The following is a 56,423-nucleotide window of genomic DNA, read 5'->3' as shown; positions in this document are numbered from 1 at the left end:
GGCCTCCGGCGGCCTGGCCGCCGCCGTCAACGACACCGTCGACGTCATGGACGCCATGGGCAAGGACGTGGTCCTCATCGAGACCGTCGGGGTCGGGCAGGGCGAGTTCGACATCGCCAGGATCGCCCACACCGTCGTCCTGGTGCTGGTCCCCGGCTACGGCGACGCCCTGCAGGCGATGAAGGCCGGCATCACCGAGATCGCCGACGTGGTGGCCGTCAACAAGGGCGACGCCCCCGGCGCGGACCAGACCGCCAAGGACCTGGCCGCGCAGGGTTTCGAGCGGACCGGCCCCGACGGGGCCGAGCGCTGGAAGGTCCCGGTGCTCACGGTGTCGGCCCTGCGCGGGGAGGGCGTCGCCGAACTGGCCGCCGCCGTGGACGAGCACCACGCCTTCACCGGCGCCACCGCCTGGCGGGCCGCCGCGGAACGCGCCCGCGGGCGGTCCAGATTCACCGCGTTCGTCGCCGACCGGCTCCGCGGGGAGCTGCTGAAGGCCGCCGAGGAGACCCTCGGCGACACGCGGCCGGCCGACCCGTACGGCGCCGCCGAAGCCTACGTCGGCGCGCTGCTGAACGCCCACCGCACGCTCAGCGCGGACATCCCAGGAACGGAGCAGAAGTGACATCCCTCACCAGCGCCAAGTTCGAAGCCGCCAAGCGGGCGTGGGCCGAGCGCCGGGCCCGCTACGCCGCGAAGCTGCGCCCGGCCAGGACCCTCTCCGGCCTGCCCTTGAAGACCGTCTACACCCCCGACGACACCACCGCCTCCGACCTGGCGGAGATGCCCGGCGTCTACCCGTTCACCCGGGGCCTGCACCCCGACGGCTACGCCCTCACGCCGTGGATGCAGCAGATGGTCTTCGGGTACGGGACCATCGAGGAGACCCGGCGGAAGATGGAGAAGATGGTCGCCGAAGGCATGGAGGGCTACTTCGGCCACAAGGTCTTCAACACCGTCTACGACGTCCCCTGCATGTACGGCATCGACGCCGACCACCCCGAGGCCGTCGGCAACATCGGCCAGTGCGGCGTGCACATGAGCACCGGCGACGACTACGACGAGCTGATCCGCGACTGGGACCTGGAGACCACCAACTTCTCCATGATCACCGGGGACAACTGCCTGCCCGCGCTGGCCCTGCTGGCCGCCGCCGTCGAACGGCGCGGCGAGCCGGTCGGCAAGATGCACGGCAACTCGATGAACTGGTATCCGCGCATCGCTGTCCAGGACGTCCCCTCCTGGGAGCCGCGCTGGGGCTACGCCCTGATGATCGACCTGATCAGGTGGGCCAGGGCGAACGCGCCGGACTGGAACCCGGCCAACATCTTCATGTACGGCCTGTCGGAGGCCGGCGCCACCCCCGTACAGGAGCTCGCCTACGGCCTGGCCTGGGGTAAGTCGATCATCGACGCGGGCCTGGCCGCGGGTCTCGAGCCCGACGACTTCATCGGCCGGCTGTCCTTCCAGATCGGCTGCACGGTGAACGTCTTCGAGGAGGTCGCCAAGTTCCGGGCGCACCGCAGGATGTGGGCCAGGCTCTGCAAGGACGCCGGGGTCACCAAGCCGTCCGGCATGTTCGCCCGCGTGCACGTGCACACCAGCGGCTACGTGCTCACCCAGCAGCAGCTGATGAACAACAACGCCAGGATCACCCTGCAGACGCTGGCCGCGGTGCTCGGCGGCGTGCAGTCGATCCACACCTGCTCCTACGACGAGGCCGTGGGCGTGCCGACCGAGCAGTCGCACCGCACCGCCCTGCGCACCCAGCAGATCCTGATGTGGGAGAGCGGGCTGCGGGACGTGGCCGACCCGCTGGGCGGCTCCTACTTCATCGAGAAGCTCACCGACGAGATGGAGGCCGCCGCCTGGGAGATCTTCGACGAGATCGAGGCCTCCGGCGGCTACCTGCGCGGCATCGAGACCGGCGAGGTCAAGCGGAACATCGACAACTCCTCGTACGAGATGAAGAAGATGATCAACAGCGGCGACCTGCCGATCGTCGGCGTCAACCGCTACGTCTCGCAGGAGCAGGAGAACTACGAGCCGTTCCGCATCGACGAGACGATCGAGGTCAAGGCCAGGGCCCGGCTGGAGGCCTACCGCGCCAAGCGGGACCAGGCCGCGGTGGACGCGGCGATCGAGGACGTCAGGCGAGCCTGCCAGAACCTCAAGGACGGCACCGGACCGCTGATGCCCGCGCTCGTGGACGCGGCGCGCAAGGGCGTGACCAACGGCGAGATGATGGTGCCGATGCGCGAAGCGTTCGGCTGGTACGTCAGCGAGTGAACCGTCGCATATCGCGCATCGAATAAGGAGTGGACCCCGTGTCCGGAGAGCACATCAAGGTCTTGCTGGCCAAGAAGAAGATCGACGTCCACGGGCGCGGCAGCAAGCTGATCGCCAGGGAGCTGCGCGACGCCGGCATGGAGGTCGTCTACTTCCGGTTCGGCGTCGTGGCGGAGATCGCTGAGGCGGCCCTGCAGGAGAACGCCGACGTGGTCGCCGTCAGCGTGATGACCAGCGGGCAGCTGCAGATCGCCCGCGACCTGATCCCCGCGCTCAAGGAACGCGGCATGACCCAGGTCCTGGTGATCATGGGTGGCATCATCCCCGAGGTGGACTTCGAGCCGCTCCGGGCGCTGGGCGTGCACCGCTCCTTCCCGCCGGGGCTGCCCGGCGGCGTGGTCGCCGAGTACATCAGGGAGAACGTCGGCAAGGCCAGCCTGGTCTAGGAAAGGGGCATTGTGGCAACTCTGTCCGGAGTGGACGGCAAGGGGATCATCGTCACCGGGGGCGGCGGCGGGCTCGGCTCGGCCATGGCGGCGGAGCTGTGCCGTCTCGGCGCCCGGGTGGTGGTCTGCGGGCGCACCGAGGAGACTCTCGGCCAGGTGGCCGAGGCGATCGGTGCCGAGCTGGGCGACGGCCGGGCGTTCGCGGTCACCGTGGACGTCCGCGACCCCGCCTCGGTGGCGGCCATGGCCGACCGGGCCACCGAGCTTCTCGGCGCGGTGGACGGGCTGGTCAACAACGCCTCCGGCCTGTTCCCCGTCAAGGCGGAGGAGCTGACCCCCAACGGCTTCGACTCGGTCATCAAGATCGTCCTCAACGGCACCTGGCACTGTACCGCCGAGGTGGCCGGCCGCTGGCTGCGAGCCGGTCGAGGGGGAGCGGTGGTCAACGTGCTGACCCCCTACGCCTGGATGGGCGCGCCCGGCATCGTGCACAACGCCTCGGCCAAGGGCGGCGTCCTGGCCATGACCCGCACCCTGGGCGCGGAGTGGGCCGGGCGGGGGGTGCGCGTGAACGCGGTGGCTCCAGGATGGATGCCGGTGGGCGGCACCGACTTCCTGGCGGGCGACCCGCGGGTGCGCCGCCGCCTGATCGAGGCCATCCCGGCCGGTCGCCTGCTGAGAGCCGAGGAGACGGCACGGGCGACCGCCTACCTCCTGTCCGACGACGCCTCCTACGTGGTCGGCGAGGTGCTCACCATCGACGGCGGCCACCATCTGTCCAAGGGCCTGTACGAGTTCCTCGACGAGCTGCCCGGCCGGGTCAGCTGACCTGCCACACCAGCAGGCGGCGCTCGGCGGCGTTGAAGAGCCAGTTCATGACGATGGCGACGGCCATCAGCTCCACCAGGATCGCGAAGACCGTGTTGATCTGGTAGGAGGAGGAGTACAGCACGATGTCCTGGCCGAGACCGCCGGTGGCGGCGACCATCTCCGAGGCCACCACGCCGAGCAGGGCGTAGACGAAGGTCAGCCGCAGGCCGGCGAACATCGTGGGCACCGCCGAGGGGAGCACCACCTTCAGCAGGAGCGAGGCGCGCTTCAGGCCGACCACGCGGGCCATGGTCATCAGGTCCGCGTCCACCGACCGCACGGCCGAGCGGGCGTTCTCGGTCAGGATGAAGAAGACGATGCTGACGGCCAGGACCACCTTGGCCGTCATGGTCAGCCCGAACCAGGCGATGAACAGCGGGGCCAGCGCGATGCGGGGCACGCTGTTGATCGGGGCAAGGAACGGCCCGAAGATCGAGTTCAGGGTGGGGCTCAGGCCCAGGATCAGCCCGGCGAGGGTGCCGGAGATCGAGCCGATGACGAAAGACACCCCGACGGCCGCGCCGGTGGCCCGCAGCGACTCCAGGCTGCGCTCCGAGGGCAGGTACTCCAGCATCGAGGTCCAGACGCCGCTGGGCCGCCCGAACAGGGTCTCCTCCACCCAGCCCTGCCGGGAGGCGATCTCCCACAGGGCCAGGAAGGCCACGCAGATCAGGACGCGCGCGGCGTTGATGAACGTCCTGGACTGCCAGGCGCGGGGCCGCGCGATATTCCCCGCAGGCGTGGCGGCCGGGGCCGGTCGCATGGTGCTGATGGTCATCGAGGTGCCCGCCCCTCAGCGCGCGATCCGATGGCGCCTTCGAGGCGCTCGAAGAGGTCGTGGGTGATGCGCTGGAACTCGTCGGTGAACTGGATCTCGCCCAGGTCCTCGGCGCGGGGGCGCGGCAGGTCGATGACCCGGTCCTCGGCGATCCTGCCCGGGTGCGGCAGCATCACGATGACGCGGTCGGCCAGCAGCACGGCCTCCTGGAGGTCGTGGGTGACGAAGACGACCGTCTTGCGGCGGTCGCCGCCCTGGTGCTGCTCCCAGATGCGCAGGAACTCGGCCTGCAGGGTGAGCTTGGTGCGGGCGTCCAGGGCGGCGAAGGGCTCGTCCATCAGCAGGAGCGAGGGGTCGGCGGCCAGCGTGCGCGCCAGCGCCACCCGCTGGCGCATGCCCTGGGACAGCTGCAGCCGGTACTGCGACTCGCGGCCCTTCAGGCCGACCAGCTCCAGCATCTCGCGGGCCCGGTCCTGGCGCTCCCGGCGGTTCCAGCCGCGCGTCTCCAGCGGCAGCTCCACGTTCTTGCGCGCCGTACGCCACGGGAGCAGGGCGTCTCTGGCGAACATGTAGCCGATGTCCATGTTGGGCAGCTCGGGTGCCGTGCCGTCGAGGACGACCTCGCCGCTGGTGGGGTGCACGAGTCCAGCCAGCATGTTGAGCATCGTGGTCTTGCCGCAGCCGCTCGCGCCGACCAGGGCGACGAACTGCCCGGAATGGATCTCCACGTCGATGCCCTGGAGGGCCACGAGGTCACGGGTCCCGCCGGCGCCGTTCTCGTCCTTGGCGCTCTGGAGCCGGAACACCTGGTGGACGTCTTTGAACGAGATCAGCGGAGATGGGGCGGAGGGCTCGGCCGTTGCGGCCGGTCCGTTCTCGGTTCTGGTTGCCAACGTTCCATCTCCCTCGGTACCTGCACAAGTCAGTCAGAGGTCCCGGCGTCTCTCGCGGTAGCTATACAGAAAAATCTCACGTTGAACGCAAGATGGCAAGCATGGAACGCGTAATCGCCCGTTAACATGCGATGGTGCTGCTCGTCCCATATCGGGGATATTGGCAGTTAAAGGTCACCCTGGTCTACGAACCTATGGTTCGAGGCGAGCACAGCCAGGTTGCCCCGCGTCCAGGTGTGGGTCAGGTCGCGCTCGGCGATACGCCAGCCGTCGGGCGCCTGGCCAGCAGGTCGGCGATGTCGAATCGGTCTTGGACGGACAGCCGTTCGGCGCTCATCTCCCGCGTCCTCTCCCTCGCTCTGGCACGGCGGCGGACACGGCCCGCCGCCGCGCCGTTCCGTCAGCCTTGCGGGATGACCACCAGCGACTCGTACGTCGGCTTCGGATCGGCCTTGAGGATGCCCAGGCCGACGTAGGCGTCGAAGGTGGCTGTGAGCCTGGCCTTGTCGAGTTCGGTGGAGAAGTCGCCGTAGGTCTGGTCCAGGACCAGCTCGGCGACCGGGGCTTCGACGCCGGTGTCCTTCACCAGCGTGTCCAGCGCGGTCTGGCGGTTGGCGGGCTCGGCGACGAACCGCAGCGCCTCCGTCACGGCCTCGCAGAACGCCTTGGCGGCGGCGGGCCGCTGCTGGAGGAAGTCGCCGGTGCCCACCCAGGCGCTGCCGTAGTAGTCCTTGTAGGCGGCGGGGCCCTCGGGCATGTACAGCAACGGCTTGCCGGTCTTGGCGTTGAGGATGAACTGGGTGCCCGTCGGGTTGAACTGGGCGACGTCGACGCTGCCGTTGCCGAGCGCCGCGATGGCGGCGCTGCTGCCGCCGCCGAGGTTGACGTAGGTGACGTCGGTGACGCCCGCCTCCTTGAGCGCGGCCGCGAAGATCAGCTGGAGCCCGGACCCGATCGGGGTCTGGATGCCGATCTTCTTGCCCGCCAGGGACTTGAGCACCTCCTGCCAGGTGGCGCCGTCCTGGGTGGAGGGCAGCGTGCTGCCCACCGGGGCCATCAGCGTCGTCTGCAGGACCTTGATGCCGCCGCAGAAGAAGGCGCCCTTGGATCCGGCCTGCCAGCCCTGGCCGAGCGTGCCGACGGTGACGATGCCGATGTCGGACTTGGTGGCGCTCAGGCCCTGCATGCCCTGCAGGTTGGCCGGCTGCTCGGCGACGTCGAGCGTGATCCCCCGCTTCTCGAACAGGCCCTGCTGCTGCGCGATCATCACCGGCAGGCGGTAGGACTGCGCCGGGTACATCATGACGCGGACGGTTTCAGCGCCCCCGCCGCCCTGAGCCGTGGGCGATTCGCCCGAGTCACCACCGCAGGCGGTGGCGACGGCGACCAGCAGGGCGGTCGAGGCGAGAGCGATGCGAATCTGGGTTGTATTGCGCACTGCGAACCTCCATGAGCAAGGCCTCCGCGCGGGCCTCCATTGCCGGGTGAGTTTTTCACGTTGAACGGAAGGAAACAAGGCCGTAACACGACTGATACACGGCAAAGAACGAGGTCATGGCTGTACGCGGGAGGGCCATCGAACGCCCCTCCCGCGCAGGTGCGCCGCTCTAGTGGAGGCTCCAGCCGCCGTCGACCGGCAGCGTGACGCCCGTGATGTACGACCCGGCGTCGGAGGCCAGCAGCAGCAGCGCCCCGTAGAGCTCGTGCGTCTCCCCGATGCGGCCCAGGGGAGTGCGCGCCAGTACCTTGCCCACGCCCACCTCGGACGCCAGCAGCGGATCGGTCAGTTCGGAGGAGAAGAAGCTCGGGGCCAGGGAGTTGACGCGGATGCCGTACCTGGCCGACCACTGCATGGCCAGGTCGCGGGTCATGCCGTTCATGCCCGCCTTGGAGGAGGAGTAGGCCACCTGGGGGATGTCGCCGCCGCTGATGCCCAGCGCCGAGGAGATGTTGACCACCGAGCCGCCGTGCTTCGCCTTGATGCAGGCGCGGCCGAAGGCCTGGGCCATGTAGTACGCGCCGACCAGGTTGACGCCCACGACCCGGGCGAAGTCCTCCGGTTTCTCCTTGTGGGCCGGAGCGGCGTGGCCGACCCCGGCGTTGTTGACCAGGATGTGCACGTCGCCGAGCTGCTCGACCGCGGCCGCCACCAGGGCCTCGCAGTCCGCCACCTGGGAGACGTCGGTCCGGACGGCCACGCACCGGCGCCCGGCCGCGGTGATCTTGCCCTTGACCTCGTGCAGGCGGTCCACCCGCCGCGCCCCCAGGACCACGTCGGCCCCCGCGTCGGCGAGCGCCTCGGCGAAACCGACGCCGAGCCCGGAGGAGGCGCCGGTGACGATGGCCACCTTGCCGTCGAGTCTGAACTGGTCCAGCACGCTCATCGCGGTTCTCTCCTCTCTCGCTTGGGTCATTCGCCGCGGAAGACGGGCTCGCGGCGCTCCTCGAACGCCCGGCGGCCCTCGGCCACGTCGGCCGACGCGAAGATCGCGGGCATCAGGTTCTCGCCCTCGCGGTAGTGGCCGCCGGCCTGCTTGTTCAGGGCCCACTTGGTGGCGGCGACGGCCAGCGGGGCCCGCTTGGCCATCCGCACGGCCAGCTCGGTGTAGGCCTGCGCCAGCGACTCGGGCGCGACGACCCTGTTGACGAAGCCGAGCTCCCTGGCCTCCTCGGCGGAGATGTCGTCGGAGGTGTAGGCCATCCAGGCCACCCGGCGGCGGCCGATCATGTCGACGCCGCGGGTGATGGTGACCGCGGGGACCAGGCCGTGGTTCATCTCGCGCAGGCCGAAGCGGGCCTTCTCCGAGGCCAGGACCAGGTCGCAGGCCAGGGCGATCTCGGTGCCGAAGCCGAAGGCGTAGCCGTTGACCGCGGCGATCACGATCTTGCCCAGGCGCTCGATCGCCTCGAACGGCGCGTGGGCCAGCCGGATGAACCTGCGGCAGTCGCCCATGCTGTCGAAGGTCATGCCGCCCAGGTCGGCGCCGGCCGAGAAGGCCCGGCCGTTGCCGGTCAGCACGATGGCGCGGACCTGGTCGTCGGTCTCGAACGAGGCGATGGTGTCGGCCAGCTCCCCGAAGAGGGCCGGGCTGCCGGCGTTGAGCACGTCGGGCCGGTGCAGGGTGACCACCGCGTACCGGTCCGACGGGTACTTCTCGACGTACAGGGTCTCCCTGTCCACGCGTTCCATGTCCGCCATCTGCGGCCGCTCCTCAATCTCTACTTTTTGACGTTCAACGTAAACTATACGCGTCAGAGGGCTTCGGCAACGGTGACGACCGTGCGGCCCACCGAACGGCGGGCGGCGAGGAACTCGTGGGCGGCGGCGACCTCGGCCGCGGGGAACACCCGGGCGACGACGGGGGCGGCTCCGCCGTTCTCGAACTGCTGGAGGACGCGCTCGACGGAGGGGCGTACCAGTTCCGGGTTGTGGGCCAGCCAGGTGCCGAGGGTGAAGCCGGACACCGAGACGCCCAGCTCGAACAGGGTGTGCAGCCGGAGCCGCTGGCTGCCCCGGCCGCTGCTGGCCCCCACGCTGACCAGGCGGCCGCCGGGGGAGAGGCAGTCGAGGCTGCGGTCGAGGACCTCGCCGCCGACGGACTCCAGGAGCAGCGGCACGCCGCGCCCGCCGGTGACCTCGCGGACGACCTCGGCGAAGTCCCGCGTGGTGTAGTTGACCGCCACGTCGGCGCCCCACTGCCGGATCCGCTCCGCCTTGGCGTCGGAACCGGCGGTGGCGATGATCCTTCCGGCGCCGTACGCCCGGCACAGCTGCAGGCAGGCCGAGCCGTACGCGCCGGCCGCGGCGTGGATCAGCACGTCCTCGCCCTTGCGCAGGCGGCCCATGGTGAGGATGGCGGCGTCGGCGGTGAGGTAAGGGCCCGCGGCCCCGGCGGCCTGGGCGTCGCTGAGCGTCGCCGGCGCCGGGTAGACCTGGGTCACGGGCGCGGTGACGAACTCGGCCGCCGCGCCGCCCTTGGAGATCACCCCGAAGACCCGTGTGCCGATCGGAGGGCCCTCGGCGCCTGGCCCCCTGGCCACCACGACGCCGGTGAGGTCGTGGCCCATGACGTAGGGCGGTTCGGGCGCGCCCGGATATCTTCCCGCGCGTTCCAGCAGGTCGGCCCAGTTCACGGCGAAGGCGCGCACCTCGATCAGCAGCTCGCCGGTACCGGGCTCCGGCACCGGGACCTCGTCCCAGCCCAGCACCTCGGGCCCGCCGTGCCGGGCGAAGCGCAGCCCCTTCATGCCACGTGCATCCCCGCGGGGACGCCCTCGATCATGCGGTCGTGGAACTCGCAGACGCCGTAGCCGGTCGTGCCCAGGTAGTCGAACTCGACCAGGTACTCGGCCAGTCTGGCGACCTCCCCGTCGCGGCGGTTGCGCAGGGGGACGTTGTGGAACATCGTGCCGGAGGCCGCCACGTGCTCGCCCGACTCGGTCCACATAGAGACTCGCGTGGAGGTCGCGTAGTAGGGGGCCGGGCCGTACTCGCTCTGCACCGAGACCCGGTTGACCAGCTCGACCACGCCGTCGCGCAGGACCATGCCGTTGCCGGGCGAGGGGGTGTCGCCGATCTGCTGCGCCCAGGCGACGAAACCGTTGCGCTCGTCGGCCATGCAGGAGAGCCAGCGCCAGAACCGGGGACCCTGCCAGATGCGCGGCCCCCAGGAGTGGTCGCGGAAGCCCAGGCCGTTGATGTGGCGATGCCGGCCGTCGATCTCCACCCAGCCCCGCACGGCGCAGGGCCCCTGGTAGTGGCCGACCGCGATGCTGTCCTCCGCGCCCTGGATGCCGGAGCCCCCGCCGAGCCCGTACACCGGGACGACGTTGTCGTAGAGCAGCTCGAGCGCGATCGGGACGACGGGGCTGGTCGTGAAGGCCCGCTTGGGGTTCTCCAGGGCGGTGCCCTTGTCCAGCAGGTACGCGGTGCCGTCGAAGACGACCTTGATCTTCCGCAGCGGCTCCACGACCTCGAACGCCAGCCCGGCCGCCTTGAACCTGTCGTTGTCGTTTATCGGCGCGCGGTCGAATCGGATGGCCGCTCCGCCGCCGGGAAGGTAGAGCAGCACGGTGACCTCGGCGTGCCCCTCGTTGACCCGGTTGCCCATCCTGATGAGCACCCCGAAGCCCGAGTCGTTGTCCACGAAGTTGTAGTAGGCCGACTCGTTGAACTGCGGGTGGTCGGTGGGTTCGTGCATGTACTCGTCTTGGTCGAGGATCGGTGCGATACCCATCGTGCTGACCTTTCACGTTAGATAGCTATGCGGTACTGTAACGGACATAATTTTACGTTGCACGTCACATCTTGAGGACGAGGGAGAAGGCGTCTGTGCGGCCGTCACCGGATGACCTGCTGGACAGCCTCCGGCTGTCCCTCAACGAGACCTTGCTGCCCCATGTCGAGGACCGCTGGGCCCGCTATGCCGGCGCCGCGATGGATCTCCTGCTCCAGCACCTGAAACTGCGCCTGGCGGGAGAGGGGGACGCGCTGGCCGAGGACAGCGCCGACATGCTGGCGGTCCTCGCGGCGATCGGCGGCAGCGCCGCTGCCCTGGGCGGGGAATGGGACAGCTTGGCGGAGTTGGTCGCGGGGGCGGCGGGCGACCCGCCGGGGGACGCGACCGCGCGCAACGAGCAGTTGCGGGGCGTGATCGTGGCGGTGATGCGATGGCTGGACGAGGCCGAGGGGGCGGATCCCGCCGTACAGGATCTGAGGGACGAGGTTTACCGACTGGTGCGGCGCCAGGTGGACCGGACCAAGCCCATGGTGGAGCCGCTGTTCATGTCATTCCGCCCGGTGGCGTCGTGACCGGGCTGGACGACGGGCGGCTGGGCGCGTACCTGCGCGATCGCCTGGAGGCCGACGATCTCACGGTCGTGTCCCTGAAACGCAATGTCGGCGGGATGTCCAGGCAGACCTGGTTCGCCGAGGTCTCCGGCGTCAGGGACGGCGCGGAGTTCACCGACGCGCTGACCATCAGGGTCGATCACCCGGAGGGTTCGGTGGTCCCGGTCGGCCTGGAGCGCGAGTACCGCACCTTCGCGGCGCTCGGCCCGACCGAGGTGCCGGTCGCGCGGGCGCTGTGGTTCGAGACCGACGAATCGCTGATCGGACGCGCGCCGTTCTACGTGCGCCGTACGGTGCCCGGCTCGGCCTCGGCGGGAAAGCTGTTCGCCCCGGGCCGGGAGGAGACGCGGCGCAGGATCGGCAGGCACCTGGCCGAGCGCCTCGCGGCCGTGCACACCCTCGACTGGGAGCGCGCCGGACTCGGCGACTTCATGGCCGTGCCGGCACGTCCGGAGGACTGCGCCCTGCTGGAGCTGGCCCACTACGAGCGGGCCTACCGGGCCGCGGAACCCGAGCCCATGCCCGTGGTGGAGGCCCTGTTCTCCTGGCTGAAGCGCAACGTGCCCACCGAGGTCTCGCGTACCTCCCTGGTGTGGGGAGACGTGGGCGTCGGCAACTTCATCTACGAGGGCGACCAGGTGGTGGCGCTCACCGACTGGGAGCAGGCGCACCTGGGCGACCCCATGAAGGACTGGGCCTCGGCCCTGTGGCGCGGCGCGGACGCGCTGCTGCCCCGCGAGGAGATGTTCGAGGCGTACGAGAAGGCGGGCGGGCCGAGGATCGACGAGGAGCGGATCAGGTACTACTCCGTCTTCATCGACGCCGAGTACATCTGCACCTCCTTCCCGCTGGTGAGCGGGTTCGGCCGGGACGGCGTGCGCGACGCGACCTTCGTCCGTCTCGGTATGGGCGTCCCTTACATGTGCATGGACCACGGTCTGCGCACCATCGGCTACTGATCCCGCGAGGAGGTCCCGTGTCCCTGGAGACATCGCTCACCGGCCGGGTGGGCACCATCGAGCTGAACCGGCCGGACAAGATGAACGCGCTCACCGTCGACCTGGTCGGCAATCTGGCCCCGGCGGCGGCGTCCCTGGTCGAGCGGGGCGCCCGCGCCCTGGTCCTGACTGGGCGCGGCCCCGCGTTCTGCGCCGGAGCCGACCTCACCCTGGTCGGCCAGGCCCTGGCCGGGGAACCCGCCGAGGTGCTCACCCCGCTGGTCGAAGGGCTGCACGGCACGCTCAAGCGGCTGCGCCTCCTGCCGGTGCCGCTGATCGCCGCCGTCGAAGGGCCCGCCGTGGGGGCGGGGATGGGGCTCGCGCTCTGCGCCGACCTGCGGATCCTGGCCGAGGGCGCCCGGCTCGTCCCCGGCTACCTGGGCATCGGCTCCTCCCCGGACGGCGGCGTGTCCTACTTCCTGACCCGGATGCTGGGCTCGGCCCGCGCCCTGTCCCTGCTGCTGCGCAACCGGCCGGTCCGCGCGGCGGAGGCGGCGGCGCTCGGCCTGGCCGAGCCGCCGGTGCCGGACGGGTCGGCGCTGGCCGCCGCCCAGGAGCTGGCGGCCACGCTCGCGGCCGGTCCGCCGCTGGCCCTGCTGCGGGTGCGGGAACTGGTGGACCGGGCGAGCGCGCAAGGCCTGGCGGAGCAGCTGGATCTGGAGCAGGAGCGGGTCGCGGAACTCTGGAAGACCCATGACTTCACTGAAGGCATCCGGGCCTTCCTCGAGCGGCGCGCCCCGGATTTCCGCGGCGAGTGAGCCGGATCAGCCGGAAAGCATGGCTCGCAGGCGGTGCTTGAGCACCTTCCCCGTGACATTGCGGGGAAGGCTCTCGGCCCTGATCCAGCGGCGGGGAACCTTGTAACCGGCCAGCCGCTCCCTGGCCCAGGCGGTCAACTCCCCGTCGAAGTGCGCGTCCCCCACCACGACTGCGGTGACCACCTGCCCCCACACGGGGTCCGGGGCGCCCACCACGGCCACCTCGGCGATGCCGGGATGCTCGGACAGCACCGCCTCCACCTCGCGCGGGTAGACGTTCTCCCCGCCTGTGATGATCATGTCGTTGCGCCGGTCGGTGATGTGCAGGTAGCCGCCCTCGTCCCGGTATCCCAGGTCGCCGGTGTGCATCCAGCCGCCGCGCAGCGCGGCCGCGGTGGCCTCCGGCCGGTTCCAGTAGCGGCGCATCACCGAAGGCCCCCGGCAGACGATCTCGCCGACCTCGCCCTGGGCCACCGGCTTGTCCCCGTCGCCGACGACCCTCACCTCCAGGCCGATCGCCTCGGTTCCCGCCGAGGCCAGCCGTACGGTGTCGGCCGGATCGTGGTCGCCGGGGCGCAGGATGGTCTGGCCGCCGGTCTCGGTCATGCCGTACTGCTGGTGGAACCCGCAGCCGAAGCGGGCCAGGGCGCGCCGCAGCGGCCCCGGCTCGATGGACGAGCCGCCGTAGACGATCAGGCGCAGGGCGGACAGGTCGACCTGGTCGATGAGCGGGCTCTCCAGCAGCAGGGCGATGATCGTGGGGACCAGGACGGTGGTGGTGACCCGCTCCCGTGCCAGGGTGTCCAGCGCCCGCTCCGGGGCGAACTCCGGCAGCATCACCAAGGTGGCGCCGACGGCGGTGTGCGCGTAGGACAGGAACGCGGCGATGTGGAACATCGGCAGGCTCGCCTGGTGCACGTCGCCCGCCCGGACCTCCATCTCGACGGCGTTGATCATCACGCGCGCGGTGAAGCCGAGCCGGTCCACGACCGCGCCCTTGGGCGAGCCGGTGGTGCCGGAGGTGTAGAGGATGGTGGCGGGGAGTTCCGCGTCGCCGGGATCGGCGCCCGAGTCCGGGATCGCGTCCGCGAGCGCGGCGTCATAGGACGGGATGCCCCGTGGCGCGCCCAGGCTCAGCAGGTGGGGTATTCCGGTCCCGGCCGCCCGCTCCTCCTCGCCGCGCCCCGCGATCAGCAGGGCCGGGGCGCTGTCGGAGAGGATGAAGCCCAACTCCCGCTGGGCGAGCCGGGTGTTCAGCGGAACCAGCGCGAACCCCGAGCGCAGGCACGCGGCCTGGATCTCCAGGTATTCCAGCTCGTTGGCGGCCAGCAGGGCGACCCGGTCGCCCGGCGCCAGGCCCCTGGCGCGCAAGGCCGCGCCCAGCCGTCCCACCCGGTCGTCCAGCTCGGCGAAGGTGACCCTCCGGTCGCCCTCGACCACGGCGGTCTTGGCGCCGAACCGGGTCGCGGGGCCCCGCACCAGATCGAGGTGACGCATCTGACCTCGCAAATCAGATCGGCATATTACGTACAGCGTTAAGTCACGTTACAGTGGGCGGGCCGGGAGTGCCAGAAGGGAGCGCGCGACATGGACTTCACGCTCAGCGCGGAACACCAGCAGCTGCGGCGGACGCTGCGGGAGTTCTTCGAGGCCGAGGCGCCGGTCGACGTGATCGCCCGCTTCGACCGGGACGAGGAGTTCAACTCCGAGCTCTACCTCAAGGCGGCCCGGCTCGGGCTCTCCGGCCTGGCCTTCGGCGAGCAGTACGGGGGAAGCGACGCGGACCAGATCTCCATCTGCATCGCCGTCGAGGAGATCGCCAGGGCCAGCGCCGCCCTCGCGTACGCCTGGCTGCCCACGGCCACGTTCTGCGCCAAGGGCGTCTACCGGTTCGGCACGGAGGAGCAGAAGAAGGAGATCCTGCCCCAGGTCGCGGCCGGCACCCTGCGCCTGGCCATGGGCCTGACCGAGCCGGAGGCCGGGTCTGACCTCACCCACCTGTCCACCCGGGCCGTACGCGACGGCGACGACTTCGTCATCCGGGGCCAGAAGGTCTTCACCACCGGCGCCGACACCGCCGGCTACATCTTCGCCTTCGTCCGGACCGACCCCGACGCCCCGGCGTCCAGGGGCATGTCCGTCCTGCTCGTGCCCACCGGGGCCGAGGGCCTGACCATCCGGCCGCTGCGCAAGCTGGCCGGGCAGTCGACCCACACCTGCGAGGTCTTCCTCAACGACGTCCGGGTGCCCAAGGAGAACCTCGTCGGCGAGCTCGGCGGCGGCCTCTCGATCATCTTCGAGCTGCTGGACGCCGAGCGGATCTACGTCGGCGCCCAGGGCACCGGCCTCGGCCAGGGCGCGCTGGACCTCGCGCTGAAGTACGCCAAGGAGCGCGTGCAGTTCGGCAAGCCGATCATCGAGCACCAGGCGGTCGGGCACATGCTCGCCGACATGGCGATGGACGTGCAGACCGCCCGGCTGATCACCTGGCAGGCGGCCTGGCGGCTGGACCAGGGCCTTGACTGCACCTTGGAGGCGTCCATGGCCAAGGTCCACGGCTCCGAGGCCGGCACCAGATGCGCGGCGCGCGGCATGCAGATCCTGGGCGGCTACAGCTACATGGTCGAGTACGGCATGGAACGCTACTGGCGCGAGACCAAGCTGTACGAGATCGCCGGCGGGACGAACCAGATCATGCGCAACGTGATCGCCAAGCACCTGGGCCGTTCCTGACCACTACTGCCAGAGGTATGACAAACGATGCTGGTCAGCGACATCATCCGGCGCAACGCGCGGTTCTTCCCCGACCGGGACGCCGTCATCGTTCCCCAGGGCGCGCACCGGACCTGGCAGGAGCTGGACGCGCGGACCAACCGCTTCGCCAACGCCCTGCTCGGCATGGGCCTGGCGAAGGGGGACCGCCTGGCGGTGTTCGCGCCGAACTGCGGCGAGTACCTGGATTTCTTCTTCGCCTGTGCCAAGTCCGGTGTGATCGGCGTGCCGGTGAACACCAGGCTCGCGCCCTATGAGACGAGCTCGTACCTGTCCTATGTGGAGCCGGCCGCGGTCCTGGTGCACGCGGACCTGCTCGCGAGCGCGCCCTGGCTGGCGGACGTCCGGTCGATCAGGCACGTCATCGGATTCGGGGCCGGACACGGGCTGGACCTCGATCTCGAGGATCTGATCGCGTCCGGCGGCGCCGGCGAGGTGGGCGCGGCGATCCACGAGGACGACATCTACCAGCTGGGCGCGACGAGCGGCACCACGGGCATACCCAAGGCCGCCATCCTCACCCACAGGAACGCCATCGCCGCGATCCTCACCTGGCTGGCCGAACTGGACGTCCCGGAACTCGGCACGGCGCTGCAGAGCATCCCTTTCTTCTTCAACCCGGGAGGCCCGGCGGGCCTGCACCCGGTCCTGATGAAGGGCGGGCGGACGATCATCCCGCCCGCGTTCGACCCGGCGGAGTTCCCCAAGCTGGTGCAGGAATACCAGGTCACCCACACCATCATCGTGCCGACCATGGTGCAGATGGTCGTGTCCAACCCGGCGGCCAGCGAGTACGACCTGTCCTCGCTGCGCGGCATCATGTCCGGCGGATCGCCGTTTCCGGCCCCCGTCCTCGAACGGGCACGCGCGCTGATGGGCGACGTGTTCCACCCCATCTACGGCATGGCGGAAAGCTACTCCTGCGGCACCATCCTCCGGCCACAGAACCTGCACACCGAGGGAAGCCGGCAGCGACTGTCCTCGATCGGCAAGCCCGAGACGCTGGTGAACGTCCGCGTCGTCGACCCGGAGGGCGGCGACGTGCCCCACGACGGCAGCACCGCCGGCGAGATCTGGCTGTCCGGCCCGTCGATCTCCCCGGGCTACTTCCAGATGCCGGAGGAGACCGAGCGCAGCCGCGAAGGCGACTGGTTCAAGACCGGCGATCTCGCGGTCATCGACTCCGACGGCTTCATCACGATCGTCGACCGGCTGAAGGACATGATCATCACCGGCGGCATCAACGTCTTCAGCGTCGAGGTGGAGCGCGCCCTGGAACAGCACCCCGACGTCCAGCAGGTGGCCGTGATCGGAGTCCCGCATCCGCGCTGGGGCGAGGCGATCCACGCGGTCGTGTCCCGCGCGGCCGGGAGCACCCTCACCGAGCGGGAGCTCATCGCCTTCGCGGCCGAACGCCTGAGCTCCTACAAGAAGCCGCGATCGGTGGAGTTCGTGGCCGCCCTGCCGATCAGCGCGACCGGAAAGGTCCTCAAGAAGGAACTACGAAACAAGCACACCATGCGGCCCGCACTGCCACGGAACTGAATTGGCGGGGGTGATCTTTTGGCTGCCTTGGCATAGACTTCGTCGCCGGTCACGGTGGAGGGGGAGAACGATAGCGGCCTCGGAGTCGGTCAACCCCCGCCCGCTGCGGCGCGATCGTGCCTTTGGCATCTTCTGGGGCGCGCAGACGCTCTCCGTGGCGGGCGACTCGTTCGCCCTCATCGCGGTTCCCCTGCTCATCCTGCACGCGACCGGATCCGTCGCCCAGATGGGCCTGCTGACCGGCGTGTCCGGCGCGGCCTCGGTCACGGCCGGAGTGTTCGCGGGCGTCCTGGTGGACCGGTTCGACCGGCGTACCCTGCTCATCGCCTGCGACCTCGCGCGGTTCGCGCTGTACGCGGTGATCCCGCTGGCCTGGCTGGCCGGTCCCCGGATCTGGCTGCTGTACGTGGTGCTCCCGCTGGCCGAGGCGGTCGGCATGGTCTTCCAGGTGACGTATGTAACCGCCGTACGCGGCCTGGTCGGTGAGGAGCGGGTCACCGAGGCCAACGGCAAGCTTTACGCGACCGCCGCGGCGGCGGGCATCCTCGGCCCGATGCTGGCCGGAGTGGTGGCGGGCTGGGTCGGGCTGACCGCGGCGATCGCTATCAACGCGGTCAGCTTCGCCGTGTCGGCGATCGGGATCTCGCTGATCCGGCTGTCCAAGCACGCGCCCGCCCCGGCGGCGGAGCGCGACCGGCCCTGGCGCGAACTCGTGGCCGGTGCCGTGTTCTTATGGCGGCAGCCCGTGCTGCGCGTCCTGACCATCCTGCTGTCGGTCTTCATCTTCATGACGCTCGGCCTCACCGACATCGTGATCTATCGCCTCAAGCACGATCTGGAGCAACCGGACAGTGTCGTCGGCGTGGTCCTCGGCGTGGGGGCGGTCGGCACCATGCTCGGCGCCCTCGTGGTCGCGCGCGTACGCCGGAGGCTGGGCTTCGGCCCCGCGTGGATCGGCGCGCACGCCCTCGCCGGGCTGGCCATCGTCGGCGTCGGGTTCGCCGGTTCGGTCTGGGGCGTGGCCGCCATCATGGCCTGCTACCTGGCGTGCGTGAGCGTGGCGGGCATCTGCTCGATGTCCCTGCGCCAGCAGGTCACCCCCGACCACCTGCTCGGCCGCGTCACCTCCGCGTTCTGGACCATCCACTTCGCGCTGGGCCCGGTCGGCGCGGCCGCGCTCACCTGGGGCGCCGCCCGCTTCGGCAGCACCCCGGTGTTCGTCTTCGCCGGCGTCAGCTGCCTCCTGCTCGCCGTCATCGCCCTCGCCACGCCCGTACGGCAACGCCATCCGGAGCGGCCCGCATAGTTTGTCTGACGAGCTGAAGTTCCCCTTGCCGCAGCCTGAGGTCCTCATGCCTTGGCGGGCCGTCAAGATGACGTCCCCGCGTAAAACCAAGGGACTCTCTATGGACTCGGCCAAATAGTGTGGTCTAGGGGATTACATGTGGAGCAGACGTGAGGATGAGCGGCTGCTGACCGGTGGCGGGCGGTATGTCGCCGACTTGGTGGTGCCGGGGTGCCTGGACGCTGTGTTCGTGCGAAGCGGGGTCGCCCACGGCGTGCTGAGCGCGGTGGACTGTTCCGAAGCCCGCCGGGTGGCGGGTGTGGTGGGGGCCTGGTCCGCCGCGGATTTCCCCTCTGGCCTGCACGTTCCGTACACGCCGTCCGCCGGGTTGTCGGCGGAGGAGGCGGTGGCGGGGCGGGAGTGGCCGGCGCTGGTCAAGGAGCGGGTGCGGTATCCGGGTGAGGCCGTCGCGGTGGTCGTCGGGGAGGATCGCTACCGGGCGGAGGACGGGGCGGCCGAGGTCGCGTTCCAGGTCGGCCCGCTGCCCGCCGTGGTGACGCCGCGAGCCGCCGCGGACGACTCGGTGCGCCTGTTCGACGGTCTGAGCAATGTGGCGTTCCAGGGCGCGGCGGGGGAGCCGATCGAGGAGTCGGTGTGGCGGCGCGCGGCGGTGGTGGTGGAGGCCGAGTACCGCCAGCAGCTGCTGATGCCCACGCCGATGGAATGCAGGACCATCCTCGCCGTGCCCGGCGGGGACCGGCTGACGGTGTGGTCGGGGCATCAGGCGCCCCACCGGCTGCGCGGGCAGCTGGCCGCCCTGCTGGGGTGGCCGGTCGACCGGATCCGGGTCGTGGCGCCGGACACGGGGGGCGCGTTCGGGTCCAAGAGCGCGATCTTCCCCGAGTACGTGGTGGTGGTCTTCCTGGCGGTGCTTCTCGGGCGGCCGGTGCGGTGGATCGAGGACCGCATGGAGTCGATGCTGACCGCCACCCGGGGGCGCGGCCAGGACCAGCGGGTCCGTCTCGCCGCCGACGCCGACGGGCAGCTGCTCGCGTACGAGCTGACCATCGACGCCGATGTGGGCGCCTACCCGCACCTGGGGGCGGGCCTGCCCATGCAGACCGCCCGGATGGCGACGGGGCCGTACCGCACGCCCCGGGTGTACGCCACCGTCCGCTCGGTGCTCACCAACACGATGGCGACCTACCCGTATCGGGGGGCGGGCCGGCCGGAGGCGACGATCGCGCTGGAGCGGTCGATGGACGCCCTGGCGCGCCGGTTGCGCATCGACCCGGCGGAGCTGCGGCGGCGTAATCTCCTCCCGCCTGAGAGCTTTCCGTACCGTACCCCCACCGGGCGGGTGTACGACAGCGGCGACTACGGCGCGGCGCTCGACCTGGCGCTGGAGACCCTCGACTACGCGGGCTGGCGGGCCGAGCAGGCCCGGCGCCGTGGCGACCCATCGGCGCTGCCGCTGGGCATCGGGCTGTCCTGTTACGTGGAACGGTCCGGCGGCGAGCCGGGCGGGCTGCACGAGTTCGCCGGTGTCGAGGCGCGGGAGGACGGCACGGTCATCGCCCGGTGCGGGTCGGCCTCCAGCGGCCAGGGCCACGAGACGACCTTCTCGGCGCTGGTCGCCGAGGAGCTCGGGGTGGATCAGGTACGGGTGGAACTGGTGGAGGGGGACACGGACGAGCTGCCCGATGGGGTCGGCTCCTTCGCCAGCCGGTCGGCGCAGGTGGCCGGTGCGGCGCTGCGGCAGGCGTGCGAGCTGCTCGTCCAGGAGGCCCGGGCCCGCGCGGCCGGGCTGTGGGGGCTACCGGTGGCGGAGGTGGCCTGGTCCGGGGGAGCGGTGTCGCCCGCGCGGGGCGGTGCGGCGATGGACCTGGGTGAACTGGTGAAGGCGACCGGGCCGCTGCGGGTGGAGGACAGGTTCGAGTCGGACATGGGATTCCCGTTCGGCGCCCATGCCGCGGTGGCCGAGGTCGACCCGGAGCTGGGCACGGTGCGCGTGCTGCGCCTGGTCGCCGTGGACGACTGCGGGGTCGTGCTCAACCCGATGATCGTCAAGGGTCAGGCGTTCGGGTCGGCCGTCCAGGGCCTCGGGCAGGCTCTGTACGAGGGCATCCCGTTCGACGACGACGGTGTGCCGCGGCTGGCCAACGGGCTGCTGGACTATCTGGTGCCCACCGCCGCCGAGATCCCGCCGATCACGGTCAAGGACACCTGCACGCCGAGCCCGGGCACGCCGCTGGGCGCCAAGGGAGCGGGGGAGTCGGGATGCATCGGCACCCCGGCGGCGATCGTCAACGCCGTGGCCGACGCGCTGCGCCTCGCCGACCCCGGCGTGCTGCGGATGCCGCTCACTCCCGACGTGGTCTGGCGGGCGGCCCGGTGAAGCCCGCCCGGTTCGAGTACACGGCGCCGCGGACGGTGCCGGAGGCGCTGGCGGCCCTCGCCGACACCGGACGCGACGTGCGGGTGCTGGCCGGGGGACAGAGCCTGCTGCTGGAGATGCGCCTGCAACGCCTGCGCCCCGACCTGCTGGTCGACATCAACCGGATCGCCGGGCTGGACCGGCTGGGCGTGGACGACGGCATGGTCGAGGTCGGCGCGCTGGTCCGCCATGAGGTCTTCGACTCACCGTGGGCCGTGCCTGGACCGCTCGGCACGCTGCTCTCGCTCGCCGCCCCGAACATCGCGCATCCGCCGATCCGCGCCCTTGGCACCATGGTGGGCAGTCTGGCCTGGGCCCACCCCGCGTCGGAGTGGTGCGCCATCGCCGCAGCCCTGGACGCCGTCATCCGGCTGCGGGGTCCCGAGGGCGCCCGTGAGGTCCCCGCCCGTGACTGGTTTCGTGGTCCGTTCGAGACTGCGCGCCGGCCTGGCGAGCTTCTCACTTCCGTACGGCTTCCGCTGCTCGGTGAGGGCACCGGCGTGGGTTTCATCGAGCACCGGCGTACGCACTTCAGCTTCGCGCAGGTGGGCGTGGCCGCCGCGCTGACCGTACGCGACGGGGTGGTCGTCGAGGCGCGGATCGGGCTGGCCAACTGCGCCGATCGGCCGGTGCGGGCGCGTGCCGCCGAGCAGGCGCTGGTCGGCGCCGAGATCGGCTCGACCCTGTTCGCCCGCGCGGGGCGCGTCGCGGCGGATCAGGACGCCGCTCCGCTGGCTGAGCCGTACGCCGACGTGGAGTACCGGCGGCACGCCATCGCGGTGCTGGTCGGCAGGACGCTGCGTCAAGCGGCGGAAGGAGCCCGGCAATGAAGATCACGCTCACGGTCAACGACGAGGTCCATCCGCTGGAGGTGGAGCCGCGGCGCGTCCTGGCCGACGTGCTGCGCGAGGACTGCCGGCTGACGGGCACGCACCTGGGCTGCGAGCACGGCGTCTGCGGGGCCTGCACGGTGCTGGTGGACGGCAGGGCCGTCCGGTCGTGCCTCATGCTCGCGGTGCAGTGCGACGGCAGGTCGGTACGCACCGTGGAAGGCCTGCGCGGACCCGGCGGCGAGCCCCATCCGCTGCAGCGGGCCTTCTCCGCTGAACACGCCCTGCAGTGCGGTTTCTGCACACCGGGCTTCCTGATGGTCGCGGCGGGCGCCCTGGCGGCCGACCCCACGATCGGCGAGGATCCGGATCGGGTCCGCGCCCTGGTCGAATCCAACATCTGCCGCTGCACCGGCTATGAACCCATCCGGCGCGCGATCGTACGCGGATCGTGCCCCGGAAGCGTCGCATAAATGCGTTGGCGTCGCAGTCATCGAGTGGGCTAGCGTCGCTTCGGTCATGCGCCTGGAGGACGTGCCCGGCAGATTGGAGACGCGGGATGGCTGCTCAGCTCGTCGCGCTCTGCTTCGATGCGAACGACCCGCTCGGTCTCGCGCGCTTCTGGGCCGGAGTCTTGAGCTGGGAGATGGCCGACGACCCCCACGATGGCATCACGCTCCTGCCGAGCGATGACACCGGGTTCCAGATCCGATGTCTTCCGACCCAGGAGCAGAAGACCGGCCAGAACCAGATCCACTTCGATCTGACGAGCACGTCCCTCGAGGACCAGCGGCGGACGGTGGCGAGGTCGCTCGAACTCGGTGCGCGGCACATCGACATCGGGCAACGCCCGGAAGAGGATCATGTGGTGCTCGCCGACCCCGAAGGCAATGAGTTCTGCGTCATCGGGCCGGACAACAAATTCCTTGCCGACTGCGGATTCATCGGAGCGCTCTCGTGCGACGGTTCGCAGGAGGTCGGGTACTTCTGGAGCGAAGCGCTGGGCTGGCCGCTGGTCTGGGACCAGGACCAGGAGACCGCGATCCGCTCGCCGCACGGCGGTCCGAAGATCACCTGGGGCGGTCCGCCCCTGATGCCGAAGATCGGGAAGAACCGGCTGCACTTCGACCTCGCTCCACCTGCGCACGGTGATCAGCAAGCGGAGGTCGACCGTCTCGTCTCCCTCGGAGCGACTCGAATCGACATCGGCCTGCACGGGGCCGGCCGGGTGATGATGGCCGATCCCGATGGCAATGAGTTCTGCGTGCTGACCCCCCGCTAGCGGGCCTCTTCACGACCGTGGCGGCCGTCCCCGATCCGGTACTGCGGAGCCATACACGATGGCGTGCACGACACCCTGGACGACGTTCCTGCTGACGCTCTCGGGCGGCGCGGTGACCAGGGTGAACAGTGCGCCACCGTAGAGGGCGATCAGGGCGGGAATCTTCTCGCGCGGGATGGCGAGGCCAAGCTGGTCGTGGTGCCCGGCGGTGAATTGCGTCGACGTGTCCTGCAGGCCCGCGAGAGCCGAGGCCAGCACCGGTCGCCGCACCGCCTCCAGTTGAAGTTCGAAGATCGCCAGATACCGGTTACGCCACGTGGTGGCCGCCGCGAGCAACGATTCCGTGAGCAGCTCGACCAATAGCACGCTCTCGGCCGACTTGTGCTGCTCAGCGGCCCGGTCCATGTCGGCATGCTGCAACTCGACGATGCGCTCCGCGGCGGCCACCAGCAGCGCTTCCCGGCTGCGGAAGTAGTTCGAGGCCGTGCCCCGCGGAAGCCCGGCTTCCTTCTCCACCGCGAGGTGGGTCAATCCATGCACTCCCGCCGTCGCCAGGAGCTCGATGGCGGCATCGGTCAAGGCCCGGCGACGGGCTTGGTTGGTCGGCGGCACGCGGCTATGCTATGCCAATATCCGTACTAGTACGATCGTAGTGATTGGAGCCTCGTGAGAGTTGTGGTGGTCGGTGCCGGTCTGGGTGGAGTGGCGGCCGCGGTGGGGCTGCATCGTTCGGGTCATGAGGTGATGCTCTGCGAACGGGGCGCCGAGCTTCGGGAGTCGGGCACCGGGGTTGTGATCATGCCGAATGGAGTCCGGGCGCTGGCCGCGCTGGGGCTGGCCGACTACGTTCGCGAGCAGGCCACGCCTGCCGTCAGCGGGGGACTGCGGGACTGGCGGGGGCGGGCGTTGCTGGTCACCGACGCCGTCCAGGCGCAGCGGGAGGTCGGGGCGACGGTCGTCGTCGACCGGGCGGAGCTGCACCGGGCGCTGCGCGCCCCGCTGCCCGCCGAACTGGTGCGAACCGCGACGCCGGTCGAGCGCCTGGAGCCCGACCCCACCGGGGTGACGGTGATCAGCGACGGCCATCCCCTCACGAGGGCGGACGCGGTGATCGTGGCCGACGGGATCGGCAGCGGGCTGCGCGGTCAGCTCTTCCCCGGCCACCCCGGGTTGCGGCGGATCGGCCGGATGGACCTGCGCGGCCTGCTGCCCAATCCACCGGGCCTGGACGTGACCGGCCTGATGGCCAGCATCATGATCGACCGCCGCAGCGGGGCGATGTTCGGCCTGTTCCCCGTCGGCGAGAAGGGCCTGTACTGGTTCACCGACTCCGCGCTGCCCGCGACACCACCCGGGCCGGATGAGGCGCGCCGGCAGATGCTGTCCCTGATGGCCGACTGGCACCCGGCCGTCCCGGCACTGATCGAGGCCACCCCGCCCGCCGACATCTACGTCGATCCGATCGCCTGCCTGGCCGAACCGCTCCCTTCGTTCGCGGCCGGCAGGGTCGCGCTCCTCGGCGACGCCGCGCACGCCATGACCCCCGATCTCGGCCAGGGCGCCAGCCAGGCCTTCGAGGACGCGGCCGCCGTGACCCAGCACCTGACCGACGCCGACCCGGCCGATGCCATCCAGCGGCTCCTCCACTACGACGCGGAGCGCCGGCCCCGCGCCAACCGCCTGATGCTGGCGTCGTCCCGGCAGTCGCGGCTGACGTCGCAGACCGGCGCCGCGGCATGGCTACGCGACGCCCTGCTGCGCGCGATACCGCCCCGGCTCGCCACCCGGCAACTCGCCGCCATCTGGCACGCCTAGACGGTTTGGTCCGCGAAGCGAATCAGGCTAGCCGGTCCACGTAACTGGCCTGGGATCACGGAGCGCGTGCTACAGCTGTAGTCGCTCAAGCGCTCTGAGCGCGCCGCTGCGTTCGGCGTTCCCAGCTGTTGGGGTGGCGGATGACCACGCCTCCCGCGCCGCCGGTGCCGGTGAGGCGGATCAGCGGTGTCCTGGGGAGCCGCTGCGACGTGGTCTTGTCCGTGAAACCACCGAGGCCGGGCTCCATCCCGGCGGTCCCCGCCACCCACCCGTCAGGGATGATGATCGTGACGCCGCCCATCTGCCCGTGCGCTTCTATCTCGATCTCGGGCAGCCGGCATTCGGTCTGGGTGAAATCGAGCTTGACGGCACCCATGCCGCCGTACACGGCAATCCGCGCAGGCACCAGCCAGCGTCCGGAACGTGACGCGCCGTTCATGCCTCCTCTGAGGACCAGCGGCCCCTGATCCACCGGAACATCCGGCGGCAGATCGGCAGTAAGGGACTCCAGATCGGCATAAGTCTTGGCGTTCAACGCCAGGTCCAGCCGCACATCCAGCTCACTGAGGTCGATCCGGCCCTCGGCCGCCGCCGTACTCAGCCGCTCCACCACCGCCTCGCGCTCCTCATGCGAGACGCGCATCTCACCACGGCGCACAGGTTCCGGAAGCCCAGCGGTCATACCTCAATGGTACGGAGATACGCGAAAAGTACGACCGTCTGTACTTGGGGGAGCGCGTTGCGGGTGGGGGAGCCGGTGCTGAGCGCGGGGCGGCAGGTGGGTTACAGCGGCTGATGTTCGCGGACGGGCGTTGTCGATCACGGTGTTGACGCAACGGTGCCCTGGTGGACGAATCGATCCCTTACTCTACTTTGTAAAGGCGTCGGCTTGAAGGCACTAATTCACCCACAGCCACAAGCCTCAGCAGCACGAACGGCTTGCCGTCGTCAGGTGGGGATCAATTCATCCGCTAATGTGATGGTCCCACTGCTCCAGAATCCTGGCTTCCTTCTCTGGGTCGATGCCGTGCCGCAGGAGCCGTCCGCCGAACGACCGCTCGGCCACCGGGATCTCCCGCAGCCAGGCCCAGGTGTCCCGTACGGTCTCCGCCACCGGCCGGCAGGCCAGCCCTTCGGCGACGGCCTTGGCGGAGGAGGGCGTCCAGATCCCGGAGGTCATCGGCCCCCGCGGCAGCCAGAGCGGCAGTTCGGTCCACGGCTTCACACTGTGGGCAACCAGGAACTCGTCCTCCACCCAGACCAGTTCGGCGTCGGAGCCGGTCTCCGCCACGCACAGCCCCAGCCACTCCCCGAACGTGATCTTGCCCGGCTCGCCGGTGGTGAAGTACCGCCCGGTCGCGCCGCGTTCGGCCTGGTCCAGGGTGAAGGCGGCGATGTCGCGCGCGTCGATGACCTGCATCGGCAGGTCAGGGACGCCGGGCGCCAGCACCCGGCCGCCGCGCTCGATCCGGGTCAGCCACCAGGACAGGCGGTCGAGGTTCTCGTGCGGGCCGAGGATCGGCCCCGGCTCGATGACGAGCGCCTTGCCCTCGAAGAACTCCTCGACCGCGCGCTCGCAGCCGGCCTTGAGCACCCCGTATTCGCCGAAGCTCGCGTCGGCGTCCGGCGGGCACTCGTGCCGGGGGGCGCTCTCGTCCAGCCCGATCACGCTCGGGTACCCCGGAAAGGCGGAGATGCTGGAGATGAACGTGTAGTGCGGGACGTGGCCGTTCAGCCGCCGCACCCCGTCCAGGACGACGGCTGGGGTGAAGCCGCAGACGTCGATGACCGCGTCCCACTCCCGCCCCTCGACCAGCCGGTCGAGGTCGGCCGGAACCTCGCGGTTCCCGTGCACGGCCGTCACCCCGGACAGGTCCGGGCTGCTCACCCCCCGGTTGAACGTCGTCACCTGGTGCCCCCGGCGCAGAGCGTCCGCCACGATCGCCCGCCCCAGGAACACCGACCCACCGATTACCAGAATTCTCATAACGCCATTTTTTCGCGCCAAGTGGTGAAATTCCGCCGACAATTTGCGATCAGCGGATCACCGCAGGGCTGAACCGGGCCTCATCCAGGCCGTGCACCCGCGCGGTCCTCAAGTGCGTCGACCAGGCCGAGCGTGACGGACGGCTCGGGCACTTCCGTCATTGGGGGGAACGGCGGTCGTTCCCCAACCCTGCAGTGATCGCTCCACCTCCGCGGCCTACGGGCGGTCAGCGAGCCTCGTCGCCGACGTCGTGATGCACGTACTCGGCGTGGTCACCGAGCGCCTCCGCTAGCGCGTTGCCCTCCTCGTCCCTGACGTCGGTCAGCACCACGAACGCACCCTCGTCGACGAACAAGGCGGCTTCGGCCGCTCCCATCCCGCGCGCCGCTCCCGTGACAATGGCGACCTTGCCGTTCAGCCGTCCCAGGCCGGTCACCGCGATGCTCCCTTGCGGACGGCGGTGTGAGGGGAGTGTCCCAGTGGGGGCAGTTCTTCTTCGCAAGCGACAGCGAGCTGAGGTGGTCCTGCACCTCAGACATGGTCAAAGGCTCGCCCGCGGTGACGAGATAGGCACAGGCGCGCTCACCCAGCCTCTCGTCGGGCATCGCCACGACCGCCGCAGCGACGATGCGTGGGTGGCGCATCAGCAGCGTCTCGACTTCCTCGGCGCTCACCTTCTCCCCACCGCGGTTGATGAGGTCCTTCAGTCTGCCCTCAACGCTGATGCTGCGCTCGCCGCCCACGGTCCGGACCGCGACGAGGTCGCCGGTGCGGTAGAAACCGTCGGAGGTGAACGCCGAGGAGTTGATGTCGGGGGCGTCGAAGTAGCCCCGGATGGTGTAGGGCCCGCGACAGGCGAGCTCTCCGACAGTGCCATCCGGCACCTCGGTTTCCGTGCCCGGCTCGAGCACCCGGAACTCGTCGTACGGTGAGACCAGCCGCCTGCTTCGGCGTAGGACCTTGCGTTGTACCAGTACTCGGCGTGCAACCTCGGGATGACCTTGGGGACGCCCGTGGTGCCGCCGGACAGTGTTCAGGCCGAGGTGGGGGGCAGATGGACGGTCATGATCAGGTGGCAGGTTTCGGTGCCCGAGCCGCGGTAGGCGTGGGGGACGTCGCCGTCGAAGGTGGCGCTTTGTCCGGCGTCGACGGTGTGTTCGGTGCCGTCGATGATCAGGGTCATCTGGCCGGAGGTGACGCTGACGGTTTCCACGACTCCGGCCTGGTGGGGCTGGCTGGGGTACTCTTCGCCAGGCTCCAGCCGCCACCGCCACACCTCGACCGGGGCGGGACCCGAGGTCACCAGCATGAGCCGGGCCTCGCCGCCCTGGTCGCCGGTCCATAGCGGCGCGATGGTGTCAGCGGTGACGATGCGGACGACGCGTTCTTCCGGTGGCCCTTGCATCAGGGTAGGCACGGAGATGCCGAGGGTGTCGGCCACCCGCACCAGGGTGCCCAGGTTGGGGTTGCCCTGGGCCTTCTCCAGCGCGGCCAGGGCGCCCTTGGAGACCTGGGCGCGCCGGCTGAGTTCTTCCAGAGACAGGCCCGCGTGGAGGCGGGCCACCCGGACGTTGTGCGCGACCGTCCGCAGGGTTGCGTCGTTCTCGGCCATCTGATCACACTCCCTCGCGATGAACCATTCCAATGTATCGCCCGGTCGTTTTATTGGTGGCTCGGTCATTTTGATGTACTCTGTGGTCATTTCATTGAGCAATGACGGGGGTGCCGTGATCGCTTTGCTGCTGGCTCTGGGCAGCTCGCTCGCCTATGGGTGCGCCGATTTCCTGGGTGGGCTCGGCGCTCGCAAGGCGCATGTGCTGCGGACCGTTATGGTCGCGGCGCCGGCCAGTCTCGTGGTCGAGCTGCTGCTGTGGCCGCTGCTGGGCGCCTCGTTCAGCCCTGGGGCGCTCGGCTGGGGCGCGGCCTCGGGGGTCGCGTCGGCCGCGGCGTTCGCGTTGCTGTACCGCACTCTGGCGATCGGCCCAATGAATGTGCTCTCGCCGGTGACCGCGCTGGTGTCGGCCGCGTTGCCGGTCGGTGTGGGCCTGCTACAGGGCGAGCACCTGGGCGTCGCCGCCCTGGTGGGGCTGCCGCTCGCGCTGGTGGCGGTGGTGCTGGTCAGCGCCGGGCACAGCGTGGGCTCGGCTCGTCCCTCGCCCGCCGCGCTGCTGCTTGCCTTCGGCGCCGGAGCCGCCATCGCTCTGCAGCTGGTCTTCCTGCACCAGGCGCCGTACGACAGCGGAGTCGCTCCCCTGATCGTGGGCCGGGCGGTGGCCTCGGCCATCACCCTGACCGCGGCCGCCCTGATGCGCCGCAGGCTGGGTCCCGAGCGCCCCGCCTACGCGATCTCGGCCACCGCCGGGGTACTGGACTCGATCGCGAACCTGCTGTTCCTGCTCGCCGCCCGTAGCGGGGATCTCGCCGTCGTCGCGGTGATCACCGCCCTCTACCCGGCCGGCACGGTCCTGCTCGCGCGCGGCGTGCTCGCCGAACGCATCGGCCGCGGCCAGCTCGCCGGCCTGGGCGCAGCCGCCGTCGCCGTCAGCCTTCTCGCCTTGGCCTAATGGGCCCCGGAACCCGGTCTCCTGAACTGACCGACCGCTCAACCACACGATCAACCGATCAAGGGATGGCTTCCCAAAAGCGACTCTGTATGTAAAGGCGTCGGCTTGAAGACACTAATTCACCTCCCATAAATGCAGCTCGGACCGTGTTCGCCTGCGTCGTTCTAGGTTGTACCGATGATCAACGTGGTGGAGTGGACCCGGCTGGAGCCGTGGCGGGTCGCCCGTGCGCGTACCGACCGCGGTGAGTCCGTGATCGTCAAGTGGACGGGCCCTCATGCGGACGGCAGGCACACCGAGGAATGGCGGTTACGCACAGAGTTAGGCGCGTTGCGGTTTCTGACAGAGGATCTCAGAGTCGATCTAGCGCCACGCGTTTTTGGGGAGGATCTTCTCGCGGGGCGCATCATTCTCGAGGATCTAGCGCCGCGGGTTGCGCTGGACGGACTGTTACGCCGCGATGGTGTCTTCGCGCATGCCGTACGCCTGGAGGCTTTCGCTCGTGCCCGTGGCGAGCTCGGCGCGGTCACTGCGGGACAGGCGGAGCTGTACTACCGGCGGCGAGAGCGCCTCGGGCAGGTCGATCCGGAGGCCGATCGACTTGGCCGCGTCGCCCGGCTGCGCCGAGAAGGGCTGTCGCAGGCCAAGGTGCTGGGAGTGCCGATCACCGGGGCGGTGGAGCGCGAGTTCGCCCTCGCTTTGGCGGAGCTAGCCGAACCAGGGCCGTTCTTGACGCTGAGCAACGGCGATCCGGAGACCAACAATGCCCTGGTCTGTGCGGACGGGCCGCCCGATGCGCGTCTGATCGACTTCGAGTTCGCCGGCTTCACCCACGCCCTGCACGATGCTGTCTGCCTGCATGTTCCCGGTCCGGCCTGGATGCAGGTGAGTACGAATGCGGGGGCTGCAGGTTCCGAGCCTCTGCCACAGGTTGGCGAGGTCTACCGGCGTGCTCTGGCGGTCGGGGTGCCGCAGGCCGAGGATGAGCGGCTCTATGGAATGGCCTTGGCGGCGGCGTGTGTGGCGTTCGCGTTGGTCCGCCTCTGGCGTTTGCAGATACTGGATAGGCGTACAGCGGGTGACGACAGCCGTGCCCAGCTCGTCTCGACTGTTGAAGCTGCCGCTTCTACCGCCCGGGAACATCATGCTCTGCCGCAGCTGACGGGCCTGTGTCAGCGCCTGGCCGAGGTGCTACGCCGCCGCTGGCCCGATACGGACGTGGACACCGCTGCTCTCGCACCCTATACGCCGCGCCTTCGGTGATGGATGGACGCGGGATCAGAATCCACAGCTCCCGCTCGACGCCCTGGCGGCCAGCGGTTACGACGAATTGGTCACGGAACGGCCTTCGGGGAAGTTGGGTGCGGAAATTAGCGGTAGCCGACGGAGGGTGATCAGTCCGGGTGTTCCGTAGGGGGTCCCCCAACGGAACACCGTCCAGCCGGATCAGATCCCCAGGTCACGCTGTTCCGGTGAAGGCCCCCTATACGGAACACTTGGTCGCGTGAACGGGACCCGAGTCGGCTACGCGCGCTGTTCCACCGACGAGCAAGATGTCGTGATCCAGACCGAGCAGCTTCTGGCCCTTGGCGTTCCCGAAGAACGCATCTACATCGACCGCGGCTTTTCCGGCACCACCCGCCACAACCGCGCCGGCCTCGACCAGGCGCTGGCCGCCGTGTGGGACGGGTCGGTGTTCGCCGTCACCAAGTTCGACCGGTTCGCCCGCAACATGGCCGAGGCCAACGAGATCCTCACCGGCCTGTCCGACCGAGGCGTGCTGTTCGGGCCAGGCGGCTCGGTCTACGACTGGAACGATCCGTTCGGCCGGCTGTTTCTGCAGACCCTCGCCATGGTTGCGGAGTTCGAGGCCAACATCGGGCACCAGCGCACCCGCGAGGGCATGGCCCTGGCGAAGAAGAACGGCAAGCTCAAGGGCAAGCAGCCCAAGCTGCCCGAACCGGCGCGCCGCTCCATCCGCCGCCGCTACGCCGAAGGCGAGGCCTCCCTCGCCGATTTGGCAGGCGAGTACAGCGTCGGGCGCTCCACCATCCACCGCATCATCCACGGACTCCCAGAAACCCCCAGGTAGAACGCGGGTTACTGCCTACGTTGCGGTCCGGTCGGGTGGTGTGAGGGCGTCGGCGGGGGTGTGGGTGGCGGCCCAGCTGGCGAGGAGTTTGAGGGCGTCGTCGTCGGGGGTGCCGGGGGGTGCGGTGAAGGCGATGAGGGACAGGCCGGGGTCGGCGGCCAGGTCGAGGACCTCGTAGGTCAGGTGGAGGTCGCCGACGACGGGGTGGTGGAGGTGTTTGGTGCCGGTGCGGTGCAGGCGGACGTCGTGGGCGGCCCAGCGGGTGCGGAAGGCGTCGCTGCGGGTGGACAGTTCGCCGACCAGGTCGGTGAGGTGCTTGTCGTAGGGGTCGCGGCCGGCTTCGGTGCGCAGGGCGGCGACGGCGTCGTCGGCGGCGCGGTCCCAGTCGGGCCAGAAGACGTGGGCGCGCGGGTGGAGGAAGGTGAAGCGGGCGTGGTTGGCGATCTGACCGGCGGGCCGGGCGGGGTCGGCGAACACGGGGGCGAACAGGGCCATGCCGAGGGGGTTGGCGGTCAGGGCGTCCAGGCGGCCGTTGTTGACCATGGCCGGGATCGTGGTCATGCCGTCCAGGATGCGGGTGAGGCTGGGGCGGATCTGCTGGGCGGGCCGACGGCGGTGCGGGCGGGCCGCGGGGCCGGCGGTACGGGCGAGGTCGGCCAGGTGGGCGCGTTCGGCCTCGTCTAGGCGTAGTGCGCGGGCTACGGCGTCCAGGACGCTGTCGGAGACCCCGGCTAGGTGTCCGCGTTCCAGTTGGGCGTAGTACTCCACGCTGACCCCGGCCAGGTCGGCGACCTCGCTGCGGCGCAGGCCGGGCACCCTGCGGCGCCCGGAGTCGATCAGCCCGGCCTCCCCGGGACTGATCTTGGCGCGGCGGGAGGTGAGGAAGGTCTTGACCTCTTCGCGGTTGTCCACTTTTCCCAGGTTAGGCGAGTGTCGCAGGCCGAGGAGTGGGCTGGTGGTACACCTTCCAGCAGTGACTTCTCCCCAGCTCGGGCAGCGGGTTGCATGGTCTGCAGATGCCGCTGGTCACCTGGCCGAGGCGTCGTTTTCCTCGCGCTTGGTCAAGCTGTGGCGAGCGCCTGGCATCGAGCGGGCACGGTCCGAACGGGAGCCGTGTTCGGCCGCAAGGGTGAAACTGCGACGAAGGAGTCAGCTGATGAAGCATGTGTCCCTGGGTGGGCTGGATGTATCTCGGATCGGGCTGGGTGCCATGACCATGGCCGGCACCTACACCAGCGGCGGGGGGTTGGACGATGCCGAGTCGATCCGCACCATCCACCGTGCGCTCGAGTTGGGCGTCACCCACATCGACACCGCCGAGATCTACGGGCCCTTCCACAGTGAGGAGGTCGTCGGCCAAGCGATCAAGGGCCGCCGTGACCAGGTCGTGGTGGCCACCAAGTTCGGCCTCGTCTCCCACTCCGGGGGCGGGCCAGGGGTGACCGACAGCAGCGCTGCCAACGTCCGCGCCGCCGTCGAGGGCTCGTTGAAGCGACTGGGCACCGACCACATCGACCTGTACTACCAGCACCGCGTCGACCCGAACACCTCCATCGAAGAGACCATCGGCGCGCTGGCCGACCTGGTCGTCGAGGGCAAGGTTTTGCATATTGGCCTGTCCGAGGCCAGCCCGGCCACGATCCGCCGAGCCCACGCCGTCCACCCCCTCGCCGCGCTGCAGACCGAGTACTCGCTGTGGACCCGCGACCCCGAAGACGAGCTCCTGCCGCTGCTGCGGGAACTGGGCGTGGGGTTCGTGCCCTACTCGCCGCTGGGCCACGGGTTCCTCACCGGCCAGATCCGCACTCCCGACGACATCCCCAACGACGACTGGCGCAAGACCAACCCCCGCTTCACCGGCGAGAACTTCCAGCGCAACCTCCGCGTCGTCGACGAGGTCAAGACCATCGCCACCGAAGCCGGCGTGACTCCGGCACAGATCGCGCTGGCCTGGCTGCTCACCCGAGGCGACGACATCGCCCCGATCCCCGGCACCCGCCGCGTCGCCCGTGTCGAGGAGAACACCGCCGCCGACACCATCGACCTCACCCCCGACCAACTGAAGCGGCTCGACAACCTCACCCCCGCCGCCGGTGAACGCCATGACGAGACCAACATGGCCGCCATCGACCAGTAGAACCCCGGCCGGCCGCGCCGCCCGCTTCGGCACGTCAGAGCGCCGGTGCGGGCGCGGCGTCGATCGTGCCGTCATGGAAGGGGCGTAGCCCCGCGGCGAGGTCGGCTCGGGAGAAGGCGTAGCGGCCGAGGAAGTTGATGTGGTCGTAGGCGATCGGCGACAGCCGCGCGCACATCTCCTGCGTCGCGGGGAACCCGTCGGCGCGCAGCCGGCTGACGGCAGCGTCCAGGTAGAGGGTGTTCCACCACACCACCGCGTTGAGAGCGAGACCGAGTGCGCCGAGCTGGTCCTCCAGGCCATCGCGGTAGCGCTGGCGCAGCTGGCCGCGGTTGCCGAAGGCGATTTTGCGGGCGAGGCGATCGCGGCCTTCTTGAACGTTGAGCTGGGTGCCGATCATGCGCCGGTAGCCGGTGTCGGAGATGTACTGCAGCAGGTGCAGGGTCTTGAAGATCCGTCCATAGTGGGCCCGGCCACGAACTCCACCACCCCCACCGGCACCGCCGTCGGATCCTCGGTCAAAAACACCCCGAGCATTCGGACCGTGCCCCACTGCACCGCCCACCCCAACCGGGTCTCCGCACGACGCCGGGCCGCGACCCGGACCAGCGCCTGGCGATCCAGACGGAAGAACTCCTCCAGCTCCGCCACCGACGGCTCCCCAAGGAACCGGCCATAGCGGGCCACCTGCTCATCAGACAGAAACTCAAACGGCATGACGGGGAACATAAGACCCCCGACCAGGGCAAACCTGACGCGTCGCCGAACCGCAACGAAGATCCACCAACTACCGCTAATTTCCGTACCTAGCTTCCCCGAAGGCCGAACGAGAACTTTGACCTGGGCACCAAGGAGGGCCGTTTTATGTTGGCGGTCCTGGCCGCGAAGTCAGTGCTCCAGTCCTCCGTCATGCCGCCCATCCTGCTCCACGGGTACGACAATTCGTCGTGCCGCCAGCGGTGTCCGGCAGCAGGCGCTGGCGTGCCCGGCGGCCCGTTTCGTCGCCAGCGCCTGGAGTTGGTACGCCCAGGCGACGACAACTCACCGTGACCGCGAAGGACACAGCTGCGCCGAACAGGCGACAGTTGATTACGCGAGGTCGCCAGTGTGGCACCCGTACTAGGGGGAGCGGGCCGCGGGTGGGGGAGTTGGTGCTGAGCGCGGGGCGGCGGCAGGTGGGTGACGCGCAGGGGTTACTGATGTTCGGGACGGGGATCGGGCAGCCGTTGTCGATCACGGTGTTGACGCGGCGATGCCCTGGTGGATAAAGCGACTCCGTACTCTACTTTGTAAAGGCGGCGGCTTAAGGGCGCCAATTTACCTACAAACACAAAACCCTCAGCAGCGTGAGCGGCTCCGCGTGCAGGAGAGTATCGGCACGCGGCTGGCCGTTGACCCCATGGGTGGCTCAGATTTCGGTGAGGAAGGCGATGGCGTCGATCTGGTCGATAGTGGCCGGGTCGAGGGAGAAGTATGTGTGGTCGCCTGGGACGCGGGGCGTCAGCTTCCGGTCGAGGGTCGCGGCGAGGTGGGCGGGATCGATGACGGTACGGGCGTGGGGGAGGGTCGAGAGGAGTCCTTCGAGGGTGTCGGGATGGGGGGTGTCGGAGCCGCGGGTGCCGAAGGTGGTGGCGGCGTAGGCGTACTGGTCGCCGAGGTGGGTGCCGATGATGGCGCCCGCGCTCCACCACTGGAGCGGCAGGCCGGCGAACTGCAGGTGACTCTTGTCGCGCTGCAGGTGGCGGTTGTGGGCGAAGGCGAGGGTGGGGCCACGACGGGCCTCGCGGCGGACGATGGCGTCGAGGTTGTCGGCCATCATCGCATCGCGCAGGCACATGAGCGTGCCCATGCGGGTGGGCGCGGTGTCGGCCATGCCGGCGTGGTAGCGCAGGAGCCCGGCGGCGGTGCGGGCGTGCAGGTCGGCGCGCCACCAGTCGTCGGGGGAGGTGGCGGCCGTCAGGTGGGGGGCGTGCGAGGTGAGCAGTGCGCGCAGGTCGTCGGCGATCAGGCGCAGTTCCTTGGCCTCGGGGGTGCGGCCGACGGACTGGGTGGGATCCATGAGGGCGGCCGGGTTGGTCCAGCGCTCGTCGGGGCCGAGTAGTTCCTCGAGGGTCTCGCGACTCCAGGCCAGGTCGAGGTGGGCGGCTAGGTAGTCGTGCGGGGCGGTCAGGGCTGGGCGGGGGCTGGCGGGGCCGGATATCTCCAGGGGACCGTCGAAGCCGTAGAAGCGGAGCCGCTCGTGCGGGGGACGCTCCTCGTTGTAGGCGCGCATCCAGCGTAGGAGCTCGCGGTTGGCGGGTGAGGCGCCGAAGCCGTGGCTGAAGCCGCGGTTCATCGCGTTGTCGAGGGTCCCGGTGCCGTCGGTGACGTACGCGTCGGCGGCCAGGGCCAGCAGGCAGTCGCTCTCAATCGTGATCGAGCGGTAGCCCTCGTGTTCGACGAGGTGGCGGAAGAGCTCGTTGCGCAGTTCGAGGAAGGCGTCGACGCCGTGGGTGGGCTCGCCGAGGCCGAGCAGGCGGGTGGCGGGGGACAGGAGCGCGGTGAGAGCGCCGCCGCTGAAGGGACGGGCGGCATCCCGGATCGGGGCTGTCATGCCTTTGACTGTATCGTTGAACCTTTTGTATAAACTTTGGCTGTATTTCCGGCTGTTGACGAGGGCGTACCTTCAAAGTGGGGTTACGGCCAGTCGATCTGGCAGGCGAGTACGGAGATCGCTCCGAGCTTAAAGAAACGCGGCGAGCCGCCGGTCCGGTGTGCCGGAACCGGGTGGCCGCACCACGGCGTCCGGCCCTGGTGGGCCCGGACGCACGCGTGATCGCGGTTGCCTAGCTGACCCAGGGGCCGCAGTCCGGTCTCGGACAACATCACTCACAGGGGGAGTTCCTGGCCGGGTCGGGGCGTCAGGCGGATGATCGGCAGTTCCCGGTCGGTCTTGTCCTGGTAGGAGGCGAAGCGGGGGGCGGCGGTGGTGATCTGCTGCCAGGCCTGTTCGCGTTCGGTCCCGTGGAGCTGCTCGGCGGTCACGGCGATCGTGCGGCCCTCGACCTCGATCCGGACCTGGTCGGGGTGGGCGGCGATGTTGTAGTACCAGGCCGGGTTTCCCGACGCTCCGGCCGCTGAGGCCACGATCAGGTAGCTGCCGTCCGGGCCGGGGAACCAGCCGACCGGTGTGGTGCGTTCGGCGCCGCTTTTGCGGCCGACGGTCGTCATGACCAGGGCGTTGAAGCCCATGAAAGTGCCGCCGCCCTTGCGGCGGATGCGCCTGGCCATCAGCTTGTTCACCCAGCGGAACGCCCGCCCGGAGGGCTGGTGGGTGCCGCGGGTTCCAGCAGGTGTGTCGAAGCTCATGTGAGTCCTTCCGCGATTCACAGGGTCTGATGAAACGAACGGCTACGCGCCGGGCGCCGAATCATGGACGGTGCGCCTGACCTTGACCTCGCGGTCGTGGGTGAACGGCAGGCCTTCCAGGTTGAAGCTCCACGACAGCGTGCGCATGTAGGCGATCTCTTCGTTGCTGAAAGACACGTCCGGACCTCCTTGGTCGTCAGGGCGCATACCGTTAATGACGCGTACTGTACGTGATATTAACTATATGTGGCATGTACCATAGTGTCATGGCCAAAACGGGGCAACCGAGCACGTCCACCGACCCCGCAGCAGGGCTCGGCTGCGCTACCGACACGCAGGGCGCGGGCGACCCGGACCTGGACGTCGCCACCGGACTGGTCCAGCTCACCGCTCTGGTGCAGGGCGTCTACGCCCGCGTCTCCGAACGCCATGACCTGACCCCCGTCCAGGCCAAGCTCCTGTGCGTCCTGCTTGGCGGCCCCCGAGGCATGGCCGACCTCGCGCAGTGCTTCGGTGTGGAGAAGGCGGCGCTCACCGGGCTGATGGACCGGGCGGAGCGGCGCGGGCTCGCCCAGCGATCATCCGTGCCGGGTGATCGGCGCGCCCTGCAGGCAACCCTGACCGACGCCGGCCACCAGGCGGCGACCGCCTTTTACGCCGAGGTGAGCGCGGAGCTCAGCCGTCTCATCGCACCGCTCACGGACAGCGACCGCGAGCGCTTCCGCAGCACGATGGCCGAGATCATCGCACGCTGCAGGACATCACCGTCCGCCTCGGACCGCTGCGTGTCTTGATCCGAGGCGTCGGGGTTGCTGGGAGCAACAGGTCAGTCTGCGTCGTTTGATGTCAGGCCGGCGATCGCCTGGAGGGCGTGGATGTGGCGGCGGTAGGCGGCCTGGCCGTTGGGGGTGAGGGTGAGCCAGGTGCGGGTGCGGCGGGCTACCCTGCCCTTGTGGACGCCGACGTAGCCGGCCTGTTCGAGTAGGGCGACCTGTTTGGACAGCATCGGGTCGGTGATCTCCACGCTATCGCGTACCAGGGCGAACTCGGCGCGGTCGACGTCGGCGAGTGCCGCGACGATGGACAGGCGGACCGCGTGGGTCAGCAGGTCGTCCAGGTCGTGGCGGGGGTGGGTGCGACGGTTTCCCGGCTCGGTCACGGGCGCGGTTCCTTCAGCGCGGCGAACGTCAGCGGCGCGGCGACCACCAGCGCCGCGGGGATCCAGTACTCCGGCCGGCCGTCCAGGCCGGTGAGGGTGCCGAACCCGGCCGCGGCGCACCACAGCAGCCAGGTCCCCCAGGCGTAGGGGTAGGCGCCCCAGCGGGGTGGTGGCGGCGTGCGGGCGAGCACGGGCAGCCGGCGGTACCACAGGGTGATCGCGGCGAACGGCAGGATCGTGGTGGCCAGGGCCAGCACGTTCTTCAGCACGATGGGCTCGACCAAGCCGATCACGAGCAGCGCCACGCTGTTGCCCGCCGCGCACACCACCAGATACAGCCGCATGGTGTACGCGCGTGCGCGCACACGACGAGACAGCCGGTCGGTGTGTTCGAGGGCGTCACGTGCCTGCTCAGGTGACATCTCTTCTGCCATGTCTCCAGAATGGAACATGGTTGCCGAATTGGCAAGTGGTTGTCTGTTCGGCATGTGCCACCGCGGCACAGGAGAGCCGGGTGCAGGCGAAACGGGTCGCGCCGATCGGCCATGGCCTGATTGCAACGCCGCGGTCACGAGTCGGTTGCAAGAGCTTCCCCGCGCTTGACGAGTTCGGAAAGTTTCCTTACTTTCAAGATTCGTTAGGAAACTTTCTTTCCTAATGTTGAATGTTCTTCACCCAGCACCACCGCGCGCAGGAGGCCCCCGTGCATCGAACCGTTCTCGCCGTGGCCGCGCTGGCCGCGCTGGCCGTCTCCACCGCCTGTACGGCCGGCACCGACGCCCCCACCCTCGGCTCCCAGCCCAAACCGTCCGGATCGGCGTCCCTCCCGGCGGCCACCATCGAACTGTGGCACGGCTTCGCGGCCGACTCGGAGGTCAAGGCGTTCACCGACGCCATCGCCGGGTTCAACAAGAAGTTCCCGCAGATCAGCGTGAAGATGGTCAAGGGCGTACAGGACGAGCACATCACCCAGGCGGTCCGCGGCGGCAACGCGCCGGACGTGGCGTCCTCCTTCACCACCGACAACGTGGCGCAGTGGTGCCGCAGCGGGGTCTTCCAGGACCTCACCCAGGTGATCAAGCAGGACGGCATCGACCTGTCGGTGCTGCCGGCGGCGGCCCGCGCCTACACCGAGTTCGAGGGCAAACGCTGCACCATGCCGCTGCTGGCCGACGCGTACGGCCTCTACTACAACAAGGCTCTGATGAAGGGCAACGAGCCGCCCAGGACGCTGTCGGAGCTGACCAGGCTGGCCAAGGAGCTCACCGTCCGGGACCCGGACGGCACGATCAAGGTGGCCGGGTTCATCCCGAGCACCCAGTACTACGAGAACTCCCTCTCCCACCTCGGCCCGATGGTCGGCGCCACCTGGTACAACCCCGACGGCACCTCGGCGATCGGCTCCGACCCCGCCTGGAAGCAGCTGCTGACCTGGCAGAAGGAGCTCCTCGACTGGTACGGCTACGCCAACCTGGAGACCTTCCGCAAGTCCCTGGGCGACGAGTGGGGCGCCGAGCACCCGTTCTTCCAGGGCAAGGTCGCCATGGTCCTGGACGGCGAGTGGCGGAACGCCATGATCGCCGCCGACGAGGACGCCAAGTCCATGGACTACGGCACCGCCCCGCTCCCGGTCGCCGACGCCAAGCCCGACCTGTACGGCTCCGGCTTCACCGCGGGCACCGTGATCGGCGTGCCCAGAGGCGCCAAGAACCCGCAGGCCGCCTGGGAACTGGTGAAATACCTGACCACCGACACCGACGGCCTGGTCACCCTCTCCAACGCGCTGCGCAACGTGCCGACCACCAAGGCGGCGATGGAGTCCCCGGCGCTGGCCAAGGACGCCAACTTCGCCACCTTCCTGCAGATCTTCGAGCACCCGAAGACGACCACCCTGCCGTCCAACGTCAACAGCGTCTTCAACCAGGAGGCGTTCTCCACCTTCGTGCTCGAATGGGAGGCGGGCCGGGTCAAGGACCTGGACGCGGGCCTGGCCAAGGTCGACAAGGAGATCAACGACAAGCTCAAGCTGTCCGGGGGCTGAGGGGATGAGCCTCACCCGCACGGCGCCGCGGTGGCGGCGCCGTGAGGGCCTGCGCGCCCTCCTCTGGCTGTCGCCGTGGCTGACCGGTTTCGCGGTGTTCTTCCTCTATCCGCTGCTGGCCACGGTCTACTTCTCCTTCCACCGGTACGACCTGTTCACGCTGGAGTTCATCGGCCTGGACAACTACCGGTACCTGCTGCGCGATCCGCGCGCCCTGGTCGCGATCCAGAACACGCTCTGGCTGGTGGTCTTCATGGTCCCGGTCCAGCTGGTCTTCGCGCTGGGGCTGGCCCAGCTGGTCACCCGGCTGAAGGCGGGCGCCGGGTTCTTCCGAACCGTCTTCTATCTCCCCTCGCTGGTGCCGCTGGTGGCCGGGACGGTCTCCTTCGTCTTCCTGCTCAACCCGGCCACCGGGCCGCTCAACCAGGCGCTGCGGCTGATCGGCGTCTCCGGTCCTGACTGGTTCGGCGACCCGGCCTGGTCCAAGCCGAGCCTGACCCTGCTGGGCATGTGGGGGATCGGCAACGTCATGGTGATCTTCCTGGCCGCTCTGCTGGACGTGCCCCGGCACCTGTACGAGGCGGCCGAGATCGACGGCGCGGGCGCGTGGCGGTGCTTCCGCAGCATCACGCTGCCGCTGATCTCGCCGGTGCTGATGTTCTCCGCGGTCACGGGGGTGATCTACGCCCTGCAGTACTTCACCCAGGCGATGATCGCCGCCCGGGTGGCCTCCGGCAGCACGGACTCCCCTGGGACCACCTTCGTCCCCGGCTACCCGGAGATGTCCACGCTCACCCTGCCGCAGTGGCTCTTCTACGCGGGCTTCCGGGACTACTCCATGGGCTACGCCTGCGTGCTCGCGCTGCTGCTGTTCGCCGCGTCCATGGCGTTCACGCTGGTCCTGCTGCGCCGTTTCCGCGGCCTGGACGAGGAAGGGGGCCTGCGGTGAGGGGCACGCGCCGCCGCAGGGCGCTGTACTGGATCGCCACCCACGCGCTGGCCCTGGCGCTGGCGGCGATGTTCCTGGGCCCGCTGGTGTTCGTCGGGCTGACCGCGCTGATGACCGACCAGCAGGCGCTGACCAGCCAGCTCTGGCCGCACAGCTGGAACTGGGACAACTTCGCCGAGGTGTTCGAACGCTCGCCGCTGCTGCGCTGGCTGGGCAACACCCTGCTGTACGCGGTGCTCGGCACCGCCGCCATGCTGCTGTCGTCGATCCCGGTGGCGTACGCGCTGGCCCGGTTCCGCTTTCCCGGGCGGCGGGTGGCCTTCCTGCTGGTCATCACGATGATGATGTTGCCGCCGCAGGTGGTCGCCGTGCCCGTCTACCTGATCTGGGCCAGGGCCGGGCTGACCGGCACGCTGTGGCCGCTGATCCTGCCGATGCTGCTCGGCGACGCCTTCTCGATCTTCCTGCTCCGGCAGTTCCTGCTGACCATCCCCAAGGAGTACGTCGAGGCGGCCCGCGTGGACGGCTGCTCGGACCTGCGCACGCTGCTCCGGGTGATCCTGCCGATGGCCCGCCCCGCGGTCGCCGCAGTGGCCCTGTTCCAGTTCTTCTACTGCTGGAACGACTACTACGGACCCCTCCTGTACGCCTCGACGAATCTCGACAATTGGACCTTGTCTCTCGGGCTGGCGTCGTTCAAGGCGCTGCACAGCGTCCAGTGGAATCTCACCATGGCGGCCACCCTGCTGGTCATGGCGCCGGTCATCATCGTGTTCTTCCTCGCCCAGCGGGTTTTCATCGAGGGCGTCACCTTGACCGGAGTGAAGGGCTGAGGGGCCCGGCTGCATGGCGGCACGCTCGATCTGAGCGCACGCCCCCAAGCCGCCCGGGTGGGGCCACTGCAATTCGTCATAACCACCCGCGAGTGTTAATAGGCGATTCACCTCGATCTTGTGTGGGTTGGAGATGATCTTCCCGCGAATGCGGAGGTGTGCGTGAATACGCGAAGAACGACTGGCCGTGTGGCTTTGACCATGTCCATCGTGGTGGCTCTGTTACTGGGCCTGACGCCGCCGGCGACAGCGGCGGCGGGGCCGCGGTTCGCCGTGCCGAGTGGCTCCGTCGGGAATTTCTCCGTGGTTGTGGCGGAGGAGTCCGTCACCCTGGAGCTGGACGCGTCCGGCTTCGACCGGGACCAGATGCGCGAGTTTCTCCAGGAGACGCAGAGCCGTAACCCGCGCCTCAGCGACACCATTCGCGAGGACTTCGAGGAGCATACGAACGGCATGCCGGGGGGCGGCGAGGACCCCGACGACTGGCCCGACTTCGACGGGCAACTGTCGATCACGGATACCGGCATCGCGATACGCGTCGACTCCGATCAGCCGCTCACGAACGCCTCGTTTTGGGCCAACATTCTGGCCGCGGCCGCGGGCGTGCTGACCGGGCTGGTGCTGCGGTCCATCTGTATCGGCTTCGCCCCCGAGGCGGCCGTGATGTGTGTCGTCATCGGCAACTTCTTCGGCGGCATGACGCGGGGGATCATCATCCAGGCCATCGACGGCACCCTCAAGGACGGCAAGGCGTGGGCCGAGACGCTCGCCCAGTCGCTCCTCCTGGCCGCAGGGGGGGCCGCCTGGGAGGGCGGCGTCAGCCGCTGGTCCAAGGAGGTGCTGCCCGGTCACATCGACCGACTGGGGCAGGCGCTCGTCCGGCTGGGTGACCGGCTGTCCGCCGGGTGGACAACCTTCAAGGAGGGCTGCGCGACCGCGGGCGAGTTCCTCCGGGAGGTCGGCAGGAACCTCGCCGACGCGGTCTCACGGGTCAGGGCTCGGAGCGCGCTGCGGGTGATGCCGGCGGGTGACTCGATCACCTATGGCGTCGGCAGCTCCGACGGCAACGGATACCGGGACGGGCTGTGGGACAGGCTGCGCGAGGTCAGTTCCGGCCTGGACTTCGTGGGCTCGAACAGCTCGGGCAGCATGATGGACGACGACCACAACGGATATCCGGGCCGGGAGATCGACCAGATCGCCGGACCCGCGGGCCGCGACGCTGCCAACATGCGCCCGAACGTCGTGACGCTCATGGCGGGGACGAACGACATCCAGCGCGGCGTGGACGTGTCGAACGCCCCCGCGCGCCTGGGCCGCCTGATCGATCAGGTGCGCGAGGGCTCGCCGGAGGTGGCGATCGCCGTGGCGACGCTGGTGCCGGTGGTGGGCGACGCGCCGGCGCAGGCCCGGCGCAACGCGTACAACACGGAGGTCCGCGCGTTGGTCGAGAGGTACCAGGACCGGGGGCAGAAGGTCATGCTCGCGGAGATGGGGCCCATGACCGACGACATGATGTTCGACCGGCTGCACCCCAACGACATCGGGTACGCCTTCATAGCCCGGGAGTTCGCGGAGACGACGGAAGCCATGATGTCCCGCGGCTGGGTAGAGGAGCCGCAGGGCGGGGTCACCGATCCGAACGTCGGCGGCCCCGACGACAGCTTCTGCCCGACCGTGGGCGGCGGCTGGGTCGACCGCGGCAAGATCGCCACGGGTGGGGTGTCCCGTGTCAGCGGTGCGGTACGGTTCGCGGACATCGACGGCAACGGCCTGACCGACTACCTGCTCCTCAAGGACAACGGCGCGGTCGACGCGTGGACCAAGATCACCGGTGGCTGGGACCGCCGCGGCCAGATCGCCCCGGGTACGGGCAATCCCGGGTCGAAGGTGCGCTTCGCCGACCTCGACGGCGACCACGACGACGACTACCTGGTCGTGCACGACAACGGATCGGTCGACGCCTGGCGCAACGACGGCGTCTACGTCCTCGGCCCTAGCGGATGGCACCCGTGGGGCCAGATCGCCGAGGGTACCGGTAATCCCGGGTCGAAGGTGCGCTTCGCGGACATCGACGGCGACCTGGACGACGACTACCTGGTGATGCACGACAACGGCGCGGTCGACGCGTGGCGCAACGACGACGTCGACATGGACGGCGGCGAGGGCTGGAAGTCACTGGGTCAGATCGCCGAGGGCACCGGTAATCCTGGGTCGAAGGTGCGCTTCGCGGACATCGACGGCGACAAGGACGCCGACTATCTGGTCGTGCACGACAACGGCGCGGTCGACTTCTGGCGCAACGACGACGTCGCCGAGGTGGGCGGCGAGGGCTGGAAGTCACGGGGCCAGATCGCCAAGGGCACCGCGTTGGGCGGCGGGTCCAAGGTGCAGTTCGCCGACGTCGACACCGACCGGGACGCCGACTACCTCGTGATCGGCGAACGCGGCGAGGTCAGCCTCTGGCAGAACAACGACGTCGCCGAGGTGGGCGGCAGCGGCTGGGCCGAGAAGGGCCTGCACGTCCGGGACCTCAACGTCTCCGGGACGGTGCGCTTCGCGGACCTCGACGGCGACAAGGACGCCGACTACCTCGTCGTCGGCCCGGGGGGCGTCGTCGACGCGTGGCGCAACGACAACGTCGACAAGGTGGGCGGCAAAGGGTGGTCCCAGCTCGGCAGGATCGCCAAGGGCGTCTCGATGTCCTCATCGGAACGGGTGGCCTTCGCCGACTTCGACGGTGACGGAGACGACGACTACCTCGTCGTGACCGGTGCCGGTGTGGTGCGGGCCTGGCGCAACGACGACGTCTTCGCCAACGGCGGCAGCGCCTGGAAGGAGGTGGGCACGATCGCGCGCGGCACGCCGAACCAGGGCGAGATCCAGTTCGCCGACCTCGACGGTGACGGAGACGACGACTACCTCGTCGTGGCGTCGGACCACTCGGTCACCGCGTGGCGCAACGACGGCACGAACGCCCCGGGAGGGGGCGGATGGGCGTCCAAGGGCCAAATCGCCAAGCCGGCGGCGAGCGTCAACGAGAAGACGATGTTCGCGAACCTCACCTGCGACCGCTGGGCGGACTACGTGCTCCGGGATCCCACCCGGAGCAACATGTTGACCGGCTGGACGAACCTGGACGGGTTCGCGAACCGCTGGGCCGCGCCGAAGAAGGTCGCCTGGGGGGTGGCCGTCGGTTACGAGGCCGAGATCCAGCTGGCCGACCTCTCCGGTGACGGCCTTGACGACTACCTGATCGTCGACCCGCGCTCGGGAGCCACGGAGGCGTGGCTGAACGCGGGCGGCAACCAGGCCGCCCTGTAGTAGGTGGCCCGGCGGGGACGGTTGCCTGCGGGCACCCGTCCCCGCCGGTGCTTCGGCGTGCGGCCCCTGATCGAGCTGAATGGGCGAGGAGATGCGCGCCGACGGCCAGACAGGTACTGCCGTTACCTGGAATGGCAGTGACTCCCGCCGGTTGGCGAAAGAACGTTTGCTGGAGTTCCCGGACGCCCAGCGTCCGGGCCGGAGCATTTCGACATTATTCAGCTGGAGAGATATGCGAGCGACGTTCATGTACGGGGCCGGTGACGTGCGGGTCGAGGAGGTCCCCGATCCGGTGCTCCAGGAGCCGACCGATGCGCTGGTGCGGGTCGTGCGCGCCTGTGTCTGCGGTTCGGATCTGCACCCGTACCACTCCATGCCCGCCACGGCCGAAGGCCGCCCGATGGGCCACGAGTTCGTCGGGGTGGTCGAGGGTGTCGGCTCCCAGGTCGCCACGCTGCGCCGGGGCGACTTCGTGATCGCCCCGTTCGCCTGGTCGGACGGCACCTGCGAGTTCTGCCGGGAGGGTTTGCAGACCTCCTGCACGCACGGCGGTTTCTGGGCCACGGGCGGGATCGGCGGGGGCCAGGCCGAGGGCGTGCGCGTTCCGCTGGCCGACGGGACGCTCGTCAAGGTCCCGGTGGCCGAGGACTCGGCGCTGCTGCCGGGGCTGCTGACCCTCTCGGATGTGTACGGGACGGGGTACCACGCCGCCAGACGCGCCAACGTCGGCCCGGGTGACACCGTCGTCGTGATCGGCGACGGGGCGGTCGGCCTGCTGGCCGTGCTGTCGGCCAGGCAACTGGGCGCCGAGCGGATCGTCTTGATGGGCCGCCACAAGGACCGTACCGACCTGGGCCGGGAGTTCGGCGCGACCGACGTGGTCGCCGAACGCGGCCAGGAGGGTATCGCCAAGGTGCGCGAGCTCACCGGCGGCCACGGCGCCGCCAAGGTGCTGGAGGCGGTGGGGCACATGCCCGCCTACGAGCAGGCCGTCGGCATCGTGCGTCCCGGCGGTGTGATCTCCCGGGTCGGGGTGCCGCAGTATGACGACGCGCCGGTCGGGTTTCCCAGCCTGTTCGGGCCGAACATCACCTTGACCGGTGGCCCTGCCCCCGTCCGCGCCTACATCGAGGAACTGCTGCCGGGCGTGCTGGAGGGCGCCGTCCAGCCGGGCAAGGTCTTCGACCTCACCATCGACCTCGACGAAGTCCCCGGCGGATACCGCGCCATGGACCGGCGCGAAGCGCTCAAGGTCCTCATCCGGCCTTAACCGGGGTGAACCACGTCTCGATCGCCTCGGTGAGCCCGTCGGCGCCCGCCCAGGCCACGTAGCCGTCCGGGCGGATCAGCAGGGCGTCGGTCGGAAGGGCGTGGCAGCGGGCCCGGACCACGTCGATCCAGGTGCTGTCGATCCGGGGGACGGGATCGCCGCCCAGGTCGAGCAGGACGGGGCGGCCATGGCGCAGGAGTTCGGCCACGCGCTGGTCACCGGTGCCGGTGGTCAGGCGGAGGTCGGGGACCGGGCGGCCGACCAGGGGGTGGTCCGCCGTGCCGTACGGCGGGTCGGAGCCCTGGAGCAGGTCGGCGAGGTGGCGCAGCGGCTGGTCGTAGGCGAAGACCTCGGTGAGCAGTGTTCGCAGGGCGGCGCCCTCCTCGCCGTCCAGGCGGTCGAGGGCCGCTTGGGCGCGGGTCTGCATGAGGGCGCGTTCGGCGACGGGGCGGCGTTCGGAGTCGTAGGTGTCCAGCAGGCCGTCCGGCCCTCGGGCGCGCAGCCGGGCGGAGAGTTTCCAGCCGAGGTTGGCCGCGTCCATCATGCCGACGTTGAGCGCCGAGCCGCCCGCGGGGAACAGGTGGGCGGCGTCGCCGGCCACGAACACCCGGTCGGCCCGGTAGCGTTCGGCGAGGCGTGCCTGGGAGACCGTGCTCGACAGCCAGATCGGCTCGCCCAGCGGCAGGTCCCCGCCGAGCACCCTGGCGACGGCCGCCTGGAACTCCGGCAGCGTGACCGGGCCCGCCGTGCGGGTCCCCTTCTCCCGTACGCCCACGATGTGGACGCCGGGCTGGAGCGAGGTGAGCAGCAGGCGCCCGCCCCGGGTGCGGTTCCAGCCCGGCTGCAGCCCGGCGACCTGCGCGTGGTCGAAGACGCCGGTCTCGGTGCCGGTGGTGAAGTGCCCCAGCCGCAGCACCTCGTCGTCGGTCGTGCCGGGGAAGCCGATCCCGGCCAGCTCCCGGACCCGGCTGTGCCCGCCGTCGCAGCCCACCGCGTAGCGGGCGTGCAGCCGGAATCCCTCGCCTTCGAGCCGCACCCCGGTCTCGTCCTGGGCGAGCCCGGTCAGCTCGTGGCCCCACCGGATCCGCACGCCCAGCTCGGCCGCGCGCTCGGCCAGCAGCCGCTCCAGCCGCGGCTGCTGGATCATCAGCATGCGCAGCGGGATGTCCTGCACCCCGGCGAAGCGCAGCGGAACCGAGCCGAAGGGGAACCCCGGCGGGGTGCCGAAGAAGGGACTGCCGGCGCTCAGGCGCTCCAGCAGCCCGCGGTGGTCCAGCAGCTCGACGATCTGCCCGCCCAGCCCGTTGGCCTTGGGCGCGTCGCCCGGCTCCGTCCGCTTGTCGAGTACGACCGGCAGGACGCCGGTCAGGCTCAGCTCGCATGCCAGCAGGAGCCCCACCGGGCCCGCACCTATGATCACCACATCGTCCATGCCTGTCAGGCTAGATTGACAAAGAAAGCGCTGTCAATCTAGCCTGACAGCGTGGAACTGGAAGAACTGTCCGAACGAATCAGGTCGAACGACCCCGCGGTGGGGCTGCGCGCGGTGGGTGCCCTGCAGCGGCTGGCCGAACAGGTCGAGGCCGTCTCGGTGGCGCTGGCCAGGGAGCAGGGGTGGACCTGGGAGCAGATCGGCGACGCGCTCGGCATGTCACGGCAGTCCGTGCACGCCAAATACGGGAAGTGAGGATCGCGATGTTCGGCTCGGAGAAAAGCCCGTTCGCCGTGGCCGTCAAGGCGGCGGCCGAGGAGGCCAGGCAGCTCGGCGACCGGCGCATCGGCACCGAGCACCTCCTGCTCGGCCTGCTGCGCGACCCCGGCGCCGCCAGCGCCCGCGCGCTCGGCGTGGACCTGTCCACCGTGCGCGCCGCGCTGGCCGAACTGGACGCGCGGGCACTGCGCGCGATCGGGCTGGCGGTCGGCCAGGCGCCGCGGTCCAGGCCGCGCCGGCATCCGCCGATCGCGGCCACCGCGCTCACCAGCGGCGCCAGAGCCGCCGTCAATCAGGCGATCAAAACCACCACGCGCAAGAACAGGGCCACTCAGGCGCCCGTGCAGCTCCTGCTCGCGCTGCTGGCCGAACGGCGGCCCGACCCGGTGGCCGAGCTGATCGACCACCTGGGCGTGGACCGCGCCGCCGTGCAGACCCGGATCGGGAGCATCACATGAGGAGTGCGGTTCGCTCGTGCTCGAACCGCGCGTGAATGCGGCTCCACCCCAGGAGCGAGTCCCGCAAGGCGGCGGTGCCGGTTGAGCGGCCATGAGCGCGGGCCAGGCAGGCGACGGCCCAGTCGTTCTCCCCGGTTGTCTCGGCCGCGACGGCCAGCCAGTGGCCCGCGTCGGGCAGATCGGCCAGTACGGCCAGTTCAGCCGTGGCGGCGCGCGCGTAGGCGGCGGCCCAGCCGGTCGCGGTGAAGGCCCGGGAGACCAGCGCCGGCGCGTTCTCGACCGCGCCCGTGTGTACGGCGACGCGGGCGTCCACGAAGGTGGCGAAGACCATGGGGTCGAGCGCGCCCACGGTCTGTCCGGCACGGGAACGCCAGAGGCGGTACGCGCTCCGGTCCCCCCGCAGGCCGTGGGCGAGCGCGACGGCCGAGGCGGCGGGGGACAGCCAGGCGGCGATCGGAGCGGCGGAGCGCTGCCAGGCGTGCCACATGGGCTCGGCGTGTTCCACCGCCTCCTCGAAGCGCCCGACCAGGACCAGCGGCGGGATCAGCTTGCTCGCGGCGCGGTACGGATGGGCGCCGAGCAGGTCGTCGCGGGCGATCCGCTCGGCTGTGGCCAGGGCCGCGGACAGGTCGCCGGTGGCGAGGGCGCAGAGCCAGGCGTTGTGGAAGGAGTCCAGGATCTCCGCCGCCGAGGCGGGGTGGCGGCGGTCCATCAGGTCGATCTGCGCCAGCCGTTCCCCGGCCACCAGGTGCGCCTGGCGGAAGCGGCCCGCGCGCATCGCCAGCGTGCCGGAGGCGTCCAGGGCGGCGCTGAGCAGCACGGGGTCGCCGGTGGCGCGGGCCGCCGCGACAGCCGTTTCGGCCAGGGCGGGGTCGGGGGTGGGGCACCAGGCGGTGGCGGCGGCCAGGTGAGCGGCCACCACGGGGTCGCGGGAGCCGTTCGCGGCGGCCTGGTCCAGCAACTCCCGCAAGCGAGCGCTGGGAACGGGCTCGGGAAAGCCCGAGGTGAACCTGCCAGCCGTGAGGACGGCTTGGGCGAGGGCCAGCGTGTGGGCGTCGGGGTCGCCCGCGGCCCGCGCGTGCGTGGCGGAGTCCAGGAGCAGGTCGAACGCGCCGCCGGCCGGTCCCACCGCGAAGACGGCCTGGGCCGCGGTGCGCAGGTCCGCGGCGGCGGCCGAGGCGGTCGGGGCACGGCGGGCCGCCTCCTGGAAGACGTCGGGCGAGCATGCGGCGACCTGGCGGGCGGCGTCCAGGTCGAACGCGCCGGCGAACACGGCCAGCCGGGGAAAGAGCGCCCGCTCGTCGTCCCCGAGCAGGTCGTGGCTCCAGCCGAGCACCGCGCGCAGGGAACGGTGGCGCTCGTCGGGGTGGCGGCTGCCCACCAGCAGCCGGAGCATGTCGTCCAGCGCGGCCAGCAGGCCGCCGGCTCCCAGCGAGGGCCCGCGGGCGGCGGCCAGCTCGATGGCGAGCGGCATGCCGTCCAGGCGGGCGCAGATCTCGGCGACGATCGCCGGTTCGGCCGTGAAGGCGGGATCGACGGCGGCGGCCCGAGCCCGGAACAGCGCCTCCGCGTCGGAGGCCAGCGGCAACGGCGCGATCGGCACGACCCGCTCGCCGGGCAGGCCGAGCCGCTCGCGGCTGGTGGCCAGGACGGTGACCTCCGGGCACCGGGACAGCACCCGGTCGGCGAAGGCGGCCGCGCCGTCGAGACACGTGCTCGCAGTTGTCCAGGACCAGGAGCAGGCGCGCCCGGCCGAGCGCGCCCAGCACGGCGTCCTCCAGCGGCTGCCCCGGCGACTCGCTCACGCCGAGAACCCTCGCCACGGCCCCGGCCACCTGGCCGTCGCGGACCGGGACGAGGTCGGCGAAGGCCGCCCCCAGCGGCAGGCCCGGCGCGGCGGCCGCGGCGACGGTCGCGGCCAACCTGGTCTTCCCGACCCCGCCGGGACCGGCCAGGGTCACCAGCCGCCCGGCCCGCAGCATGGCCAGGACGGCGTCGCGTTCGTGGGCTCGCCCGACGAAGCCGGTGCGCCAGGCGGGCGCGCCGGTGAGCCGGCCCGCGGCCGCCGGGGCCTGGGTCACCGGGGGCTGGTTCGCCTGCCTGGCGATGGCGGCCAGCGCCCGGCGGTCGGCCACGCCGTATTTGCGGAGCAGGGCGGAGACGTGGTTCTCGACCGTGCGTACCGAGATGTGCAGGCGGCCGGCGATCTGGAGGTTCGACAGGTGCGCGTCCAGCAGGGCCAGGACCTCTGCTTCGCGCGGCGACACCGACTCCAGGCTCACCCGACATATCTGACCACAAATGAGTGGTCAGCACGGATGCCCCCTGCGGAGGGTCCAGAGCATGCTGATCGCCAGGACGGACAGGGATGAGGTGATCACCGGTGGCCGGTGGAATCCTGAACGAGGCGTACGAGCGCTTCCACCGCACGGGACCGGAGTGGGGGGAGGACCAGCTGACCAACCACGGCCCGATGGCGGTGGAGGTGCTGGTTCGCCGCGGTCACGCCGATCGGGTGGACGGCTGGGTGGCGGGCTATCTCCGGCGGCTCGACGAGCTGCCGGGCCGTACGGGCGAGATCGGCGAGGCGAACTGGGCGGAGGCGCTCGGCGACGGGCGGCGGGTCGGCGACTGGGCCGCCTTCTTCGCCCGGCGGCTGGCCGAGGAGCCGTGGCGGCGGGTGCTGGCCGTCTGGTGGGCGCGCCTGCTGCCCGGCGTGCTGGCCGGCACCACCCACGGGGTGATCAGGGTGGGGCATGTGGTGCGGGCGCTCCTGGCCGGGGCGGAGAGCCCGGCCACGCTGACCGAGCTGGCGCACGGGCTGGCCTTCTGGGCGGCCAGGTCGCGGGCCGTGCCGATGGCGGGTGACCCCGGCGGCGCGCTCGACCCGCACCTGGCGATGGACGCGCTGCCCCGCGTGCCCGAGCAGGTCGGCAATGTGGCCAGCCGGCTCGGCCAGCTGTCCGGGCTGCCCGGCTGGGAGGCGACGGTGACCGGGTTGCGGCCCGCCGCCACGCCGGAGGAGATCCGGACCCGGCTGGCGGATCTGGTGGCCGCGGCCACGCTGCGATACCTCAGCCATGGGCACGGTTCGCCCGTCCTGCTGGTGCACACCGCGACGGCGCCCAACGCGGTGCTGCACGCCCTGCCCGCGCTCCCGCAGGAGCTGTGGGCGCCCAGCCTGACGGCGATCTGGACCACCACGGCCGCGATCTTCTCCGGGTACGCGCCGCCGGAGCCCGCCCCGGCGGAGACGCTGCCCGCCGCGCCGTCCGGCTCCGACCCGGTCGCCGACGTGCTGGACCGGGCCGTCGCGCACGGCGACGAGCACGTCATCAAGTTCACCGACACCGCGGCCGAGGTCTACACCCGCACCGGCCACCCGGGCGCGCTGGCCGCGTCCTTGCACGCGGCCGCCCTCATCGGCCCTTGAACGAGGGAGCCGCCGGGCCGCTCGGGGGGAGAGAGGCCCGGCCGCTGGAGCCCAAGCTCCTGGTCGCGGACGAGCCGACCTCGGCGCTCGACCTGTCGACCCGCTCGGAGATCCTCAACCTGCTGCTGCGGCTCCAGGAGGACGCCGGCCAGGCGATGATCCTCATCTCGCACGACGTCACGACGATCAAGCACCTGTCGCACCGCGTGGCCGTGATGTATCTCGGCCGCGTGGTCGAAGAGGGAACCGTCGGCGACCTGATCAGCGAGCCCCGGCACCCCTACACCCAGGCGCTGCTGTCCGCGGTGCCGGAGCCGGACCCGATGACCCCGCGCCGCGGCACCCGCATCGTGCTGACCGGTGATCCGCCGAGCCCGATCGACCTGCCATCCGGCTGCCGCTTCCGCACCCGCTGCCCGATCGCGACAACGGAGTGCGCGATCACCGACCCGCCGCTGGTCCCGATCGGCGAGCAGCACGTCGTGCCCTGCATCCGCGCCTAATCCATGACGCCATAGGCGGACGCCCGGAACAGGAAGGAGGCCCAGGACCGGTAGGGCCGCCACGCTTCGGCCAGCTTCCGGTAGGCGGCCGGTGGCGCGTCCTCCGGCAGGCCGTACGCCTCGCGCAGGATCGCGAACAGGCGCGGCTCGTCGCCGGGAAACGCATCCGGCGCGCCCGCGCCGCGGATCAGGATCAGCCCCGCGGAGAACGGCCCCACGCCGGCCAGCGTCCGCAGCTCGGCCAGGGCCTCCTCCGGACCGGCCGAGCGCAGGTGCTCGGTGGTGAGCACCCCGTCCAGCGCCGCCCGCGCCAGCCCGCGCAGCCACTCCTCCTTCTGCGCGGGCAGGCCGAGACCACCGGCCTCCAGCAGCGTCACCGGCGGCGGGAAGGCCGCGCACTCCCGCCCGTCCACGGTGACCCTCGCCCCGTGCCGCTCCGCGATGCGCTGCTTGAGCCGCGAGGCGATGAGCATCGACGAGCGCTGCACGATCACCGCCCAGCACGCCGCCTCCCACGGACTCCAGAAACACACCGGCCGCAGGCCCGGCCTCGCACGCTGCAGATCACCGATCACAGGATCGGCCTCACCAAGCTCACCGAACCCCGTACCGTCCACATCAAGGGACAGAATTCGCGCCACCTCGCCCCGGATCCCCGCCCCCGCGGCCCGCGTCGTGGCAACCGCCACTCCACCTGGCGCGGGCGTCACGCTCACACCGATCGGCAGCCAGTCAGACTCCGCACAGTACGCGAACCGCAACACCCGCCCATCAGAGGGCAGCGCACTGGTAGCCGGCCAGTCCTCCACAAAGCGCAACGAGGCCCCGAAATCGAACGGACCCTTGGCGATGATCGTAAATCCGTGCGTGGTCATGCGCGTATGGTAGGGGCCCGCACAGAGCGTTGATGACGTGCGATTGCTGGAGCTCTTCGTCGCCCTGGTCGACCTGGTGCCGACTGCCAGTCACCCTGCCGGTTCGCCTGGCCGATCCCGTGCAGCTCGCGGGTGGGTCGCTCAGGGGGGAGACGCGGTGATCTGTACGCGTTGGCTGTCGTTGTCGGAGAGGAAGGACGCCAGCGCCTGGCCCTGCTCGGCTACGGTGGTGCGGTCGGTTCGAGAGAAGCGGCGTAGCGGGGTGACGATCACGGTGTCGGCCTTGACGGTCCAGGTCGCGGCGACCCGGCCGTCGACCAGGACGACGCGAGCGCCGGCGACCGAGAGGCCGCGGTGGGCGGTGTCGATGATGCGGCTGCGGTCGTGGTAGCCGAGGAGGGCGTTGTCGAACGCCGGTAGGAACCGTACCGGGGCGGGTGTGTCGGGGTCGGGGCGTGGCGCGTGGGGGAGGTCCAGCAGTTCCCGGCCTCTTTCGTCGCGGAAGGTGACCAGCTCCTCGCGTATCGCGGCCACCGCGGCCGGCAGTCCGGCGAGGCCGCACCAGGCGCGCAGGTCGGCCGTGGCGGCGGGGCCGTACGCGGCCAGATAGCGGCGTACCAGCGTTTCGCCGACCGGATCGGAGCCCTCCGGGGCCGGCGGGTCGATCTCGCGGCCCAGCCAGGAGGAGAGCGGGACGTTGCGCACTCCCGCCCTCGTGCGCCACAGCCCGCGCGGCGGCAGCTGCACCATCGGGACGAGGGCGGCGATCAGCATTTCGCCCAGTGGCCGCGGGCCCGGCGCCGGCCAGCGCTCGGCAAGCGCCCGCGCGAGCTCGGTCATCGAACGGGGCTCGTTGTCGGCCATCACCGCCCGGCCTGCCGTCGCGAGCTCGTCGAGATCCACCCCGGCGAGCTCGCGGCGGTAGGTCCCGAGCACCCGTTGGCGCAGCATGAGATCGTGGCGGGCCCGCCAGGCCAGGGCGTCGTCGGCGGTGAGCAGGTGGACGGTGCGGCGCATGAGGTGGGTCCGCACCACGCTCCGCCGGATCAGCAGGTCCGAGAGCACCGCCGGGTCGAACGCGCGCAGCCGTGACCAGAGCCCGACGAACGGTTCCTGCGGTTCCTGCGCTTGCAGGCCGCACAGATGCGCGACGGCGTCGAAGACCGGCACGTCGGCGTGATCGAGCAGCAACTGCCGGGCGAGCGTGGCGCGGTTGAGCGCCCGGGCGTCGAGAACGGTCATCGGTCAGGTTGATTTCTGCCCGTCGAGCGTCTCGCGCAGGATGTCGGCGTGCCCGGCGTGCTGGGCAGTCTCGGCGATGACGTGGCGGTCACGGCGTTCGGGCCTTTCGGGTTGGTGTCGTTGACTGGCACGCGACAACACTCGCAGGAGTAGCGGACAGGGAGTGGCCGCTTCTCAGGGCAATATGGGGATCATGCCGAAGACTTCAGCGCGACTGCTGGCGTTGCTCTCGCTGCTTCAGGCGCGCCGGGACTGGCCGGGGGCGCTGCTGGCCGAGCGGCTGGAGGTCAGCCCGCGCACCGTACGCCGTGATGTCGACCGCCTGCGCGAGCTCGGCTATCCCATCGTGGCCTTCAAGGGGCCCGACGGTGGGTACCGGCTCGACGCCGGCACGGAGCTGCCCCCGTTGCTGTTCGACGACGAGCAGGCCGTCGCGCTGGCCATCGCGCTCCAGATCGCCACCACCGCCGGCGCCGGCATCGAGGAAGCCGCGGCGCGCGCCCTGAACACCGTCCGGCAGGTCATGCCCGCACGGCTGCGCCACCGGATCGACACCCTCCAGGTCACCGCCGTCGAGCGGCCCGTGACGGACCCACCGGTCGACAGCGGCGTGCTCATAGCGCTCAGCGCCGCCGTCCACGCCCGCGAGGTGCTGCGCTTCGACTACGACAACGGCGAGCCGACGCCGCCGCGCCGGGTGCAGCCCCATCACCTCGTCACCTGGGGCGGGCGCTGGTACCTCGTCGCCTGGGACCTCGACCGCGAGGACTGGCGCACCTTCCGCGCCGACCGGATCACCCCGCGCACCCCCACCGGCCCCCGCTTCACCCCGCGCGAGCTGCCCGGAGGTACGGTGGCCACCTTCGTGGCCAGCAGGTTCCGGGGCTCCGACGGCGCCGGCACCTGGCCCTGCCGCGGCGAGGTGATCCTCGACCTGCCCGCCGCCGCCGTGTCCCGCTACATCCGCGACGGAATCGTCGAGGAACTCGGCCCAGACCGCTGCCGGCTCGTCCTGGGCTCGTGGTCCTGGCCCGGCCTGGCCGCCACCATCGGCAGGTTCGACGCCGACATCGAGGTCGTCGGCCCGGCCGAGCTCAAGGACGCCTTCGCACACCTGGCCCGCCGCTACGCCAACGCCGCGGAAGTCGTGATCACGGGGCTGGGAAAGGGTTGGACGGGGTGATGCCCGGGCTTGTAACTTGCAGTTGACCGAGACATCGCCCGAGGAGGTGAGACCCATGAACGCTGTATCGATGTGGGTGCTCCCCCTTCCCGTCACGGTCGGGCGATTGACGTAGGTGTCGCCGGGAGCGCCTCGCCAACAAGGCACTCCCGAAAGGCAACACCTATGAACTTTCCGCAGGTCACCGCCGAGCCGTCGTCGAACGACAGGGTCGAGCGCGACGTCCCCGTGTTCGATGTGATCATTGCCGGGTGCGGGCCGACCGGTGCGATGCTGGCCGCCGAACTGCGGCTGCACGATGTGCGGGTACTCGTTCTGGAGAAGGAAACCGAGCCCGCCTCGTTCGTCCGCATAGTCGGTCTGCATATTCGCAGTCTCGAGCTGATGGCGATGCGCGGACTGCTGGATCGCATTCTCGAACGCGGAAGACGGCGTCCGGTCGGCGGTATCTTCGCCGCCATCCCCAAA

Annotated in this window: 58 protein-coding genes and 1 pseudogene (1 of these 59 running past the window's edge); 32 read left to right on the top strand and 27 right to left on the bottom strand. The window is 70.4% G+C overall.

The features are described 5' to 3' along the window. The 4 genes in view from meaB to Amac_RS25265 are tightly spaced (at most 38 nt apart) and all read left to right on the top strand, a layout consistent with a single transcriptional unit that may run on beyond the window. Positions 1-625, top strand: partial view of a methylmalonyl Co-A mutase-associated GTPase MeaB gene (gene meaB, locus Amac_RS25280; RefSeq protein ID WP_155356881.1) — the 3' portion only. Its footprint begins 350 nt before the window's first position; the window shows 625 of its 975 coding nt (coding positions 351-975); its start codon lies off the left edge, out of view; its stop codon occupies positions 623-625. Next, positions 622-2,289, top strand: a complete 1,668-nt coding sequence (locus Amac_RS25275; RefSeq protein WP_155356880.1) for an acyl-CoA mutase large subunit family protein — start codon at positions 622-624, stop codon at positions 2,287-2,289. The genes meaB and Amac_RS25275 overlap by 4 nt, the downstream gene beginning before the upstream one ends. 38 nt (positions 2,290-2,327) lie before the next feature. After that, on the top strand, positions 2,328-2,735 hold the full coding sequence (locus Amac_RS25270; protein WP_170322637.1) for a cobalamin B12-binding domain-containing protein: 408 nt from the start codon (positions 2,328-2,330) through the stop codon (positions 2,733-2,735). 12 nt (positions 2,736-2,747) lie between these two features. Beyond that, on the top strand, positions 2,748-3,563 hold the full coding sequence (locus Amac_RS25265) for an SDR family oxidoreductase (RefSeq protein ID WP_218041271.1): 816 nt from the start codon (positions 2,748-2,750) through the stop codon (positions 3,561-3,563). Here the strand turns inward: Amac_RS25265 and Amac_RS25260 are convergent. From Amac_RS25260 to Amac_RS25230, 7 genes are all read right to left on the bottom strand, one after another. Then, positions 3,556-4,368, bottom strand: coding sequence for an ABC transporter permease (locus Amac_RS25260; protein ID WP_218041270.1), 813 nt, complete (start codon positions 4,366-4,368; stop codon positions 3,556-3,558). The two genes, Amac_RS25265 and Amac_RS25260, sit on opposite strands and share 8 nt — an antisense overlap. 11 nt (positions 4,369-4,379) lie before the next feature. Next, positions 4,380-5,276: an ABC transporter ATP-binding protein gene (locus Amac_RS25255; protein WP_155356877.1), complete on the bottom strand. Its 897-nt coding sequence runs from the start codon at positions 5,274-5,276 to the stop codon at positions 4,380-4,382. 400 nt (positions 5,277-5,676) lie between these two features. Beyond that, entirely contained in the window at positions 5,677-6,714 is a 1,038-nt protein-coding gene (locus Amac_RS25250) for an ABC transporter substrate-binding protein (RefSeq protein ID WP_155356876.1), read from the bottom strand. 169 nt (positions 6,715-6,883) lie between these two features. Further along, the gene (locus Amac_RS25245; RefSeq protein WP_155356875.1) at positions 6,884-7,660 is read right to left on the bottom strand and encodes an SDR family NAD(P)-dependent oxidoreductase; all 777 of its coding nucleotides are present in this window, start codon (positions 7,658-7,660) and stop codon (positions 6,884-6,886) included. A 26-nt stretch (positions 7,661-7,686) separates the two neighbouring features. Then, entirely contained in the window at positions 7,687-8,475 is a 789-nt protein-coding gene (locus Amac_RS25240; protein WP_155356874.1) for an enoyl-CoA hydratase/isomerase family protein, read from the bottom strand. 53 nt (positions 8,476-8,528) lie between these two features. Further along, positions 8,529-9,524: a quinone oxidoreductase family protein gene (locus tag Amac_RS25235; protein ID WP_155356873.1), complete on the bottom strand. Its 996-nt coding sequence runs from the start codon at positions 9,522-9,524 to the stop codon at positions 8,529-8,531. Continuing rightward, positions 9,521-10,513, bottom strand: a complete 993-nt coding sequence (locus Amac_RS25230) for a DUF7064 domain-containing protein (RefSeq protein ID WP_155356872.1) — start codon at positions 10,511-10,513, stop codon at positions 9,521-9,523. The genes Amac_RS25235 and Amac_RS25230 overlap by 4 nt, the downstream gene beginning before the upstream one ends. Before the next feature lie 95 nt (positions 10,514-10,608). Here Amac_RS25230 and Amac_RS53805 point away from each other — a divergent pair, with 95 nt between their 5' ends. From Amac_RS53805 to Amac_RS25220, 3 genes are read left to right on the top strand one after another with little or no spacing between them, the layout of a single operon-like run. Continuing rightward, positions 10,609-11,088: a hypothetical protein gene (locus Amac_RS53805; RefSeq protein WP_170322636.1), complete on the top strand. Its 480-nt coding sequence runs from the start codon at positions 10,609-10,611 to the stop codon at positions 11,086-11,088. After that, entirely contained in the window at positions 11,085-12,086 is a 1,002-nt protein-coding gene (locus tag Amac_RS25225; RefSeq protein WP_170322635.1) for a phosphotransferase family protein, read from the top strand. Before Amac_RS53805 ends, Amac_RS25225 begins: the two co-directional genes overlap by 4 nt. A gap of 17 nt (positions 12,087-12,103) precedes the next feature. Continuing rightward, positions 12,104-12,883 carry an enoyl-CoA hydratase/isomerase family protein gene (locus tag Amac_RS25220; RefSeq protein WP_155356870.1) on the top strand — a complete coding sequence of 260 codons (780 nt, stop codon included), beginning with the start codon at positions 12,104-12,106 and terminating at the stop codon, positions 12,881-12,883. Between the two features lie 6 nt (positions 12,884-12,889). Here Amac_RS25220 and Amac_RS25215 read toward each other — a convergent pair whose 3' ends face one another. Then, complete coding sequence (locus tag Amac_RS25215) at positions 12,890-14,380, bottom strand: class I adenylate-forming enzyme family protein (protein ID WP_155356869.1); 1,491 nt, start codon at positions 14,378-14,380, stop codon at positions 12,890-12,892. Positions 14,381-14,470: 90 nt separating this feature from the next. On the opposite strand from Amac_RS25215, the gene Amac_RS25210 reads away from it, so the two are divergent. The 7 genes from Amac_RS25210 to Amac_RS25180 all read left to right on the top strand — a co-directional run bounded on the left by Amac_RS25210 (position 14,471) and on the right by Amac_RS25180 (position 23,034). Continuing rightward, positions 14,471-15,616, top strand: coding sequence for an acyl-CoA dehydrogenase family protein (locus Amac_RS25210; protein ID WP_155356868.1), 1,146 nt, complete (start codon positions 14,471-14,473; stop codon positions 15,614-15,616). Between the two features lie 27 nt (positions 15,617-15,643). Further along, entirely contained in the window at positions 15,644-17,200 is a 1,557-nt protein-coding gene (locus Amac_RS25205) for a class I adenylate-forming enzyme family protein (RefSeq protein WP_155356867.1), read from the top strand. A gap of 10 nt (positions 17,201-17,210) precedes the next feature. Then, positions 17,211-18,506, top strand: a complete 1,296-nt coding sequence (locus Amac_RS25200) for an MFS transporter (protein ID WP_218041269.1) — start codon at positions 17,211-17,213, stop codon at positions 18,504-18,506. Between the two features lie 136 nt (positions 18,507-18,642). Beyond that, on the top strand, positions 18,643-20,883 hold the full coding sequence (locus Amac_RS25195; protein ID WP_155356866.1) for a xanthine dehydrogenase family protein molybdopterin-binding subunit: 2,241 nt from the start codon (positions 18,643-18,645) through the stop codon (positions 20,881-20,883). Continuing rightward, positions 20,880-21,752, top strand: a complete 873-nt coding sequence (locus Amac_RS25190; RefSeq protein WP_155356865.1) for an FAD binding domain-containing protein — start codon at positions 20,880-20,882, stop codon at positions 21,750-21,752. The genes Amac_RS25195 and Amac_RS25190 overlap by 4 nt, the downstream gene beginning before the upstream one ends. Continuing rightward, complete coding sequence (locus tag Amac_RS25185) at positions 21,749-22,225, top strand: (2Fe-2S)-binding protein (RefSeq protein WP_155356864.1); 477 nt, start codon at positions 21,749-21,751, stop codon at positions 22,223-22,225. The genes Amac_RS25190 and Amac_RS25185 overlap by 4 nt, the downstream gene beginning before the upstream one ends. A gap of 86 nt (positions 22,226-22,311) precedes the next feature. Further along, positions 22,312-23,034 (top strand): VOC family protein, encoded by a 723-nt coding sequence (locus Amac_RS25180; protein ID WP_155356863.1) that lies wholly within the window; start codon positions 22,312-22,314, stop codon positions 23,032-23,034. Positions 23,035-23,043: 9 nt separating this feature from the next. Here Amac_RS25180 and Amac_RS25175 read toward each other — a convergent pair whose 3' ends face one another. Then, complete coding sequence (locus tag Amac_RS25175; protein ID WP_155356862.1) at positions 23,044-23,646, bottom strand: TetR/AcrR family transcriptional regulator; 603 nt, start codon at positions 23,644-23,646, stop codon at positions 23,044-23,046. A gap of 54 nt (positions 23,647-23,700) precedes the next feature. On the opposite strand from Amac_RS25175, the gene Amac_RS25170 reads away from it, so the two are divergent. Next, positions 23,701-24,849, top strand: coding sequence for an FAD-dependent oxidoreductase (locus Amac_RS25170; RefSeq protein ID WP_155356861.1), 1,149 nt, complete (start codon positions 23,701-23,703; stop codon positions 24,847-24,849). An 85-nt stretch (positions 24,850-24,934) separates the two neighbouring features. Here the strand turns inward: Amac_RS25170 and Amac_RS25165 are convergent, their stop codons facing one another. The 3 genes from Amac_RS25165 to Amac_RS25155 all read right to left on the bottom strand — a co-directional run bounded on the left by Amac_RS25165 (position 24,935) and on the right by Amac_RS25155 (position 27,272). Continuing rightward, entirely contained in the window at positions 24,935-25,531 is a 597-nt protein-coding gene (locus Amac_RS25165) for a DUF1707 SHOCT-like domain-containing protein (RefSeq protein WP_155356860.1), read from the bottom strand. Positions 25,532-25,813: 282 nt separating this feature from the next. After that, positions 25,814-26,836 (bottom strand): NAD-dependent epimerase/dehydratase family protein, encoded by a 1,023-nt coding sequence (locus tag Amac_RS25160; protein ID WP_155356859.1) that lies wholly within the window; start codon positions 26,834-26,836, stop codon positions 25,814-25,816. A 226-nt stretch (positions 26,837-27,062) separates the two neighbouring features. After that, on the bottom strand, positions 27,063-27,272 hold the full coding sequence (locus tag Amac_RS25155) for an SDR family NAD(P)-dependent oxidoreductase (RefSeq protein ID WP_246268678.1): 210 nt from the start codon (positions 27,270-27,272) through the stop codon (positions 27,063-27,065). Between the two features lie 199 nt (positions 27,273-27,471). Here Amac_RS25155 and Amac_RS58025 point away from each other — a divergent pair, with 199 nt between their 5' ends. Beyond that, complete coding sequence (locus Amac_RS58025; protein ID WP_344449386.1) at positions 27,472-27,768, top strand: hypothetical protein; 297 nt, start codon at positions 27,472-27,474, stop codon at positions 27,766-27,768. A gap of 101 nt (positions 27,769-27,869) precedes the next feature. On the opposite strand, the gene Amac_RS25145 is transcribed toward Amac_RS58025, so the two are convergent. Further along, complete coding sequence (locus tag Amac_RS25145; RefSeq protein ID WP_155356858.1) at positions 27,870-28,448, bottom strand: helix-turn-helix domain-containing protein; 579 nt, start codon at positions 28,446-28,448, stop codon at positions 27,870-27,872. A 115-nt stretch (positions 28,449-28,563) separates the two neighbouring features. On the opposite strand from Amac_RS25145, the gene Amac_RS25140 reads away from it, so the two are divergent. From Amac_RS25140 to Amac_RS25130, 3 genes are all read left to right on the top strand, one after another. Further along, positions 28,564-29,400, top strand: coding sequence for an EamA family transporter (locus Amac_RS25140; protein WP_155356857.1), 837 nt, complete (start codon positions 28,564-28,566; stop codon positions 29,398-29,400). A gap of 177 nt (positions 29,401-29,577) precedes the next feature. Then, the gene (locus Amac_RS25135) at positions 29,578-30,663 is read left to right on the top strand and encodes a hypothetical protein (RefSeq protein WP_155356856.1); all 1,086 of its coding nucleotides are present in this window, start codon (positions 29,578-29,580) and stop codon (positions 30,661-30,663) included. 241 nt (positions 30,664-30,904) lie between these two features. After that, positions 30,905-31,492, top strand: a complete 588-nt coding sequence (locus Amac_RS25130) for a recombinase family protein (RefSeq protein ID WP_155356855.1) — start codon at positions 30,905-30,907, stop codon at positions 31,490-31,492. A 15-nt stretch (positions 31,493-31,507) separates the two neighbouring features. Here Amac_RS25130 and Amac_RS25125 read toward each other — a convergent pair whose 3' ends face one another. Next, entirely contained in the window at positions 31,508-32,404 is an 897-nt protein-coding gene (locus Amac_RS25125) for a helix-turn-helix domain-containing protein (RefSeq protein WP_155356854.1), read from the bottom strand. Between the two features lie 244 nt (positions 32,405-32,648). Between Amac_RS25125 and Amac_RS25120 the strand changes: the two genes are divergently transcribed. Beyond that, on the top strand, positions 32,649-33,629 hold the full coding sequence (locus Amac_RS25120) for an aldo/keto reductase (protein WP_155356853.1): 981 nt from the start codon (positions 32,649-32,651) through the stop codon (positions 33,627-33,629). A gap of 34 nt (positions 33,630-33,663) precedes the next feature. Here Amac_RS25120 and Amac_RS25115 read toward each other — a convergent pair whose 3' ends face one another. The 5 genes from Amac_RS25115 to Amac_RS57405 all read right to left on the bottom strand — a co-directional run bounded on the left by Amac_RS25115 (position 33,664) and on the right by Amac_RS57405 (position 37,151). Next, the gene (locus tag Amac_RS25115; protein WP_246268688.1) at positions 33,664-34,050 is read right to left on the bottom strand and encodes a Tn3 family transposase; all 387 of its coding nucleotides are present in this window, start codon (positions 34,048-34,050) and stop codon (positions 33,664-33,666) included. Beyond that, positions 34,023-34,343: a DUF4158 domain-containing protein gene (locus Amac_RS25110; RefSeq protein WP_170322634.1), complete on the bottom strand. Its 321-nt coding sequence runs from the start codon at positions 34,341-34,343 to the stop codon at positions 34,023-34,025. The genes Amac_RS25115 and Amac_RS25110 overlap by 28 nt, the downstream gene beginning before the upstream one ends. Positions 34,344-35,034: 691 nt before the next feature. After that, positions 35,035-36,219, bottom strand: a complete 1,185-nt coding sequence (locus tag Amac_RS25105; protein ID WP_155356850.1) for an erythromycin esterase family protein — start codon at positions 36,217-36,219, stop codon at positions 35,035-35,037. Positions 36,220-36,494: 275 nt separating this feature from the next. After that, positions 36,495-36,974 carry a nitroreductase/quinone reductase family protein gene (locus tag Amac_RS25100; RefSeq protein ID WP_155356849.1) on the bottom strand — a complete coding sequence of 160 codons (480 nt, stop codon included), beginning with the start codon at positions 36,972-36,974 and terminating at the stop codon, positions 36,495-36,497. A 42-nt stretch (positions 36,975-37,016) separates the two neighbouring features. Then, positions 37,017-37,151 carry a hypothetical protein gene (locus Amac_RS57405; RefSeq protein WP_281356340.1) on the bottom strand — a complete coding sequence of 45 codons (135 nt, stop codon included), beginning with the start codon at positions 37,149-37,151 and terminating at the stop codon, positions 37,017-37,019. An 89-nt stretch (positions 37,152-37,240) separates the two neighbouring features. Between Amac_RS57405 and Amac_RS25090 the strand changes: the two genes are divergently transcribed. After that, positions 37,241-37,768 carry a MarR family winged helix-turn-helix transcriptional regulator gene (locus Amac_RS25090; protein ID WP_170322633.1) on the top strand — a complete coding sequence of 176 codons (528 nt, stop codon included), beginning with the start codon at positions 37,241-37,243 and terminating at the stop codon, positions 37,766-37,768. Positions 37,769-37,800: 32 nt separating this feature from the next. Here the strand turns inward: Amac_RS25090 and Amac_RS25085 are convergent, their stop codons facing one another. Together Amac_RS25085 and Amac_RS25080 are read right to left on the bottom strand one after the other, a co-directional pair. Continuing rightward, a complete protein-coding gene (locus tag Amac_RS25085; protein WP_155356847.1) occupies positions 37,801-38,133 on the bottom strand; it encodes a winged helix-turn-helix domain-containing protein in 333 nt (110 codons plus the stop codon). Further along, complete coding sequence (locus Amac_RS25080) at positions 38,130-38,567, bottom strand: hypothetical protein (protein ID WP_155356846.1); 438 nt, start codon at positions 38,565-38,567, stop codon at positions 38,130-38,132. The genes Amac_RS25085 and Amac_RS25080 overlap by 4 nt, the downstream gene beginning before the upstream one ends. Before the next feature lie 269 nt (positions 38,568-38,836). Here Amac_RS25080 and Amac_RS25075 point away from each other — a divergent pair, with 269 nt between their 5' ends. From Amac_RS25075 to Amac_RS25055, 5 genes are all read left to right on the top strand, one after another. After that, positions 38,837-40,174: an extracellular solute-binding protein gene (locus Amac_RS25075; RefSeq protein WP_218041268.1), complete on the top strand. Its 1,338-nt coding sequence runs from the start codon at positions 38,837-38,839 to the stop codon at positions 40,172-40,174. A 4-nt stretch (positions 40,175-40,178) separates the two neighbouring features. Beyond that, the gene (locus Amac_RS25070; protein WP_155356844.1) at positions 40,179-41,123 is read left to right on the top strand and encodes a carbohydrate ABC transporter permease; all 945 of its coding nucleotides are present in this window, start codon (positions 40,179-40,181) and stop codon (positions 41,121-41,123) included. Beyond that, positions 41,120-41,956, top strand: a complete 837-nt coding sequence (locus Amac_RS25065; RefSeq protein WP_218041267.1) for a carbohydrate ABC transporter permease — start codon at positions 41,120-41,122, stop codon at positions 41,954-41,956. The genes Amac_RS25070 and Amac_RS25065 overlap by 4 nt, the downstream gene beginning before the upstream one ends. 210 nt (positions 41,957-42,166) lie before the next feature. Further along, positions 42,167-45,280, top strand: a complete 3,114-nt coding sequence (locus Amac_RS25060) for an SGNH/GDSL hydrolase family protein (protein ID WP_155356843.1) — start codon at positions 42,167-42,169, stop codon at positions 45,278-45,280. A 232-nt stretch (positions 45,281-45,512) separates the two neighbouring features. Continuing rightward, positions 45,513-46,550, top strand: coding sequence for a zinc-dependent alcohol dehydrogenase family protein (locus tag Amac_RS25055; protein WP_155356842.1), 1,038 nt, complete (start codon positions 45,513-45,515; stop codon positions 46,548-46,550). Here Amac_RS25055 and Amac_RS25050 read toward each other — a convergent pair. Beyond that, the gene (locus Amac_RS25050) at positions 46,537-47,982 is read right to left on the bottom strand and encodes an FAD-dependent monooxygenase (protein ID WP_155356841.1); all 1,446 of its coding nucleotides are present in this window, start codon (positions 47,980-47,982) and stop codon (positions 46,537-46,539) included. The two genes, Amac_RS25055 and Amac_RS25050, sit on opposite strands and share 14 nt — an antisense overlap. Before the next feature lie 51 nt (positions 47,983-48,033). Here Amac_RS25050 and Amac_RS25045 point away from each other — a divergent pair, with 51 nt between their 5' ends. Both Amac_RS25045 and Amac_RS25040 read left to right on the top strand, forming a co-directional pair. Further along, a complete protein-coding gene (locus tag Amac_RS25045; RefSeq protein WP_155356840.1) occupies positions 48,034-48,237 on the top strand; it encodes a helix-turn-helix domain-containing protein in 204 nt (67 codons plus the stop codon). An 8-nt stretch (positions 48,238-48,245) separates the two neighbouring features. Then, positions 48,246-48,719, top strand: coding sequence for a Clp protease N-terminal domain-containing protein (locus Amac_RS25040; RefSeq protein ID WP_155356839.1), 474 nt, complete (start codon positions 48,246-48,248; stop codon positions 48,717-48,719). Here the strand turns inward: Amac_RS25040 and Amac_RS25035 are convergent. Both Amac_RS25035 and Amac_RS58020 read right to left on the bottom strand, forming a co-directional pair. After that, entirely contained in the window at positions 48,712-50,397 is a 1,686-nt protein-coding gene (locus Amac_RS25035; RefSeq protein WP_155356838.1) for a hypothetical protein, read from the bottom strand. The two genes, Amac_RS25040 and Amac_RS25035, sit on opposite strands and share 8 nt — an antisense overlap. A 484-nt stretch (positions 50,398-50,881) precedes the next feature. Continuing rightward, positions 50,882-50,986, bottom strand: a pseudogene (locus Amac_RS58020) (LuxR C-terminal-related transcriptional regulator); the annotation flags it as partial. A 116-nt stretch (positions 50,987-51,102) separates the two neighbouring features. Here Amac_RS58020 and Amac_RS25025 point away from each other — a divergent pair. Both Amac_RS25025 and Amac_RS25020 read left to right on the top strand, forming a co-directional pair. Continuing rightward, a complete protein-coding gene (locus Amac_RS25025; RefSeq protein WP_218041266.1) occupies positions 51,103-52,152 on the top strand; it encodes a questin oxidase family protein in 1,050 nt (349 codons plus the stop codon). Further along, positions 52,149-52,655 carry an oligopeptide/dipeptide ABC transporter ATP-binding protein gene (locus Amac_RS25020; RefSeq protein ID WP_155356837.1) on the top strand — a complete coding sequence of 169 codons (507 nt, stop codon included), beginning with the start codon at positions 52,149-52,151 and terminating at the stop codon, positions 52,653-52,655. Before Amac_RS25025 ends, Amac_RS25020 begins: the two co-directional genes overlap by 4 nt. On the opposite strand, the gene Amac_RS25015 is transcribed toward Amac_RS25020, so the two are convergent. The 3 genes from Amac_RS25015 to Amac_RS56385 form a co-directional block, all read right to left on the bottom strand. Beyond that, the gene (locus Amac_RS25015; RefSeq protein ID WP_155356836.1) at positions 52,652-53,530 is read right to left on the bottom strand and encodes a DNA-3-methyladenine glycosylase family protein; all 879 of its coding nucleotides are present in this window, start codon (positions 53,528-53,530) and stop codon (positions 52,652-52,654) included. The genes Amac_RS25020 and Amac_RS25015 overlap by 4 nt on opposite strands. Positions 53,531-53,671: 141 nt before the next feature. Beyond that, a complete protein-coding gene (locus Amac_RS25010; RefSeq protein ID WP_155356835.1) occupies positions 53,672-54,772 on the bottom strand; it encodes a winged helix DNA-binding domain-containing protein in 1,101 nt (366 codons plus the stop codon). A 3-nt stretch (positions 54,773-54,775) separates the two neighbouring features. Further along, a complete protein-coding gene (locus Amac_RS56385; RefSeq protein ID WP_246268675.1) occupies positions 54,776-54,913 on the bottom strand; it encodes a mycothiol transferase in 138 nt (45 codons plus the stop codon). A gap of 52 nt (positions 54,914-54,965) precedes the next feature. On the opposite strand from Amac_RS56385, the gene Amac_RS25000 reads away from it, so the two are divergent. Both Amac_RS25000 and Amac_RS24995 read left to right on the top strand, forming a co-directional pair. Beyond that, a complete protein-coding gene (locus Amac_RS25000; RefSeq protein ID WP_155356834.1) occupies positions 54,966-55,955 on the top strand; it encodes a helix-turn-helix transcriptional regulator in 990 nt (329 codons plus the stop codon). 165 nt (positions 55,956-56,120) lie between these two features. Further along, on the top strand, positions 56,121-56,423 hold a 303-nt coding region (locus tag Amac_RS24995), incomplete at its 3' end, for an FAD-dependent monooxygenase (RefSeq protein WP_174900223.1).

It is taken from the genome of Acrocarpospora macrocephala (assembly GCF_009687865.1).
GTDB lineage: Bacteria > Actinomycetota > Actinomycetes > Streptosporangiales > Streptosporangiaceae > Acrocarpospora > Acrocarpospora macrocephala.
This window is presented reverse-complemented; position numbering and strand designations above follow the sequence as displayed.

Coding starts and splice junctions, on each gene's coding strand:
- Amac_RS25235 (WP_155356873.1), bottom strand. CDS start 9,524: ATGAAGGGGCTGCGCTTCGCCCGGCACGGCGGGCCCGAGGTGCTGGGC.
- Amac_RS25090 (WP_170322633.1), top strand. CDS start 37,241: ATGGCCAAAACGGGGCAACCGAGCACGTCCACCGACCCCGCAGCAGGG.
- Amac_RS25040 (WP_155356839.1), top strand. CDS start 48,246: ATGTTCGGCTCGGAGAAAAGCCCGTTCGCCGTGGCCGTCAAGGCGGCG.
- Amac_RS25245 (WP_155356875.1), bottom strand. CDS start 7,660: ATGAGCGTGCTGGACCAGTTCAGACTCGACGGCAAGGTGGCCATCGTC.
- Amac_RS25185 (WP_155356864.1), top strand. CDS start 21,749: ATGAAGATCACGCTCACGGTCAACGACGAGGTCCATCCGCTGGAGGTG.
- Amac_RS25000 (WP_155356834.1), top strand. CDS start 54,966: ATGCCGAAGACTTCAGCGCGACTGCTGGCGTTGCTCTCGCTGCTTCAG.
- Amac_RS25070 (WP_155356844.1), top strand. CDS start 40,179: ATGAGCCTCACCCGCACGGCGCCGCGGTGGCGGCGCCGTGAGGGCCTG.
- Amac_RS25215 (WP_155356869.1), bottom strand. CDS start 14,380: ATGCGTCACCTCGATCTGGTGCGGGGCCCCGCGACCCGGTTCGGCGCC.
- Amac_RS25240 (WP_155356874.1), bottom strand. CDS start 8,475: ATGGCGGACATGGAACGCGTGGACAGGGAGACCCTGTACGTCGAGAAG.
- Amac_RS25205 (WP_155356867.1), top strand. CDS start 15,644: ATGCTGGTCAGCGACATCATCCGGCGCAACGCGCGGTTCTTCCCCGAC.
- Amac_RS25100 (WP_155356849.1), bottom strand. CDS start 36,974: ATGAGCTTCGACACACCTGCTGGAACCCGCGGCACCCACCAGCCCTCC.
- Amac_RS25145 (WP_155356858.1), bottom strand. CDS start 28,448: ATGGCCGAGAACGACGCAACCCTGCGGACGGTCGCGCACAACGTCCGG.
- Amac_RS25110 (WP_170322634.1), bottom strand. CDS start 34,343: ATGCCGTTTGAGTTTCTGTCTGATGAGCAGGTGGCCCGCTATGGCCGG.
- Amac_RS25160 (WP_155356859.1), bottom strand. CDS start 26,836: ATGAGAATTCTGGTAATCGGTGGGTCGGTGTTCCTGGGGCGGGCGATC.
- Amac_RS25120 (WP_155356853.1), top strand. CDS start 32,649: ATGAAGCATGTGTCCCTGGGTGGGCTGGATGTATCTCGGATCGGGCTG.
- Amac_RS25015 (WP_155356836.1), bottom strand. CDS start 53,530: ATGACCACGCACGGATTTACGATCATCGCCAAGGGTCCGTTCGATTTC.
- Amac_RS25050 (WP_155356841.1), bottom strand. CDS start 47,982: ATGGACGATGTGGTGATCATAGGTGCGGGCCCGGTGGGGCTCCTGCTG.
- Amac_RS25055 (WP_155356842.1), top strand. CDS start 45,513: ATGCGAGCGACGTTCATGTACGGGGCCGGTGACGTGCGGGTCGAGGAG.
- Amac_RS25080 (WP_155356846.1), bottom strand. CDS start 38,567: ATGGCAGAAGAGATGTCACCTGAGCAGGCACGTGACGCCCTCGAACAC.
- Amac_RS25010 (WP_155356835.1), bottom strand. CDS start 54,772: ATGACCGTTCTCGACGCCCGGGCGCTCAACCGCGCCACGCTCGCCCGG.
- Amac_RS25210 (WP_155356868.1), top strand. CDS start 14,471: ATGGACTTCACGCTCAGCGCGGAACACCAGCAGCTGCGGCGGACGCTG.
- Amac_RS25165 (WP_155356860.1), bottom strand. CDS start 25,531: ATGACCGCTGGGCTTCCGGAACCTGTGCGCCGTGGTGAGATGCGCGTC.
- Amac_RS25105 (WP_155356850.1), bottom strand. CDS start 36,219: ATGACAGCCCCGATCCGGGATGCCGCCCGTCCCTTCAGCGGCGGCGCT.
- Amac_RS25180 (WP_155356863.1), top strand. CDS start 22,312: ATGGCTGCTCAGCTCGTCGCGCTCTGCTTCGATGCGAACGACCCGCTC.
- Amac_RS25260 (WP_218041270.1), bottom strand. CDS start 4,368: ATGCGACCGGCCCCGGCCGCCACGCCTGCGGGGAATATCGCGCGGCCC.
- Amac_RS25195 (WP_155356866.1), top strand. CDS start 18,643: ATGTGGAGCAGACGTGAGGATGAGCGGCTGCTGACCGGTGGCGGGCGG.
- Amac_RS25135 (WP_155356856.1), top strand. CDS start 29,578: ATGATCAACGTGGTGGAGTGGACCCGGCTGGAGCCGTGGCGGGTCGCC.
- Amac_RS25230 (WP_155356872.1), bottom strand. CDS start 10,513: ATGGGTATCGCACCGATCCTCGACCAAGACGAGTACATGCACGAACCC.